54 protein-coding genes and 2 riboswitches (2 of these 56 running past the window's edge) are annotated in these 57671 nt (G+C 43.1%); of the genes, 5 read left to right on the top strand and 49 right to left on the bottom strand.

The annotated features are described in order from the left end of the window. Positions 1 to 1200 carry the 5' portion of an AbgT family transporter gene (locus GZ22_RS03095; protein WP_038558567.1) on the bottom strand. 336 nt of this gene lie to the left of the window's left edge, so the window shows 1200 of its 1536 coding nt (coding positions 1-1200); its start codon is at positions 1198 to 1200; its stop codon lies off the left edge, out of view. Between the two features lie 609 nt (positions 1201 to 1809). Here GZ22_RS03095 and GZ22_RS03090 point away from each other — a divergent pair. Continuing rightward, positions 1810 to 3117 carry an MATE family efflux transporter gene (locus tag GZ22_RS03090; protein ID WP_051747994.1) on the top strand — a complete coding sequence of 436 codons (1308 nt, stop codon included), beginning with the start codon at positions 1810 to 1812 and terminating at the stop codon, positions 3115 to 3117. 150 nt (positions 3118 to 3267) lie between these two features. Here the strand turns inward: GZ22_RS03090 and GZ22_RS18515 are convergent, their stop codons facing one another. The 11 genes from GZ22_RS18515 to GZ22_RS03035 all read right to left on the bottom strand — a co-directional run bounded on the left by GZ22_RS18515 (position 3268) and on the right by GZ22_RS03035 (position 14295). Continuing rightward, positions 3268 to 3438 carry a hypothetical protein gene (locus tag GZ22_RS18515; RefSeq protein ID WP_164072007.1) on the bottom strand — a complete coding sequence of 57 codons (171 nt, stop codon included), beginning with the start codon at positions 3436 to 3438 and terminating at the stop codon, positions 3268 to 3270. A 178-nt stretch (positions 3439 to 3616) separates the two neighbouring features. Continuing rightward, complete coding sequence (locus GZ22_RS03085) at positions 3617 to 4276, bottom strand: hypothetical protein (RefSeq protein WP_038558564.1); 660 nt, start codon at positions 4274 to 4276, stop codon at positions 3617 to 3619. A gap of 212 nt (positions 4277 to 4488) precedes the next feature. Next, a complete protein-coding gene (locus tag GZ22_RS03080) occupies positions 4489 to 4836 on the bottom strand; it encodes an SdpI family protein (protein ID WP_038558562.1) in 348 nt (115 codons plus the stop codon). 153 nt (positions 4837 to 4989) lie between these two features. Continuing rightward, positions 4990 to 5973: a tRNA dihydrouridine synthase gene (locus GZ22_RS03075; RefSeq protein ID WP_038558561.1), complete on the bottom strand. Its 984-nt coding sequence runs from the start codon at positions 5971 to 5973 to the stop codon at positions 4990 to 4992. Positions 5974 to 6235: 262 nt separating this feature from the next. Further along, positions 6236 to 6913 (bottom strand): N-acetylmannosamine-6-phosphate 2-epimerase, encoded by a 678-nt coding sequence (locus GZ22_RS03070; protein WP_038558559.1) that lies wholly within the window; start codon positions 6911 to 6913, stop codon positions 6236 to 6238. 992 nt (positions 6914 to 7905) lie between these two features. Then, the gene (locus tag GZ22_RS03060) at positions 7906 to 8256 is read right to left on the bottom strand and encodes a hypothetical protein (protein WP_038558556.1); all 351 of its coding nucleotides are present in this window, start codon (positions 8254 to 8256) and stop codon (positions 7906 to 7908) included. Further along, positions 8257 to 10089, bottom strand: a complete 1833-nt coding sequence (locus GZ22_RS03055) for a DUF6792 domain-containing protein (protein ID WP_038565526.1) — start codon at positions 10087 to 10089, stop codon at positions 8257 to 8259. An 11-nt stretch (positions 10090 to 10100) separates the two neighbouring features. After that, positions 10101 to 10715, bottom strand: coding sequence for a hypothetical protein (locus GZ22_RS03050; protein ID WP_051747993.1), 615 nt, complete (start codon positions 10713 to 10715; stop codon positions 10101 to 10103). A 291-nt stretch (positions 10716 to 11006) separates the two neighbouring features. Further along, positions 11007 to 11609: a hypothetical protein gene (locus GZ22_RS03045; protein ID WP_084160631.1), complete on the bottom strand. Its 603-nt coding sequence runs from the start codon at positions 11607 to 11609 to the stop codon at positions 11007 to 11009. Between the two features lie 273 nt (positions 11610 to 11882). Next, positions 11883 to 13268 (bottom strand): 23S rRNA (uracil(1939)-C(5))-methyltransferase RlmD, encoded by a 1386-nt coding sequence (gene rlmD / locus GZ22_RS03040; RefSeq protein WP_038558554.1) that lies wholly within the window; start codon positions 13266 to 13268, stop codon positions 11883 to 11885. Positions 13269 to 13377: 109 nt separating this feature from the next. Beyond that, a complete protein-coding gene (locus GZ22_RS03035) occupies positions 13378 to 14295 on the bottom strand; it encodes a diacylglycerol kinase (RefSeq protein WP_038558553.1) in 918 nt (305 codons plus the stop codon). A 361-nt stretch (positions 14296 to 14656) separates the two neighbouring features. On the opposite strand from GZ22_RS03035, the gene GZ22_RS03030 reads away from it, so the two are divergent. After that, entirely contained in the window at positions 14657 to 15328 is a 672-nt protein-coding gene (locus tag GZ22_RS03030; protein ID WP_038558551.1) for an O-methyltransferase, read from the top strand. Positions 15329 to 15367: 39 nt separating this feature from the next. On the opposite strand, the gene GZ22_RS03025 is transcribed toward GZ22_RS03030, so the two are convergent. From GZ22_RS03025 to GZ22_RS02975, 12 genes are all read right to left on the bottom strand, one after another. Next, positions 15368 to 16081 carry a dienelactone hydrolase family protein gene (locus GZ22_RS03025; protein ID WP_051747992.1) on the bottom strand — a complete coding sequence of 238 codons (714 nt, stop codon included), beginning with the start codon at positions 16079 to 16081 and terminating at the stop codon, positions 15368 to 15370. Positions 16082 to 16189: 108 nt separating this feature from the next. After that, entirely contained in the window at positions 16190 to 17620 is a 1431-nt protein-coding gene (gene gatB, locus GZ22_RS03020; RefSeq protein ID WP_038558549.1) for an Asp-tRNA(Asn)/Glu-tRNA(Gln) amidotransferase subunit GatB, read from the bottom strand. Beyond that, positions 17617 to 19083: an Asp-tRNA(Asn)/Glu-tRNA(Gln) amidotransferase subunit GatA gene (gatA, locus tag GZ22_RS03015; protein WP_038558547.1), complete on the bottom strand. Its 1467-nt coding sequence runs from the start codon at positions 19081 to 19083 to the stop codon at positions 17617 to 17619. The genes gatB and gatA overlap by 4 nt, the downstream gene beginning before the upstream one ends. Positions 19084 to 19094: 11 nt before the next feature. Continuing rightward, entirely contained in the window at positions 19095 to 19385 is a 291-nt protein-coding gene (gene gatC, locus GZ22_RS03010; protein WP_038558545.1) for an Asp-tRNA(Asn)/Glu-tRNA(Gln) amidotransferase subunit GatC, read from the bottom strand. A gap of 277 nt (positions 19386 to 19662) precedes the next feature. Further along, entirely contained in the window at positions 19663 to 19794 is a 132-nt protein-coding gene (locus tag GZ22_RS18955) for a hypothetical protein (RefSeq protein WP_281176669.1), read from the bottom strand. A gap of 14 nt (positions 19795 to 19808) precedes the next feature. Beyond that, positions 19809 to 21092 carry a helix-turn-helix domain-containing protein gene (locus GZ22_RS03005; protein ID WP_084160630.1) on the bottom strand — a complete coding sequence of 428 codons (1284 nt, stop codon included), beginning with the start codon at positions 21090 to 21092 and terminating at the stop codon, positions 19809 to 19811. 197 nt (positions 21093 to 21289) lie between these two features. Next, positions 21290 to 22504, bottom strand: coding sequence for a CamS family sex pheromone protein (locus tag GZ22_RS03000; RefSeq protein WP_038558541.1), 1215 nt, complete (start codon positions 22502 to 22504; stop codon positions 21290 to 21292). A 13-nt stretch (positions 22505 to 22517) separates the two neighbouring features. Further along, the gene (gene ligA, locus GZ22_RS02995; RefSeq protein ID WP_038558539.1) at positions 22518 to 24524 is read right to left on the bottom strand and encodes an NAD-dependent DNA ligase LigA; all 2007 of its coding nucleotides are present in this window, start codon (positions 24522 to 24524) and stop codon (positions 22518 to 22520) included. A gap of 14 nt (positions 24525 to 24538) precedes the next feature. After that, positions 24539 to 26758 (bottom strand): DNA helicase PcrA, encoded by a 2220-nt coding sequence (pcrA, locus tag GZ22_RS02990; protein WP_038558537.1) that lies wholly within the window; start codon positions 26756 to 26758, stop codon positions 24539 to 24541. Between the two features lie 13 nt (positions 26759 to 26771). Beyond that, a complete protein-coding gene (gene pcrB, locus GZ22_RS02985) occupies positions 26772 to 27461 on the bottom strand; it encodes a heptaprenylglyceryl phosphate synthase (protein ID WP_038558535.1) in 690 nt (229 codons plus the stop codon). Between the two features lie 139 nt (positions 27462 to 27600). Beyond that, positions 27601 to 28593, bottom strand: coding sequence for a Gfo/Idh/MocA family protein (locus GZ22_RS02980; protein WP_038558533.1), 993 nt, complete (start codon positions 28591 to 28593; stop codon positions 27601 to 27603). Positions 28594 to 28607: 14 nt separating this feature from the next. Next, on the bottom strand, positions 28608 to 28910 hold the full coding sequence (locus tag GZ22_RS02975) for a YerC/YecD family TrpR-related protein (RefSeq protein WP_038558531.1): 303 nt from the start codon (positions 28908 to 28910) through the stop codon (positions 28608 to 28610). Between the two features lie 168 nt (positions 28911 to 29078). On the opposite strand from GZ22_RS02975, the gene GZ22_RS02970 reads away from it, so the two are divergent. Beyond that, the gene (locus GZ22_RS02970) at positions 29079 to 29303 is read left to right on the top strand and encodes a YgaP family membrane protein (protein WP_038558529.1); all 225 of its coding nucleotides are present in this window, start codon (positions 29079 to 29081) and stop codon (positions 29301 to 29303) included. A gap of 38 nt (positions 29304 to 29341) precedes the next feature. Here GZ22_RS02970 and purD read toward each other — a convergent pair whose 3' ends face one another. From purD to GZ22_RS02885, 17 genes are all read right to left on the bottom strand, one after another. Then, the gene (gene purD / locus GZ22_RS02965; RefSeq protein WP_038558527.1) at positions 29342 to 30595 is read right to left on the bottom strand and encodes a phosphoribosylamine--glycine ligase; all 1254 of its coding nucleotides are present in this window, start codon (positions 30593 to 30595) and stop codon (positions 29342 to 29344) included. A gap of 18 nt (positions 30596 to 30613) precedes the next feature. Beyond that, entirely contained in the window at positions 30614 to 32140 is a 1527-nt protein-coding gene (gene purH, locus GZ22_RS02960; RefSeq protein ID WP_038565515.1) for a bifunctional phosphoribosylaminoimidazolecarboxamide formyltransferase/IMP cyclohydrolase, read from the bottom strand. A 15-nt stretch (positions 32141 to 32155) separates the two neighbouring features. Continuing rightward, a complete protein-coding gene (purN, locus tag GZ22_RS02955; protein WP_038558525.1) occupies positions 32156 to 32719 on the bottom strand; it encodes a phosphoribosylglycinamide formyltransferase in 564 nt (187 codons plus the stop codon). Then, the gene (gene purM, locus GZ22_RS02950) at positions 32716 to 33741 is read right to left on the bottom strand and encodes a phosphoribosylformylglycinamidine cyclo-ligase (RefSeq protein ID WP_038558523.1); all 1026 of its coding nucleotides are present in this window, start codon (positions 33739 to 33741) and stop codon (positions 32716 to 32718) included. Before purM ends, purN begins: the two co-directional genes overlap by 4 nt. Before the next feature lie 10 nt (positions 33742 to 33751). Next, positions 33752 to 35164, bottom strand: coding sequence for an amidophosphoribosyltransferase (gene purF / locus GZ22_RS02945; RefSeq protein WP_038558521.1), 1413 nt, complete (start codon positions 35162 to 35164; stop codon positions 33752 to 33754). Continuing rightward, positions 35140 to 37362, bottom strand: coding sequence for a phosphoribosylformylglycinamidine synthase subunit PurL (gene purL, locus GZ22_RS02940; protein WP_038558519.1), 2223 nt, complete (start codon positions 37360 to 37362; stop codon positions 35140 to 35142). Before purL ends, purF begins: the two co-directional genes overlap by 25 nt. After that, positions 37346 to 38029: a phosphoribosylformylglycinamidine synthase subunit PurQ gene (gene purQ, locus GZ22_RS02935; RefSeq protein WP_038558517.1), complete on the bottom strand. Its 684-nt coding sequence runs from the start codon at positions 38027 to 38029 to the stop codon at positions 37346 to 37348. The genes purL and purQ overlap by 17 nt, the downstream gene beginning before the upstream one ends. Next, complete coding sequence (gene purS, locus GZ22_RS02930; protein ID WP_038558515.1) at positions 38026 to 38277, bottom strand: phosphoribosylformylglycinamidine synthase subunit PurS; 252 nt, start codon at positions 38275 to 38277, stop codon at positions 38026 to 38028. The genes purQ and purS overlap by 4 nt, the downstream gene beginning before the upstream one ends. Next, positions 38274 to 38987 carry a phosphoribosylaminoimidazolesuccinocarboxamide synthase gene (gene purC / locus GZ22_RS02925; protein ID WP_038558513.1) on the bottom strand — a complete coding sequence of 238 codons (714 nt, stop codon included), beginning with the start codon at positions 38985 to 38987 and terminating at the stop codon, positions 38274 to 38276. Before purC ends, purS begins: the two co-directional genes overlap by 4 nt. Positions 38988 to 39012: 25 nt before the next feature. Next, on the bottom strand, positions 39013 to 40308 hold the full coding sequence (gene purB, locus GZ22_RS02920) for an adenylosuccinate lyase (RefSeq protein WP_038558511.1): 1296 nt from the start codon (positions 40306 to 40308) through the stop codon (positions 39013 to 39015). Further along, positions 40305 to 41432, bottom strand: a complete 1128-nt coding sequence (purK, locus tag GZ22_RS02915; protein ID WP_051747989.1) for a 5-(carboxyamino)imidazole ribonucleotide synthase — start codon at positions 41430 to 41432, stop codon at positions 40305 to 40307. The genes purB and purK overlap by 4 nt, the downstream gene beginning before the upstream one ends. After that, the gene (gene purE / locus GZ22_RS02910) at positions 41419 to 41910 is read right to left on the bottom strand and encodes a 5-(carboxyamino)imidazole ribonucleotide mutase (RefSeq protein WP_038558509.1); all 492 of its coding nucleotides are present in this window, start codon (positions 41908 to 41910) and stop codon (positions 41419 to 41421) included. The genes purK and purE overlap by 14 nt, the downstream gene beginning before the upstream one ends. Positions 41911 to 42010: 100 nt before the next feature. After that, positions 42011 to 42110: riboswitch (purine riboswitch) on the bottom strand. Positions 42111 to 42229: 119 nt separating this feature from the next. After that, the gene (locus tag GZ22_RS02905) at positions 42230 to 42448 is read right to left on the bottom strand and encodes an NETI motif-containing protein (protein WP_038558508.1); all 219 of its coding nucleotides are present in this window, start codon (positions 42446 to 42448) and stop codon (positions 42230 to 42232) included. After that, the gene (locus GZ22_RS02900; RefSeq protein ID WP_038558507.1) at positions 42411 to 42986 is read right to left on the bottom strand and encodes a DUF2179 domain-containing protein; all 576 of its coding nucleotides are present in this window, start codon (positions 42984 to 42986) and stop codon (positions 42411 to 42413) included. Before GZ22_RS02900 ends, GZ22_RS02905 begins: the two co-directional genes overlap by 38 nt. Before the next feature lie 43 nt (positions 42987 to 43029). Next, positions 43030 to 43797 carry a tryptophan-rich sensory protein gene (locus GZ22_RS02895; RefSeq protein ID WP_051747987.1) on the bottom strand — a complete coding sequence of 256 codons (768 nt, stop codon included), beginning with the start codon at positions 43795 to 43797 and terminating at the stop codon, positions 43030 to 43032. 486 nt (positions 43798 to 44283) lie between these two features. Continuing rightward, on the bottom strand, positions 44284 to 45618 hold the full coding sequence (locus tag GZ22_RS02890) for an NCS2 family permease (protein ID WP_038558506.1): 1335 nt from the start codon (positions 45616 to 45618) through the stop codon (positions 44284 to 44286). A gap of 112 nt (positions 45619 to 45730) precedes the next feature. Next, a riboswitch (purine riboswitch) is annotated at positions 45731 to 45832 on the bottom strand. Between the two features lie 95 nt (positions 45833 to 45927). Further along, positions 45928 to 47442 carry a UDP-N-acetylmuramoyl-L-alanyl-D-glutamate--2,6-diaminopimelate ligase gene (locus GZ22_RS02885; RefSeq protein WP_038558505.1) on the bottom strand — a complete coding sequence of 505 codons (1515 nt, stop codon included), beginning with the start codon at positions 47440 to 47442 and terminating at the stop codon, positions 45928 to 45930. Between the two features lie 177 nt (positions 47443 to 47619). Here GZ22_RS02885 and GZ22_RS02880 point away from each other — a divergent pair, with 177 nt between their 5' ends. Then, positions 47620 to 48672: an FUSC family protein gene (locus GZ22_RS02880; RefSeq protein ID WP_051747985.1), complete on the top strand. Its 1053-nt coding sequence runs from the start codon at positions 47620 to 47622 to the stop codon at positions 48670 to 48672. 18 nt (positions 48673 to 48690) lie between these two features. Here GZ22_RS02880 and guaA read toward each other — a convergent pair whose 3' ends face one another. The 7 genes from guaA to GZ22_RS02845 all read right to left on the bottom strand — a co-directional run bounded on the left by guaA (position 48691) and on the right by GZ22_RS02845 (position 56951). Beyond that, positions 48691 to 50211: a glutamine-hydrolyzing GMP synthase gene (gene guaA, locus GZ22_RS02875; protein WP_038565507.1), complete on the bottom strand. Its 1521-nt coding sequence runs from the start codon at positions 50209 to 50211 to the stop codon at positions 48691 to 48693. 249 nt (positions 50212 to 50460) lie between these two features. Next, positions 50461 to 52653 carry a transglutaminase TgpA family protein gene (locus GZ22_RS02870; protein WP_038558504.1) on the bottom strand — a complete coding sequence of 731 codons (2193 nt, stop codon included), beginning with the start codon at positions 52651 to 52653 and terminating at the stop codon, positions 50461 to 50463. After that, the gene (locus GZ22_RS17940) at positions 52646 to 53890 is read right to left on the bottom strand and encodes a DUF58 domain-containing protein (RefSeq protein WP_051747983.1); all 1245 of its coding nucleotides are present in this window, start codon (positions 53888 to 53890) and stop codon (positions 52646 to 52648) included. Before GZ22_RS17940 ends, GZ22_RS02870 begins: the two co-directional genes overlap by 8 nt. Further along, a complete protein-coding gene (locus GZ22_RS02860) occupies positions 53880 to 54848 on the bottom strand; it encodes an AAA family ATPase (RefSeq protein ID WP_038558503.1) in 969 nt (322 codons plus the stop codon). The genes GZ22_RS17940 and GZ22_RS02860 overlap by 11 nt, the downstream gene beginning before the upstream one ends. Positions 54849 to 55002: 154 nt before the next feature. Beyond that, complete coding sequence (locus GZ22_RS02855) at positions 55003 to 56220, bottom strand: cation:proton antiporter (RefSeq protein WP_038558502.1); 1218 nt, start codon at positions 56218 to 56220, stop codon at positions 55003 to 55005. A 3-nt stretch (positions 56221 to 56223) separates the two neighbouring features. Next, complete coding sequence (locus GZ22_RS02850; protein ID WP_038558500.1) at positions 56224 to 56721, bottom strand: cation:proton antiporter regulatory subunit; 498 nt, start codon at positions 56719 to 56721, stop codon at positions 56224 to 56226. Between the two features lie 11 nt (positions 56722 to 56732). Then, a complete protein-coding gene (locus GZ22_RS02845) occupies positions 56733 to 56951 on the bottom strand; it encodes an AbrB/MazE/SpoVT family DNA-binding domain-containing protein (RefSeq protein WP_038558498.1) in 219 nt (72 codons plus the stop codon). 256 nt (positions 56952 to 57207) lie between these two features. On the opposite strand from GZ22_RS02845, the gene GZ22_RS02840 reads away from it, so the two are divergent. Continuing rightward, a complete protein-coding gene (locus tag GZ22_RS02840) occupies positions 57208 to 57483 on the top strand; it encodes a hypothetical protein (RefSeq protein WP_038558496.1) in 276 nt (91 codons plus the stop codon). A 37-nt stretch (positions 57484 to 57520) separates the two neighbouring features. On the opposite strand, the gene GZ22_RS02835 is transcribed toward GZ22_RS02840, so the two are convergent. After that, a protein-coding gene (locus tag GZ22_RS02835; RefSeq protein ID WP_038558494.1) for an N-acetylmuramoyl-L-alanine amidase family protein crosses the window boundary here: on the bottom strand, positions 57521 to 57671 show its end. It continues 938 nt past the right edge of the window; the window shows 151 of its 1089 coding nt (coding positions 939-1089); the start codon falls outside the window, past its right edge; it ends in the stop codon at positions 57521 to 57523.

Genomic DNA, 57671 nt, shown 5'->3' with positions numbered 1-57671 from the left:
CAGATCGATTAGAAAAGCGACGGCGACGAAGATTAGAATTAGAGGTATGCCTGTAAGTCCTGTGGCATCAATGAACTCTGCACCTCTTACAGCGAGGACAGTACCAAGATTCGATTCATTGAAATAAGCTACAAATTGCGCTGCCGCGAAGGCAAGGACGATGTAGGAGCCCATCGTTGCCATTGTATCCGATAATTGATTGGCAACATCTTTATCATTTTTGATCTCTTTTGTAATAAGACCGTATACAAGACCTGGAATGAAGAACACGATCAAGATGACTGGAACAAGCGTATTGAGGAATGGCGCATCGATAATACTATTTTCACCCGCGCGCAATGGTCCCCACGACGGAATTACCAGCAGAGCAATGCCCACGACAGTTATAAGGAAGGCAATCAGCGCTCCCCATAATCCTCTTTTATCTAGAGGCTTTAAGTAGTTAACCTCTCCTTGGACAGCACCTTTGTACGTACCAAGTCGTGGTTCTACAATTTTGTCAGTCACCCATGTGCCTAATATGGTAATTAGGAAAACAGAAGCGAACATAAAGTAATAATTCATTGCGTAATTCATGCCCTCGGCATATAAAGGATCGATAAGTGCTGCAGCATCTCTTGTCATACCGCCAAGTAGCGGATCAAGCGACGTGAGTAGAAGGTTTGCGCTATAGCCGCCGGATACTCCTGCAAAGGCTGCAGCTAGTCCAGCCAACGGATGTCGTCCAAGACCAGCAAACAACACTGCTCCTAGCGGCGTTAATACAACATAGCCTGCATCCGCAGCCATACTGGACATCACTCCGGCGAAAACTAAAGCTGCCGTCATCAGTGTCCGGGGAACTGACGTAACAAGGCCGCGAAGCGACGCACTAATTAATCCTGACCGTTCCGCGATCCCGATACCCAGCATCGTTACCAAAACGGTTCCAAGCGGGGCAAAATTAGTGAAGTTAATAACAGCACTCTCAAATAGATATAAGATCCCTTCCGAGTTCAGCAGGTTTTTGACCGCTATTATTTCTCCTTCATTTAGAGGGTCATCAACACTGACACCAATAGCAGAAAAAATAGCTGATAACACAACCACTGCTGCTGCAAACATGAAAAATAACGTAACTGGATGAGGAAGCTTGTTGCCGACTCGTTCAATACCATTCAAAGAACGCATGATAAAGCCATTTTTTTGCGACTGCTCCATCCCCTATACCTCCTGTTTAATTTAGTTTAAAAATTCAAACAAGTGTATAAAAATAACAACCTAAGTATAGACAAGAGTTATGGTGATTGAAATAGGCAAAAAATCCAGTTCTTGGTACCCTGTATTTACATGTAAAAGACCCAGTATAATGAAAAAACATCTCACATATACCGGGTCTATATTAGCAATAATCATTTAGTTAAAAAGAAACATACATTAGATCTTTTATCCAATACTACTATTAATTTCTTCCGCCACGAGTGTTTGATCTCGCTTTTCCTCTTCTTTGTTCATCCGGCTTCTTACCTTCGCCATTCTTTTTCTCGCGAGGTGCGTATGAGTCTTTGACCATCGAATATCCCTCCTCATTTAAACTTGTTCAGAGTTAGGATTTCCGGAAACAATTGCGTTATGCAGACATAATAAGATACGACATTTGTGCGGTTTGCTGTTCTGTGTTATAACCTAATTTATCATTTATATTATAATGGAATGAATACGCTAAAGCTTAGTATAGAGCAGTATACTGCTCACATGATATCCATCCATACATAAAGATAGGAAGTGTCAATCACTTTGGTACAACAGGATTTTACAGAAGGCCGGATAATGAAGCAACTCTTCACTTTTGCCGGACCTATCATGCTTACGAACTTATTGCAGGTTTCGTATCAATTCATCGACAGTCTCTGGGTAGGGAATCTTCTGGGTGCGAATGCGCTTGGTGCAGTAACCGTCTCCTCCACTGTACTGTTAACAGTTCTTGCATTCATAATCGGAATTAACAATACCACCTTGACAGTCTTGTCCCAGCAAAGAGGACGAGGAGATGCAAAAGGAGTAAAAGACTATTTAAATGCCTTTGTTGTCGTACTCGGATTATTATCCATATTTGTTGGTATTATCGGTTTGCTTTTCTCCCGGCAAATTGTCATCATGCTCGATACACCTGCTGAGATGGTGGATGAAGCCAAGGCCTATTTGCAAGTTAACTTTATAGGTATCCTATTTTTAATGGGATACAACTTTATCGGTACTGTCTTACGAGCTCTGGGAGATAGTAAAACTCCTTTAAAGTTTGTTTTCATCGCCGTCATTCTGAACACAATACTTGTTCCGCTATTCATCGGCTTTGACTGGGGTATCCAAGGAGCAGCTTATGCTACCGTGTTATCGCAAGCAGTCGCTTTCCTTTTAGGTTTAGGATACATACTTCGCAATAAACTTGCTCCGTTGTCTATCCCCTTCTTACCTAAAAAAGAACAAGTGTTGCTTATTTTGAAGCTCGGCATTCCGTCAGGATTACAAATGATGGTCATTTATGCTGGTGTAACAGCCATAATGAGTGTGGTCAATTCCTTCGGTGGTTCCGTTGTCGCCGGATTTGGTGCCTCTCAAAGAATTGATAGCTTGATCACCTTGCCTGCTATGGCATTGGGGACAGCTGTAAACAGTATGGCTGGTCAAAATATCGGCATCGGCCGCTGGGACAGGGTAAAAGAAATAGCGAAGTACGGAGCTCTGTTCAATCTAGCCATTATGCTTGTAATTGCCGTTCTTGTCTTCCTACTCGCAGAACCTTTAACCAGTTTGTTTATCGATGAGAAATCAGCCGTTTCATTCGGGACTGATTATTTAAAGATAATCGCATTCTTTTATCCATTTATCGGACTTAACTTTATCTTGAACGGCATTGTCCGAAGCTCAGGTGCGATGTACCAAGTACTAATTTTGAACATCTTATCCTTTTGGCTGCTCCGCTATCCGCTGACATATATCTGCTCCGCTTTTGTCGGGGAGAACGGAATTGCATTAGGAATGGGAATTAGTTTTATACTTAGCAGTATATTTTCTTTTTCTTATTATAAGTGGGGAAAATGGGATAAGAAGCAATTGTTTGCAGAGGAAAAGCAATAACCATTATTTAAAGACTATAGTATGATTTGCTGTATAATAAAAAAACAATATTATGAGGTGGTTAGCTTGAATCTTCTCACCACGTCTATTGCCATCATACTCAGCCTGTAATTGTCTATTTTTCCTTTGGGGACCTTTACAGGCTGAGCCTTATCCCGAGGAGTTGTTGGCAAGTGAAACCATATAGACAAAATAGAAGCCGTGCATATTATCGGCATCATCAAGGAAGAGCCATTCAGCGTAAAACGAAAATTGCAAAACATAACGGATGGCACGTTCCCAATACTGGTTATTTTGCAAAAGGAAAAGTGCATTGTTCATGCTGGATGTGTACCCAAAAGACGAATAGAGATGGACTCCCTCATTCGCAAGTTATTCAATTAGACCGTTTAAACAGTCAATTATGTAATTACTTTAATGACTGTGGAATTTAGTCTTTACAGAGCAGGATGATGCATTATCCTGCTCTTTTTAAATTGTAAATTAATACTTTCTTAAATTATAGTTTTCTCATCTTCTCACCAGACTTAATAATGACATTTACACCTGATGCACTACCCCCTTCAATATGGTTCTCCATATTAGAGACATCGATTTCCGTTTTTAAATTCACGATTTTTTTCTCTTTCCCACCTAAATCAACCTCATAAGGAGCTTTATTATTCATGAGGGCTACCATTGGAGCATCATCCTCAAAGTAGTAATCCTCATGAAATTCAAGAGTGAATTGAACATCTTTACTACTGTAATTTTCAAAAGATAGCCTACAGTCACCAATCAATGTTGATTTATTAACCATTTCAAAATGACAGTTACTAACCTCATCATTGTAATAAACTGCATCAACACCTTTTGCAAAAGTTTTTTGATAAGTAATGAGAATTATTGCAGGTACGAAAATAGCTATTAGTATTGCAAGTAAGAATGCGCGCATATGATACTTCTTTAATGATCTTGTAAGGAAAAATATACTGGCAATAAATATAGTAAGTGATGCTATCCCTACATAATGCCATCCATTCGCAGAACGAATTGGAAAATTAAATACTTGTGCAACTGTCTCCCCATAAGGAATTGCATGTGGAAAAGGAAAGTTCATTACTGCAGATACAATAAAAAGAAGAATGGCTATCCACAACATTTTTTTACTTTTTATCAACTGTACACCTCCAACTATTATTATATGTCTACGATAACGACACCATATCAGATTCAAATATTTGTTAATTAAGTTAAGTAGCATACGTCAATAGGAACCTCTTGTATTTTCATCAATACCTTTAGAATGTCGATAAATTAAACTATGAACAACTCTAACAAGGACACACAATGTACAAAAAGACCGGCGATCCAGAAATAAATAATTCTGGATCACCGGTCTTTTTTATTAATCATTTCTTCATCTTTCTGCTTCAAATTCCATTCAGTTAAACCATATATCGTGACTAAAGAAACAATCACCCACAGTAATTCAACAAACAAATATAACTCATTATCATAACGGAAAAACAATAACACTATCCCACCAATGACAATATGCATCACTCCTGCAAACACTAGCAACTTAGCAGCATAGGATTGCCCTAATTTCCACAAAGTTTCATTCTTCATTGATCGCTTTGTTCGATAACCTGCTATCCTGTTAATACTTCCTGATTCAGATGTTTTGAGTATAAGACTAGCCATTAAGTGACCGATACCGCATATGAGAATTAACATGTATAAGACACCTACTCTTATTAGAAATACAAAATGGCCGGTATAATTCGGTTCAATACCGATATTATACCAGCCATTTAACTACTTATTATAAACTCTAACTTTTAAGAATCACACCAGATTAGCGCCAAATTCTTTTTACCTGAAACACTTCTACTGCTCTTCCACCTCAACAAGATACTTTCTCTCAAACTCATCAAGCAGTGCACGCACTTCATCCGTTGACTTCGTGTTCATGCATTGATTTCTTAATTCACTTGCTCCTCTGAATCCACGAAGATAAATTTTAAAGAAACGTGGAAGAGGCTTGTACGCACGCGCTTCTGTTTTCGAATGTTCATCATGGAGGTCCAAATGAAGTCTCAAAAGATCAAGCAATTCCTTACTGCTATGCTCTTTCGGCTCCTTTTCGAAGGCAAAAGGATTTTTAAAAATACCGCGACCAATCATAACTCCGTCAACACCGTACTGTTCAGCGAGTTTCAAGCCAGTTTCACGGTCTGGAATATCCCCATTGATTGTCAAAAGTGTATCTGGTGCTATCTCATCACGAAGTTTCTTGATCTCCGGAATCAATTCCCAATGCGCATCTACTTTACTCATTTCTGCTCTCGTTCGCAGATGAATAGAAAGATTAGCAATATCCTGCTTCAATACATGTGTCAGCCAGTCGCGATATTCATCTATATCTGTGTAACCAAGTCTTGTCTTCACGCTTACTGGCAATCCGCCTGCTTTTGCAGCTTGAATCAGTTCCGCAGCAACCTCTGGACGACAAATAAGGCCGCTTCCCTTTCCATTTCCTGCAACATTAGGTACAGGGCATCCCATATTGATATCTAGACCCTTAAATCCCATCTCTGCCATACCAATACTCATCTCACGAAAGTTATCAGGCTTGTCTCCCCATATATGAGCAACCATTGGCTGTTCATCTTCAGTGAAAGTCAAACGACCACGTACACTGTCCTTTCCATCTGGATGACAGTAACTTTCCGAGTTTGTAAACTCCGTAAAGAACACATCAGGTCTACCAGCTTTACTCACTACATGACGGAATACAACATCCGTCACATCTTCCATCGGTGCTAATACAAAAAATGGTCGTGGTAAATCACGCCAGAAATTATCTTTCATATATAAAATCCTCTCATTATAATTACCAGATCTAATATTATTAAAAGAGCAAACTGCCTCTGTTTCTTTTAGCTTATAACATGCTTAAGCATTACATATAAAATACAGTTAAAATTACAACATTTTATTTTACTATTATCCAGGAAAAAGTGCAAAGAAAACTGAATAATAGATAGATGCACGCAAAAGACCTGGAAAACGGAGATAATTATCTTACCGAAATCCAGGTCTTTATTTCAAATATATATGTACACTTAAGCCTTCAATTTAATGTCTCTACAAACCGTTCGGTAATCTGCTGCGGTCTGGTAATCGCACCACCGACCACAACTGAATACGCACCAAGTTGCAAACAGCGTTTAGCCATTTCAGGTGTTATGACATTGCCTTCAGCAATGACAGGAATACTAACACTCTCAATTACTTCTTTTAAAAACTCAAAATCGTTTTCATAAAGCTTCTTATTCTTTGTTTCCTCCGTATAGCCATACAATGTAGTCGACACACAATCAAAGCCAAGCTGATCAGCTTGTATAGCATCCTCTAAAATAGCAATGTCCGCCATTAATTGTATCGATGGATTCTTTTCTCGAACATACCGTACTAATTCTTCTAATTCAACGCCCTCAGGTCTTCTTCTTTCTGTAGCATCCATAGCGATCATTTCACATCCGCTTTCCAGCAGCTCATCGATCTCTTGATATGTCGGGGTGATGTATACGGAGGAATCTTTATAATCACGCTTCACTATTCCGACGACTGGCAGTTTCACTTCTTTTTTTATTTCTAAGATGTCTGCTTTAGAATTTGCCCGTATACCTTTTGCTCCACCTTGCTTTGCAGCTAATGCCATTTTGGACATGATGAATGAACTATGCAGGGGTTCTTCTGGTAAGGATTGACAGGATACGATTAAATTATTTTTGACTTTGTTTAGCATTTTGGCTTTCCTCCTGATCCATTTATTATGGTGCATTGCAATGGGCGACTTGGATACATATTAGTATAACGAAATAAAGAACTGACATTTCTCTTATTGAAATAGTTTATCTTTTATACATTATCTCTCTCTCAATATACGTAACAATTGTAACCCGTCGGATGGATAATTCCCTAAAGAACCAGACCAACGAGGATAAGGAAAAGGCATAACTGATCCAGCAAAAACAATTATATTACAGAGTATTGCCCCATTTATAAGAGGATGTATAGCTATTTGAGAAACCTCCTGTTTTAGAAATATAAGTAAGCAAATAAGTAGAAAAGACATTATTGGACCACCTGCTAAGGCGATAATTCTTTGTCGTTTATTTAGATTACCATCCCAACTACAAAAACCAATGAAAGCCCAATGAATATGAAAATGCAGCCTTCCTATACTAAAATTTCGTTTATTCTCTTCATTAGAACGTCCTAAATAGATTCTAGCATGAGATTTAGACGATAATATAACCGCAATACCATGTCCAAATTCGTGTAATAACAAGCATACAGGCGGTACAAAAACGTAGAATAGTAGGAAAGATATTATTGCGCCAACCCCCTAATTAATGAGATTTGTCCTAAATTATAACATAAAAGAAAATTCAAAATTCATAAGGATATCCTAGTTTGTTAATAGGAAAATATAATTAAGTAGCTGAAAATTACTCTTGGCAAAGATTTTTGTCTATTGAGACAAGTTATTATTGGTAGCCAAATAAATGTAAAATTCCGTATTTTTTCGAACAATTTCCAACCAAAGAAGACTAAGCATATTTGATATGTTTACAAGCACATTAAGCTGGGCTACGAAGGCTGAAAAGGTTATAAAGGTTAAGAATATAGTTGAGGGCAGGGTAAACTGATAGATGTGGCAGGAAGCAAATGGTGATTATTACGGCTGGAAAACGACAACAAATATTTTCAACACAAAAAAGGCTTTGCCTCTTTTTAGAGCGCAAAGTCTTTTTCTCCTGTGAGATCCTCATAGGTCACGGAAAGACGCTGTTCCTTTATTTCTTCCACTTGCTCATTAAAGGAGTTGACAGCTTTATTTATCTTTTCGAACACATCTTTAAAAAGTTCCTCGCTGTGATCCTTGCGCTGATTCGTCTCTTTTTTCATTGCTTCGATGATTTTCCCTTTTTGATCTTCTCCAACGATGATATTGTTGACTAATGTATAAAACTCATCATCGTTACCTTGGATGTCTTCCACAAGTTTTCGCAAGGTTTGCTTTTTATACGTATAATCTTCATTCGGAAGCAACTGCTCTGTGACAGTGAATGTGAACTGCGGCATCTATATCCTCCTCGATAAATCGAATAATTGCGACAGTTGTTCTTCTTCTTCAAACAAGTCCTGTATGGATTTACGGTAATTCTCGATATAAACATATCCCGTTTCGACTGTTTTAGTAAGCTCTGCCAGCTGTTCTTCAAAATCATTATTCTCAAGCGGCGGGAAGATCTCATGTACAGATATCTTCTTCATCTCTTTCATAAACGTTGGATAATAGCCATGCTTACTCAGCAGAAATTTGTAAGTACCCGGACTGCCTTCCATTTGATCAATTTCGTCCCGTACTTTTCGTTCTTCATCTTTGTAAGACTTATCCAATTCATCATGAATGGTCTGTTCCAGTTCACTGATCTTTGCTGCTTTTGCCTCTAAGATGGGGAGAGATTGCTGATACATGCGGAGTGCCGCGGAGATATTAACTTGAATAGGCTCGCCTTCGCCTTTTGTTGCAGTGTACACCATATCGGTGCCTAAGTAGCCTTTCTTGCCGTCTGACATGACAGAAAGCAATTCAGAGATGCTGTGACTGTCTGTAATGGCACTCAGATTGTCCAGAATACCGCTTTCTTTTATTCGATCAACACTCTCCATAATAACTTTTACATGATCAAAGTAAATTTTTAATCCCGCCCCTATGTCTCCGCCGAATACAGCGTTGGGGTTTCCTGAATCACGGATATTTACATTTCTCCCGATAGTCTCGTTTATTTCTTGCAGTTCTTGTTCGATTATTGCTATCTCCTCAATCATGACATCTTTCTGTTTCTTCGTTATATATTCTGCTTCATATAAGCTACCGAAGATTTCCTCCGAATTTTCTGTTATGGGCGTTAACTTATCCAAAAGGGTAGGGACCTTTTCTTCTAAGGATCTAATCATGGTATCTATTTCTGATGAATGAGTGAAATAAAAGCCTGCCCCGCTCCAGAAACCGTCGATACCCTCGAATTCCTTTAAATCCACTCCTAATAATGCTTCAACCCCACCGTTTGTACCACCCTTCTCAGACCCTACAGCAAAATCAATTGCCAGATCCTGAAAATTCTTTACTACATCATCGGGGATTTCTTCCATCAATTCACGTAGACCTGGTGTATCAGGATTGGTATCCATCATCGTCACATTGCCTAAGGTAAAGAAGCCGCGAACCGCGCTTGCTGCGTAGAGCGGATCGTCTTTTGAGATGATTTGGTGGATGTTTTTTTCTTTATCCTGATAGTATTGCATTGCGAAGTCATTTAATCTCTGAGGTTGTATATCGTAAATCTCTTGGTTATTCCTAATATTGAACTCGCTTCGAACTGCGTAGTTAAATTTACTATCAACTTGAAACAATTCATAATAATTCGGCTGTGCCCCATTTATACTAAATACTTCATCAAATGTATCAAAAGCTAAATAAGATACAGTATTATTATTGTGACCTAAGGAATGTGATAACCCATATGTTTTAATATCATTAACTTGAAAATGTTCTTTCGCTTCAATCACAAATTCGTTTGCTGCCTCAGCTTGCTCTGCTGTTTGACCTGCCAGCATAGATTTAAGATTATATAACCAATCTTCTCCACCTTGAGTTCCTTGAGATATCACGTATAGCTCTTCTTGTCCGTCATTACTTATTTTAATAGCTGTGCCATCATAGTAGGATTTATCTATAGATTTACTTTTGGCGTCTGAAGAATGAAAGATATCTATTTTTCCTTCAAATAGTTTGCCTGTTTCTTCGAGATACATCTGCCGTATCTTATTTTCCAACTCCTCCGGTCCCAAGTCTCCATACTCTATATCAATTAATCTGGCTTTAATTTCAGGAGATTCTAAAAAATGCATACCCAATACAATCACTCACTTTCTTCAATTGTAGAAAATTGTATTGATTTAATCATATCCATAATTGATTCTCGCTGGGTGTCTTTTGCTTTCAAACATTGATTCTCATTTAAGTCTTCTCTGCAATCAATGTCACTAAATATTGTAATACCTTGATTATTATTTTCGTTCCATATAAGGGTAGCTATAACGCTAAAAGGACCACTCTCATATTCTGCAACTTCTAGGTGTTGGTTTTTGAAATCTGTATTAATTTCTTCAAACTCTAATTTTTGACCTGAACTGTTTCTCATTCGTTCTCTACTGTTTTCAGGGTCGGACATATAATTAATATAATCTATTCTATGATTCACAAAAGCTTCTTTTCGCTCATCAGTTTGAGACATTGATATAAACTCACTATTATTTTCCGGTCCCACATTGTAACTTCTTTTATCAATAGTAAAATCCTCTGGGAAAGACATCGTAAAACTTTCCGTCCCGGATCTAAAAGGATAATATCCGCTTTTAACAGGATCCACAGATTGTAAAAACTCACTCGTAAATTCATCTTGAAATGCCGGTACATCTGGCAGTTCATTCGCATTCATCTCAGATGGATACACCGAATTATTTTCATTACTCATACCGCACCCTCCTACAATTAATGTTATTAAGATTAGTACGATGAACGTTTTCAGTCTCATCTAGCCTTACCTCCAATAATGGATAGCTATAGTCCCTCAAAGTATACAAAAATGAGTTATTAAATCCTAGTTGTTTAGATTAATTTTCCAAAAACGCTTCTTTAGGCGCAGGTATAAAATGCCCGCTATCTTTTTACAATAAATATAGAAGCCGATCTATTTTAAAAATCTTACAAATCTCCCTTCTGCAAAATTTAGCAGCAGCGCAGGATTTACCGAACATTTCAAGTTTCACATAAACACAATTGATTTCAGCATTACGATTGCTTTTTGTTTTTGCTCTTCTTTTGATTGTAAGCATAGATCCTTTTCTACGTTTTCTTTGCAGTTAACCGTTGTATGGATTACAATCATCCTTCCATCTTCTGACCAAATAATCGGCGCTAATACTAGAAGCGCTTCGTCCTCATACTCTGCTATCTCCAAAAGCTGGTTCTCGTGAGGAGATTCAATTTCCTTAAATTCCAGCACCCTACCTGAACTCTTCATCATCTGTTCCTTGCTGTGCTCTACGCTTAAATAAGAATTGTAATAATTAATTCGCATATTAATAAATGCTTTTCTGTTTTTAATAGATTCACTAGGATATTGAATTACAATAGTCTCACTTCTATTTTCAGGAGCAATATTGTAACTTCTTTCTCCAATAATCATATCCTCAGGAAAGTCCATATTAAAACCCTTAGAACCAGATTCTAATGAATAATAACCTTCTTTTGTTTGTTCCGTGGAGCTTAAGAAATCACGTGTAAATTCATCTTGTAATGCCGGTACATCTGGCAGTTCATTGGCATTCATCTCAGATGGTGACACCGAATTATTTTCATTACTCATACCGCACCCTCCTACAATTAATGTTATTAAGATTAGTACGATGAACGTTTTCAGTCTCATCTAGCCTTACCTCCAATAATGGATAGCTATAGTCTAAAAGTATACAAAAATGAGTTAATAAAACCCAGCTGTTTAGATTAATGAAGAGAATATCGAGAAAATCCAGTAAGGAAAAGAGCTGCACACGAAAATGACCTGGAAATCGGAATTGTTTATTTTACCGAAATCCAGGTCTTATTAGGAAAAGTTTATTTTTACTGAGAAATGTTTATTTTAGTTAGACACCTTCAACTCAATCTCCGCCACACACTCAATATGGCCAGTCTGAGGGAACATATCAACAGGCTGTACTTGCTTCGTCTCAAAACCACCGTCTTCAAGGTAGCGTAGGTCACGAGCGAGCGTGCTTGGGTTACAACTTACATAAACAATACGTTTTGGCTTCATGTCGATCATAGCTTGAAGCAGATCTTCTTCACAGCCTTTACGTGGCGGGTCGACGACGATAACGTCAGGGTTGAGGCCTTGTGCTTTCCACCATGGCATCACTTCTTCAGCTTTGCCGACGTAGAATTCAGCGTTGTCCATGTGGTTAAGCTTGGCGTTCATTTTAGCGTCAGATACTGCTTGCGGCACAATTTCAACACCGTAAACTTTCTTTGCTTTCTGTGCAAGGAATAGTGAGATCGTACCGATTCCAGAGTAAGCGTCGATAACAGTTTCATTACCGCTCAAGTTGGCATATGCCAGTGCTTGGTCGTACAATACTTTCGTTTGTGCAGGATTAACTTGGTAGAAAGATTGTGCTGAAATGGCGAATTTAATATCTCCGATTGTATCGTAGATGTATTCTTCTCCCCATAGAAGCTTTGTTTTACGGCCAAGAATTACGTTCGTGCGTTCCTTATTAATGTTCTGCACGATAGACTTGATTTGCGGGTACGTCTCATGTAATTCAGCCACGAGTTCTTTTGCATATGGCAGTTCATTCATGCGAGTGACGAGCACAATCATCGTCTCGTTAGTCTGTTGGCCAGTACGGACCATGATGTGGCGCAGGTCACCGCGATGCGTTTCTTCATTGTATGCAGAGATACCAAGACGGCTGGCGATGCGACGAACAGCCTCTACCATTCGGTCATTCACTTCATCTTGAATAACACAAGTTTCCATGTCATCAATGATGTCATGACTACGTTTACGATAAAATCCGGTAATCATTTCGCCATTGCGTTCTGCTGTCGGAATTTGAATTTTGTTTCGGTAGCGCCATGGATCGTCCATACCAAGTGCCGGATGTACTGGTACATGCTCCAGATGACCGATTTTCTTCATCGCGTTTTGTACTTGCTTTTGTTTCATCTCTAACTGCAGCTGGTAGCTCATATGTTGAAGCTGGCATCCGCCGCATTGGATGTAAACATTGCATGGTGGTTCTACTCGAGCTGGACTTGGCTTGGTTATTTCCATAAGCTTTCCGAAGCCAAAGTTTTTCTTTGTCTTGATTACTTTCACTTGTGCTGTTTCACCTGGCAGTGCATATGGTACAAACAATGGATAGCCGTCTACTTTACCGACACCGTCTCCATCATGCGTCAGGTCTTCGAAGGTCAGTTCAATTGTTTGGTTCTTTTCAACTGGTGGCGCTAATTTTGCCATTTTCATCGTCCTTTTTGTTTTTGCTTTCAAGATTGTATCACATTGTGGCTGAAATCAGAAATCTAGGTCTATTACCCGGGAAATATGTCGAAAAAAGAAACAAGACAGCTTAGTCAACTAAGCTATCTTGTTTCTGGATGAATTCTTCTGTAACGAAGTATTCAATGTGCTGATGCAGATTGACGAATTCACCTGGCAATAAACCACCGTATTCGCCATCGATGTTCAACTGCATCTTATCAGCAGGTTTTACCTTAATCCGGTTCGCTCTTGTATAAAAAATAAGGTCATGATCCAAATGGGCTCCTCTGATTGCCAAGGAAGCGATGCGGATGAATTCAGCTATATTCGTTTTGCGTAAGATTACCAAATCGAACAATCCATCATCCAACAGCGCGTCCGGTGCGAGCTTCTCGAAGCCGCCGACAGAGTTTGTATTAGACACAAGGAAAAGCATGATCTCATCCTCGAACCATTTGCCATCATACTCAATTTCAACCTTGATTGGACGAAGAGATGGCAGCATTTCGATGCCTTTTAAATAATAGGCCATCTGCCCAAGCATTGTCTTCGTCTTGCTTGGAACATCATAAGTAAGCTCTGTCAGCTTCCCTCCGCCAGCGATATTCATAAAGTAATGGTCATTGACCTTACCGATATCGAGCTTGCGAGTCTTGCCTTCCACAATGATCTCAGCTGCTCGCTTAATATTACGCGGAATAAATAGTGCACGAGCTAAATCATTCGTCGTACCGACTGGAATTATGCCGAGCTTTGGCCGGTTTGGCTGTTCCGCCAAGCCTGATACGACCTCGTTGACAGTACCGTCCCCGCCGCATGCAACGACAAGATCGTAGCCGCGCTCTACTGCCAAGCGCGCTGCCGCCGTTGCATCTCCTTCACATGTGGTCGCATGCGTCGAAGTTTCATAGCCTGCCTTTTCAAAAATTTCTAATACATCTGGGAGTTCGCGTCTGAACGCTTCTTTACCTGATGTTGGGTTGTAAATGATCCGAGCCCGTTTCATTGTATTGCCTCCTACCAAACCTTACGTTCACATTGTCCAAGTCTTATCATAGCTTTTTTTTCCTATTTTGAAAAGGTCTTTGCCCGCTGCTGGAAGCCTATCTCGATCAGTATAGGAATAATATGCCCCTTTTAACCCGGTTTCAGGAAATTCCTTGGCTTTTGCCAAGTGTGGTAATAGACGTCACTTTATTTGCTTCTTCATATTATATTTCCGTTCCGCAACTATGCAATTGGCATATTCCTATCTTTTCTCTAATATATATTGATGTTCCGCCCTTTTATTCTGTAATGCTAACAAAGTGAATTTTTTATATTTTTTTCTACTCATTCACTAAACTATATAGGGAGAAGAGGAGGAGATGAATGTTATGGAAAACAAATGGAGCGACGTAGATACTGTGTTTTTGAATAGCTTGCTGCCTGCCGAAGAGGATCATAGCTATGTACTGGAAGCAAATCAAGAAGCAGAACTGCCGCAGATTGATGTATCTCCCTTACAAGGAAGACTATTGCATTTACTGGCGAAAATCAAAGGAGCTAAGCACATCCTGGAAATCGGCACCCTTGGCGGTTACAGCACGATTTGGCTCGCTAAAGCCCTTCCAGCTTCTGGAAAACTGTATACCCTGGAAGCCCATCCCTATTTTGCAGAAGTAGCACGAAGCAACATTGCCACAGCTGGACTGGAGGATAAAGCTGAAGTAGTCGTCGGTAATGCAAATGACACACTGCCAGAACTCTATAATGAGCAGAAAAACGTTTTTGATTTCATCTTCCTCGACGCCGATAAACAAAGTTATCCAGAATACCTTAAATGGGCTATCAAGCTAGCGGCACCTGGAGCAGTCATTGTTGCTGATAATGTAGTCCGCGAAGGCGAAGTAGCCAATGAGCAAAGCACTGACGAACGTGTCCTAGGCGTACAGCAATTCCTAAAACTACTCTCAACCGAACCTCGCATTGAAGCTACAGCTGTTCAGACAGTCGGAAGTAAAGGTTATGATGGATTTGTTCTTGGATATGTAAAATAGGTCGAATGGGTGCTTCCTTACGAACAAGCGCCCATTTTTTCAACTGAAGTTTTCGCTCAGCCAAAACTTGAGTCCATCTACCATATCCTCCGAAAACTGATGATTGACTTCGTTGTAAATATCAAAGGTAACATCGGGACTGCTACAGTACGCATAATAAGCATACTGCCCAGAGATATCGATAGTTTGATCACTATCTCCATGCATAAGCAATACAGGCTTTCCGCTATATGCGTAAAGTATCGGATCGTACGTTTCTAACACTGCTCTCTCCTTGCCAGACAATTCTCCTCTTCCGTCTGTTTTTCTGAAAAAATCATCTGTAATTACAAAGGTGCCTGATCCATTCACGTTTACCAAACCTTGTACTTCAGTATTCTTTGCAAAAATACTACTTGCTATAAAGCCGCCCATAGAACTGCCAATGACAAGGACGTCCTTCTTATTCACTTTCAAGTCGGCTATCAATATATCGAATTCATCGATTGTCTGAAATACTGTACCCCAGAACATGCGCTGACGAGTACTTATGTCGAAGTAATTTTCTATGGTCCCTCTGCTGTCATGATGGACCATGTCAGGTAAAACTACCGTATATCCTAGTTCCTGGAGCTCTTCTGCTAAGTCATAATATCCGGTAGTACTGCCTGCCCATCCGTGATATATGACAAGTATCGGAGTTTTCGTATTAGTACCCTGATAAAAGTGATAAGGCAGTTTCTGATGACTGTTAGGATCAATTGACTGAACCATCTTGCCACCCTCCTTTTCTTATATTCTACCAAAGCTTGAATCAATTAGAAGTTGGTATTAAAAAGTTCAATACATAAAAAAATCCCGCCAAAAGGCGGGATTTTCTAGTTAGCGCTTATTCATTTCCGCAATCAGGATTTTGTTTACCATCGGCGGGTTGGCTTGACCTTTAGTCTGTTTCATAACTTGGCCGACTAGGAAGCCGAGTGCACGGTCTTTCCCGTTCTTGAAGTCAACGACAGATTGTTCGTTCTGATCAAGGATGCTTGAGATGATTTCAGTTAGCTGACCTTCATCAGAGATTTGGACAAGTCCTTTATCTTTTACGATCTGCTCTGGATCGCCACCATTTTCAATAAGCTCCGCGAATACTTTCTTCGCCAATTTAGAGGAAAGTGTGCCATCTTCAATCAATGTAATCATCTTAGCTAGTCCTTCTGGCGTTAGAGCTGTATCAGAAAGGTCTTTCTGCTGCTTGTTCAAGTATGCAGAAACCTCACCCATCAGCCAGTTAGAAGCAGCTTTTGGATCAGCATCAGCTTTCAATGTAGCTTCGAAGAAGTCGGACATTTCAACGCTTAGCGTCAATACCATTGCATCATATGCTGGTAAGCCTAGCTCGTTTACATAGCGGGCTTTACGAGCATCTGGAAGTTCAGGGATGGATGCACGGACGCGTTCCTTCCAAGCGTCGTCAATGTACAATGGTACAAGATCCGGCTCTGGGAAGTAACGGTAATCGTCAGATCCTTCTTTGATACGCATTAGGATTGTCTCTTTTGTAGACTCATCATAACGGCGTGTTTCCTGCAGGATTTCTCCTCCAGCAAGCAAAACCTTCTGCTGGCGTTTCTCTTCGAATTCAAGACCTTTTTGCACGAATGTGAAACTGTTTAAGTTCTTCAGCTCTGCTTTTGTACCAAATTTCTCTTGTCCGATTGGACGAAGGGAAATGTTGGCGTCACAGCGAAGGGAACCTTCTTCCATTTTCACGTCAGATACGCCTGTGTATTGGATGATGTTGCGAATCTTCTCTAAGTAAGCATACGCTTCAGCAGGTGTACGAAGATCTGGCTCGGAAACAATTTCGATCAATGGTGTTCCTTGACGGTTGTAATCGACAAGGGAGTAGCCGTCGCCTGTGTGAGACAGTTTACCAGCATCCTCTTCCATATGAATACGTGTGATACCGATTTTCTTTGTATACCCGTCTACTTCAATTTCGATCCAGCCATTCTCTCCGATCGGCTGATCGAATTGAGAAATCTGGTAAGCTTTCGGGTTATCCGGATAGAAGTAGTTCTTCCGGTCGAATTTTGTATGTGTCGCGATTTCACAGTTCAGTGCCATCGCTGCTTTCATAGCAAAGTTTACTGCTTCTTTATTTAAGACAGGAAGCACACCTGGGTACCCAAGGTCGATTGGGTTGGTGTTTTCATTTGGTGCAGCACCGAATGCATTTGGGCTCGGACTGAAAATCTTAGATTTCGTTTTCAGCTCCACGTGTACTTCGAGTCCGATGATAGTTTCGAAATTCATCCTTTTACGCCTCCCAATGCCGGTTTCTGTTTGTGATGATCTGTTGCTTGCTCGAATGCGTGAGCAGCGCGGTAGATCGTCGCCTCATCAAAGTGCTTCCCGATGATTTGCAAGCCAATCGGCAGCCCTTCGCTTGAGAATCCGCAAGGCAAGGAGATTCCTGGTACGCCAGCAAGGTTTACAGGGATTGTCAGGATATCTGTAGCGTACATTGTCAATGGATCTTCTACTTTTTCGCCAACTTTGAAAGCTGGAGTTGGAGTTGTTGGTCCAACGATGACATCATAGTCTTCGAACACTTTGTCAAAGTCGTTTTTGATCAATGTACGTGCTTTTTGTGCTTTTTTATAATAAGCATCATAATAGCCGGAGCTAAGAGCGAACGTACCAAGCATGATGCGGCGTTTTACTTCTTCACCAAAACCATCGCGGCGGGAATATTTAAACACATCGATCATGTTTTCTGCTTGTGTAGAGCGAACACCATAGCGGACGCCATCAAAACGCGCTAAGTTAGCTGATGCTTCAGAAGAAGACAGCAAGTAGTAAGCTGCTACTGCGTAACGAGAGTGAGGCAGGGAAACTTCTTCCCAAGTTGCGCCAAGATCCTCATACACTTTTAGTGCAGCTTTGATGGATTCACGAACTTCGTCAGAAACGCCTTCGCCAAGATACTCGGAAGGTACGGCAATGCGCAAACCTTTCACATCTTGTTTCAAAGCTTCTGTGTAGTTCGGAATTTCTACGTCAGCACTTGTAGAATCCATTTCATCATGACCTACGATTGCTTGCAGCAAGTGCGCGTTATCTTCAACCGTACGAGTCATCGGTCCGATTTGGTCAAGAGATGATGCGAATGCAACAAGACCGAAACGGGATACAAGACCGTATGTAGGCTTCAAGCCGACTACGCCACAGAATGCAGCTGGTTCACGGATGGAACCACCTGTATCAGATCCCAGGGAGAAGAATACCTCTCCTGCTGCTACAGCAGCTGCAGACGCACCACTTGATCCGCCTGGAACATAATCTGTATTCCAAGGGTTGCGTGTCGTGAAGTAAGCAGAGTTTTCATTAGAAGAACCCATCGCAAATTCATCCATGTTCAGTTTACCGATTGTAACAGTCTTCTTATCCTTTAGCTTGGAAACGACTGTTGCATCGTATAGCGGGTCTGTGAAGTTATCAAGGAACTTACTCGCACAAGTTGTACGAAGACCTTTTGTTACGATGTTGTCCTTAATACCAATAGGAATACCGAATAGTGGGTTGTCGCCACCCTGCTCGTCCAATTCCTTAGCAGCTGCACGCGCATTTTCTTCATCAAGCGTCAAGAAAGCTTTCACTTCATCGTCTACTTCTTTAATACGTGCATAGGAAGCATCCACAAGATCCGTTACCGTGATCTCTTTGTTATGTAGCTTTTCCTGCAATTCTTTCAATGTATAATCAAACAAAGACATAATCTTCCTCCTCAGTCCAAAATCGACGGCACACGGAACTGGCCATTTTTCTGATCCGGTGCATTTTTCAATGCATCCTCCCGGTCGATCCACTTGCGCGCTTCATCCTCACGCATAACGTTCTTCAAATCAAGCACGTGCGTCGTAGGCTCCACATTATCAGTATCAAGCTCATTCAAAAGCTCGGCATACCCGATAATCGCATCAAGTTCCTTCGTCATTTTTTCTGCTTCTTCGTCAGTAATTGCAAGACGCGCCAAATGCGCTACATGCAACACCTGTTCTTTCGTAATCTCTGACATACTGTCACCTCCGAAATTCACCTTACATGTATATAAAAATGATCATAGCAAAAGGAGCTGCCGTAAAGCAACCAGACTATAACATATAACTATTTTAGCACGTTTTTACCTCTAAACGAAACTTAGCACAATAAAAAGAAAAAGCCCGCCTTATCCGAAAATAAAGCGGGCGATTGAGGGTCTTACTTAAGGGAAATAGTACATGATGTACATATTCGGCGAAGGAATGGAATCTCCTTCTTGGGAAAAGAAAAAAATGTAGCAAAAGCTACATTTCTTAGAATGGTAGATTTATAATTGTGTACGCACTAGGTTGATTATCCGCTGTATTAATTTCGTTAGAAGAAGATAATAGAAGGCCCGCGCCAAGTGCAACCACAGCAGCAATAGCAATTACTAATTTTTTCATATAATTTTTCCTCCTTATATTTTAAGCAAGTCTTCATAAGATTTGCTTGCTAATTTATAATAGTAAGCAGCATTTTTGTATTTTTTTATTTCCTCATAATGTGCTGCAATCATATTAGAATAGATTATTGTGTATACTTTATCTTCTTGATCCAGCAAATATGGAATCAAGTGATTTGTAACTAAATCTTCGTATTGGTGATGATCCTTATTTAAAATTGCTTTAAAGACCTTTATTTCTAGTTTTACCAACTTACTCCCTATTGAGTTCTCATCCATAATTTGTTCAGCCTTAACTATATAGGATTCAGCTTCTGCGAACTCTTTAGTAATGATATACTCACGTATAAGAGAAGTTACTGTAGTTAATTTGTAGTTTAAAGGGACATTTTTAAGATTAAATGCAGTCTTATAGAACTCAATCGCTTCGATAGAATTACCTGCACGAGAATGTAAGTAACCTAGATTATGGTTTGTAAGCTGTATTACATCGTTATTGTCAGTTATTTCACCCAAATGCTTTGCTAAATTATATTGTTTGATCGCTTCTTCAAGCATGTGCAACCTTCTATAAGATATACCTAAGATTATATGGCATTGCGCACATCGAACAAACTTATAACTATTTCTAAAAATAGCTAATGCCTTGTTGGCATATTCTAAAGCACTGAGATCATTAACCAACTTACTGTGTAAAATACTTATCACATATAGAAGATCTGCTTTTTCATCGTCTAAGAGTTCCAATTTGTCCATAATAGACTCGGCTTCTTGATAAAATCTAAGAGCTTTAGTAAATTCAGAAAGTTCCATGTGATAATAATTGCCTACAAATTTGTTCCAATAAAAAGCTTGTAAAGCATCAAATGAGTTCTGAACTTGTTCTAAACGTTCAATTTGATCCTTCGCTTCCTGCACTCTGCCCTCAACCAAAAAAAACCTGATCTTCTGTATTTCGAACAACATCTCATGGTCGGAATTGTTTGCTTTGAACAATGCTTCAAGTTCCTGGAACCGCTGTCTTCTTTCTTCGGCATTATGCACTTCGTAAAGCATGCCGTACCATTCCTCAGCCTTTTCCTTAATCATATCCTCGTTCTCCGCGTTAAGCTGGATTCCGAGTCGTTCACATAATAATGCGATGACTTCTGGACTAGCATCGGTTTTCTGGTTTTCGATTTTGGACAGGTAGGATTCTGAAACAATGCCCGCTGCTAGGTCTTCTTGCGTCATATTCTGCTTGATTCTATGTAGTTTAATTAAAGGGCCTATTTCCATTTGGGCTACACCTCGAAACATAGTTATTTCTTTCTGCGTAAGAGCTTGTGCCCAAGACCGTTGCTGGGATGTGTTCCTGCTTTCATTCTAACACATCCCGGCTTTAAGTATATTGGGAAAGTAGGGATTGAAGCATGTGCTTCTCTACCTATTTCCTGGTGATACTTTCCTAGTCTTGTCTAATAATGCAATTTTTTGTCTCTTTTTGTATGGCTGCTTTAATTAAGGATGTAAACTTCAGGTTCTTTCGTATCATGCTCCCTCGTAATGATTGCTTCTGTCTGATCATTTGAAGTGATGTTGATTTCCAGATCATAATAGTTCGGGAAGATATCCATAATCTGGCTGTAAGCATATTGTGTGAAGGCAACTACTTCAGCGTTCCCTTCAAATTGAATCGGGATATCGATCGTCAGTTTCTTAAGCTCGTCATTTTGGTAGAAACCTCTGCCGACCATTCCTGTGTAATTCGGGAAGAAGCTTGCCACCTTAGTTGTGAAAGCGGAAATATATTGACTTTCATCTGGGTGGTTTTCATTTGCAGCATCAGAAGGGAATAAGACGTTATCTTCGTCGATTTTATCCCAATCGCCGACTGAGCTGCTGCCTTTATCTACTGTAGTTTCGGCAACGAAGTTACCTGGCACGACAGATTCCTTCTTGGCTTCCTGGTAAACGGTAATGTGAATCGGAACTTCACTTAAGCCGTCTATGTCACGCATTCTTTCGACAATCTTCTTAGACATTTCATTCGCCTGTGCAAGCATCTTGTCCTCAGGAATTTCCTCACGGTAAGGACCTTTACCACCAGTCGTAAACTGGTATTCCGATTTCATCGCAAGTGCAATGGAGACTCCACCTAGCTTGATATCACCATTCTCGTCCTCCACCATATAATCCTGCTCTAGAATGTGGGATAGGTATTTCGGATTATCACGGAAATCCTTCTCCGATGCTTTGTCTTCATTTAGCTCTGGGTTGAGTCCAAGCTCCTTCGCTTCTTCATCAGCGGATGTTTTGCCCTTATCGTCCTTTTGTGCTTTGGCATAACGGCCGATCCAGCTATAAAGCGTATCACTATCGAGCATTTGTCCTTCACGGAAATAATAATCGTCCGGACTGAATACATCCTTCGAATGGTTGCGAAGTCCCTCTTCGACTTCATCGATATCCAATCGGTTGGCAATTTGGTTGATGATTACTCCGCGAGCTGCACTAGTCTCATAGTTGACGACGCCTTTAGATTTACCGCTCTCATAAGGCAGCAGCACCTTGTATTCTTCGTCTGAGAAATTGTAGCTGGAAACGACGGACGTTTTTTCCCCGCCATCTGCCGTTTCCTGCTTCACTTCTTCTTCCCCGCCGCCAGACGGTCCGCAGCTTGCCAGCAATATGAGTGCTCCTATAGACAGAACACCTGCTAATTTCTTCATGTGTTTCTCCTCTCTATTCCTGTAACGCTTCGATCAAACGTGCTTCATCCCATATCTCTATACCGAGCTTCTCTGCTTTTTCATATTTAGATCCAGCATCCTCGCCGGCAATCAGCAAGTCTGTTTTTTTGCTGACACTTCCTGTGACAATACCACCAAGTGCCTCTATTTTCTCTTTCGCTTCTGGTCTTGTGAGAGCCTCCATTTTTCCGGTCAAAACAATTGTCTTACCGCTAAAAATGCTGTCACTTGTTACTTCCTGTGGCTTGATACCTTTATAGGTCATGTTGACGCCTACAGCTTTTAGCTCTTCAATCAGCTGCGTTACTTTGTCTTCTTGGAAATGCTGATAAATGGAGTCGGCCATTTTCTCTCCGATTTCATCAATAGCGACAAGTTCCTCAACAGTCGCCTGCTGCAGTCTGTCAATCGTTTCAAATGCTTGCGCTAATGTTTTCGCCGCTTTCGCTCCAACAAAGCGGATGCCTAGTCCGAACAACAAGCGCTCCAAAGAATTGTCCTTAGACGCTTCAATTGATTTAAGAAGGTTATCAGCCGATTTTTCACCCATGCGCTCCAGTTCAAGCAAAGCGTCACGGTCAAGTTTATACAAATCATCGATTGTATGCACTAATTCAGAGCGGTACAGCTGGATGATGACCTTCTCTCCAAGTCCATCAATATTCATGGCATTCCGGGAAACAAAATGAATCAATCCTTCGACAAGCTGTGCCGGGCAGTTCGGATTGATACAGCGAAGAGCGACTTCCTCTTCCAAACGAACTGTTTCACTGCCGCATTCCGGACAGTGCTCTGGCATATGGAATTCCTGCTCATCTCCTGTACGCGCATCTGTAACAACACGGACAACCTCTGGAATAATGTCACCGGCCTTTTTAATGACTACCGTATCCCCGATACGAATATCCTTCTCGCGAATCAGGTCTTCATTATGCAGTGTTGCTCGCTGCACTGTCGTTCCTGCCACTCGGACAGGTTCCAGCAATGCTGTTGGTGTGATGACACCTGTGCGCCCTACATTCAACTCTATATCATATAGCTTTGTGGTCACTTCTTCGGCTGGGAATTTGTATGCAATTGCCCAACGCGGTGTACGAGCCGTGAAGCCAAGTTCATCCTGCTGTTCCCGCTTGTCCACCTTGATTACAATACCATCGATTTCGTAGCTTAATTCGCGTCGTTTGGCGCTCCATTCCTCGACGTAGGCGAGCACTTCCTCGATTGTACGGCAGCGTCGGCGTTCTTTATTTGTCTTAAAGCTTAGCTGTTCCAAATAGTCGAGCAGCCCGCTATGGGAATCCAAATTATTAGTCTCCCATAGTCCAGAACCATAAAGAAAGACGTCCAAATTACGGCTGGCAGCAATCTTCGGATCAAGCTGACGCAAAGACCCAGCTGCAGCATTACGCGGATTCGCAAAAGGCGCTTCGCCGTTTTCTTCTTTTTGAGCATTCAGCGCTGCAAAAGATTTTTGTGGCATAAATGCCTCTCCGCGCACCTCGATTGCTTCCTCTAAATCAATTCGAAGCGGGATGCTGCGAATTGTCCGTAGATTCTGGGTAATATCCTCACCAGTCGTCCCATCACCGCGTGTTGCACCTTGGACGAACTCTCCATTTTCGTAACGGAGGGAAACAGCTAGTCCATCAATCTTCAGCTCACAGATATACGAGTAGTCATCTGTTTCCAAGCCGTTTCGGACCCGCTTATCGAAGCTTCGCAAATCTTCTTCATTAAAAGCGTTGCCCAAGGATAGCATCGGTACGCGATGCTCTACCTTATTGAAGCCTTCAAGCGGAGCGCCGCCAACACGCTGGGATGGCGAATCGTTTGTGACAAGGTCTGGAAATTCTGCTTCGATATCAAGCAGTCGCTTCAAGGTCTGATCATATTCGTAATCGGACACCTGTGGATTATCAAGGACGTGATAATCATAATTATATTGATTGAGCTTTTTGCGCAAATCCGCAAGCTCTAAGATTGCTTCTTCTTTGTTCATGCTTGCCACCTCGGTTAAGCTTTTGTGATCGGTGCGAATGAAGCAAGTAGCCGTTTGATACCGACAGGCGCTGGGAAGGCGATATCAAGCTCCATCGCTTCTCCTTCTCCGTTGACCTTGACTACTGTTCCTTCGCCCCACTTCTTATGAACGGCCTTGTCACCAGGTCCCCATCCGAGCGCATCTGCTCCGGATTTAGGTTTCGGCTTACGGACGATACGTTTTTGCTCTTGTGGTTTAGCTGCTTGGCGGCCGTTTCCAAGTCCGAATGGATTTTGTTTCGTCTCTTGTATACCTTCCAGCAGTTCACGCGGAATTTCACCAATAAAGCGGCTGACCGGGTTCATATTCGTCCGGCCAAATAATGTCCGCATCTTAGCATTAGTGAGGAATAATTCCTGTTCTGCGCGGGTGATACCCACATAAGCAAGACGACGTTCTTCTTCCATCTCTGTCTCATCCATCTGGGAACGACTATGCGGAAATACGTTCTCTTCCATTCCGATCAAGAACACAACCGGAAACTCAAGTCCTTTGGCACCGTGAAGCGTCATTAGAATGACTTTATCATCGCTGGATGGATCTTCATCCATGGAATCGATATCAGCAATCAGCGCAAGATCTGTCAGGAAAGTAACCAGAGTTTTATCTTCACTCGTCTGCTCGAAGTTTTTTGTTACTGTCTTGAACTCTTCTAAGTTCTCAAGTCGGCTCTGTGATTCAATGCTTCGTTCTGCCTTCAGCATATCCTCATATCCTGAACCCTCCAGCACCTGCTCGACCATATCCGTCGCAGTAAGAAAATCGGTCTGCTTGGCCCAGTTGCTGATCATCGCCCCGAACTCACTTAGAGCATTGGCAGCTTTGGCACTGACGCCAGTGAAATCAACTTCTTTAAGCGTATCAAACAAAGAAATCTCGTGTTCGTTTGCATATGCCTGTAGTTTTTCGATTGATGTTTTACCGATGCCTCGCTTCGGTTCATTGACTACCCGTTCAAAGCTGATGTCATCATCCGGATTTGCAATCAAACGCAGATAAGCTAGCATATCCTTGATTTCTTTACGATCATAGAACTTCGTACCGCCGATCATTTGATATGGAACGCCTGCTTTTACAAACGTTTCCTCAATAGATCGGGACTGGGCATTCGTCCGGTAAAGAATCGCAATATCGCGGTAATTCCGCTTTTTCTCCATCATGACCATTTCTTCAATTTTTTCGGTTACATATAACGCTTCATCACGCTCAGTAGCTGCTTCGTAATATCGCAGCTTTGAGCCATCAATATTGTCTGTCCAAAGATTTTTCGGTTTACGTCCTGAGTTGTTGCCGATTACTTTGTTCGCTGCATCCAGTATTGTCTTTGTCGAGCGATAGTTCTGCTCGAGCATGACGACCTTTGCGTTTGGATAATCCTTTTCAAAAGAAAGGATATTCGTAATGTCTGCGCCCCTCCATCGGTAGATGGATTGATCGGAGTCTCCGACTACACAAAGGTTTTTATAACGGGAAGCCAGCTGGTTTACCAAACGATACTGCGCGTGGTTTGTATCCTGATACTCATCCACGTGGATGTACTGAAAACGACGTTGGTAATATTGCAGCACTTCCGGCACCCGGTCAAACAGCTGGATTGTCTGCATGATCAAGTCGTCAAAATCCAACGATTGATTACGACGCAATGTCTTTTGGTACAGGTCGAAGATTTCGGCTACTTTTCTTTCATAGACACTTCCAGCTTCCTTGCTGTATTGATCAGGTGTAATCAGTTCGTTTTTCGCTGAGCTGATGGCACCGAGCATCGCACGCGGATCGTATTGCTTCGGATCAAGGTTAAGCCGTTTGAGTGCTTGCTTGATCACAGAAAGCTGGTCGCTTGTATCCAGTATGGAAAAATTGCTATTGTATCCTATTCTGTCTATATCACGGCGTAAAATGCGTACACACATAGAGTGAAAAGTCGAAACCCAAATCTGAGAACCTTCATCTCCAACTAATTTGTGTACACGTTCCCGCATTTCTCGAGCTGCTTTATTTGTGAAGGTTATCGCCAAGATACTGCGCGGCGACACTTCCTTCTCGCCAAGCAAATAGGCAATTCTGTTCGTCAGAACGCGTGTCTTACCGCTTCCTGCACCGGCCATGATCAGAAGCGGCCCTTCGGTATGCTTAACCGCTTCTGCTTGTTCTTTATTTAAACCATTTATTAAATCATTCGCCAATTGGCTCATGTTTGCACCGCCTTTATTTCTTTCCTTTTACCGCTCTCACTGTCTTCAGAGCAGCCTTTATATTATCATACACGCTGTTTCCGACAATAATCACATCAGCATATTGCTTCATCTCCGCTGCTTGCTCCGGCGAAACGATACCGCCTCCATAAAATAGCAGTGTGTTTGAAAGCTGATTTTTCACTTTGCTAACAAGTTCAGGGTCAGCATACGCTCCGCTGTTTTCCAGATAAAAAATCGGGAGCTTGTACATATGCTCCGCCATATAAGCGTAAGCAATAGTATCTTCCTCGGTCGGCATCTCACATTGAGTGTGGGTGAAAACCTTCGCTTCTGGATTGATGACACAATAGCCTTCCATCATGATTTCATCCCAGTGCATCATATCCCGATACGCCTTGACTGCTTCATGATGCAGTCCCATGACCCATTGCTTGTCCTTACTATTCATCACCATCGGCACATAATAAAAATCGAAGCCAGGTGTTAAAGCCTCCATTGTGCTAATCTCCAGAATGACCGGAACTGTGTGACGTCGAATCCGTGCGAGCAAATCGAGGACACCATCCAGTGTCACGTTGTCTGTTCCTCCGACAATGATGGCATCTGTACCGGATTCACAGATTCTCTCCAAATCTTCATCGCCGATTTCTTTGGCTGGATCGAGCTTGAATATATGTTGCCACTCTTTCATGTTATACACGTGTATATCCTCCATTACTTGCTTCCATAACGTTCATTATAGCAAAAATCGACTGGATAATTTAGTGGTTAAGGCGAGGAAAATACGAAGAGTTTGCGAATGAAGAAAGCCTGGCAACCGATTGCCAGGCTTCAGTGTATCATTGGATCCGATCAGCTGGGTATATCAAGCCAAACTGACTTCGCGCTTTCTCCATAATTTCGGCTACAGATAGTGCAAGTTCATGTGTGTTGATACTTGATTCCCGCTTTCCTGATTGAATGAGATTCACAAATTCCTCTATTTCATATCTCATGTTATGTTCGTTATCCTGCGGACCGCTGATGGTATCTTCTGTGCTGTCGTGATATTGGATTCTTACGTCCTCAAAATGTCCAATATGATCGATCCTGATCGTCGCATCTTCTCCTTGAATCTCAGAAGGTAACGTAGAGCTGGTTATTTTTGAATAGTAAACAAGTGCCTCCATACCATCATACGTCAGCGTTATTGTTGCTTGACCATCCACACCGGACTCAAGCAAAGTTCCGCTCGCCTTGATTTCTTTCGGTTTGCCAAAAAGTGCAACGAGCGGATATAAGCAATAGATACCAATATCCATCGTAGCGCCATTACTGAGTTCAGGATTGAACGCATTCAGAATCGTTCCCTGCCGATAAGCATCGTAACGGGACGAATACTGACAAAGCTGTGCCACATAGCGGCGCACCGGTCCGATTTTCTCCAGATTCTCCTTAACAGCATGGAAATTCGGCAAAAACGTCGATTTCATCGCTTCCATAAACAATACATCATGCTGCTTTGCTGTTTGAATTAGATCTTTCACTTCAGCAGTATTGGATGCCAGCGGCTTTTCACATAAAACATGAACACCATGCTGCATGAAAATCTTGGCTTGTCCCGCATGCAAAGCATTCGGACTTGCAATATAAACTGCATCGATTTCTCCGCTCGCCGCCATCTGTTCAATGTCGATGAACGTATGTACTGCTTTATGCTTGTTGGCGAATTCCTCCGCTTTTTCAAGCTTACGTGAGTAGACAGCCGTCAGCTCAAAGCTGTCGACCTTTTTAGCTGCTTCCAGAAATATTTCTGTAATCCAGTTCGTTCCGACCACACCAAAGCGTACCATCCAATGTCAGCTCCTTATTCTTCTGGTTTCTCTTCTAAACGCTCAAGAACCGTATTATAGCCATCGTTCCCATAATTGAGGCAGCGTTTCACACGGGAAATCGTTGTTGTCGATGCACTCGTCTCTTGAACGATTGCATGATACGTCGCTCCATCACGCAGCATCTTCGCCACTTGAAGGCGTTGTGTAAGCGATTGAATTTCGCTGATTGTCGCAATGTCATCGAAGAAGCGATAGCATTCCTCGACATCTTTTAATGAAAGTATTGCCTGAAATAATTCATCTAAATGCTCACCACGGAGCTTATCAAGCTGCATACAGCTTCCCTCCCCCATACGCACGTATGTGCTTCTTACCTTATCTTTTATCATACATCATCTCGGCCCATTTGCGTAATACGATGCGCATTGGAATTTTTATACTAGCATAAACGCCTGATATAGCAGGAAAAATAGAGTTAATAACAGAAAGGGGTGCATCAAGCTTTGAAACCGAATATTGGAATAATCCAGGCAATGATTCGGATTGCGACTGGCGTCAGCATGGTCGGGTATGCCACTGCTGCACTTGTCACAAAACCGAAGCAATTAACTGCCCATTTAACTTTGCTAGCAGGTGCCATCAAGATCGCAGAAGGTATTGTGCGTTATTGCCCGAGCATGACTCTGATCAATCAATTTCGCCAAAAACAAGATTCTCAAGGGGAATAAAAAAGAAGAACTGGCCCGTATACCAGTTCTTCTTTCCTTTATTTCCCGAATCCAATATCAGTCCGATAATGGAAATTTGGGTTATCTTTAAAAATATTAAGTCCTGTTTTGACACTTTCCACCGCATCCGTACGATTATGGTGTACAGAACCGATGAACAAGATCCGTCCTCCATTAGAAACATAGACGTCTGCCGTTTTTTCCGTTCCCGCATGAATACAGTATACGTCCTGCGGAAGTTCTGTTAAGTCAGGAATTGGAAGCTGCTTGTCATAGCTTCCTGGGTAGCCGCTTGCAGCAATTACAGTACCAGTAGCATAAGCATCCTTCCACGTTAGCTTCGGATCAATACCAGCCGTAACATCTCGCATTACTTGTAGCAAATCATTTTCCAACAGTGGTAAAATGACCTGTGTTTCAGGATCTCCGAAACGGGCATTGAATTCAATTACTTTCGGGCCGTCTGTTGTTTCAATAAGTCCGGCGTACAAAACACCAGTAAAGGAACGTTCTTCTTTTACAAGTCCAGCTGCAACAGGCTTTAGAATACGTTCGATTGCTTCATCAATCACAGTCTGCTGCAGATCTGGGATTGGTGCATATGCACCCATGCCGCCTGTATTCGGCCCCTGGTCATTATCGTAAACGCGCTTATGATCACGAGCAGGCACGAGTGGGTAAACATCTTTACCATTTACGAAAGCCATAAGTGAAAATTCCTTACCATCAAGGAAATCCTCGATAATAACAAGGCTGCCCGCTTGGCCGAACTGGTTATCGACCAGCATGCTTTCAACAGCTTCATTTGCTTCCTCAACTGTCAAAGCTACAACAACGCCTTTACCAGCGGCAAGACCATCTGCTTTCACTACAATTGGCGCACCTTTTTTCGCAATATAAACTTTTGCTTTCTCCGCATCAGAAAAAGTCTCACTCGCAGCAGTTGGGATCGCATGTACACGCATAAAGCTTTTCGCGTAATCTTTGCTTCCCTCAATTAAAGCAGCTTCCTTCGTAGGTCCGAATACGTTAAGATTTTCCTGTTGAAAAGCATTGACGACACCTGCAAGCAAAGGAATTTCAGGGCCGACAAACGTCCAGTCAATTTGTTCTTCCTTTGCAAAATGAACAAGGTCATCTACAGCTGTTACATCAATCGGCACACAAGTGGCCAAATCAGCTATACCGCCATTACCTGGCGCTGCATACAATGCTGTTATCTCGGTACTTGAAGCTAGCTTTGCGACGATACTATGCTCGCGGCCGCCGCTGCCTATCACAAGAACTTTCACAATGTCTCCTCCTGACAATTAATGCTTGAAGTGGCGCATATCTGTGTAGACCATCGCAAGGTTGTGCGCATTACATACAGCTACAGAATCTTCGTCTCGTTTAGATCCGCCTGGCTGGATGATAGCTGTCACACCAGCTTTAACTGCTGCTTCGACTGTATCCGGCATCGGGAAGAAGGCATCTGATGCGAGCACGGCTCCTGCTGCTTTCTCACCTGCTTGTTCCAAAGCGATTTTAGCAGCACCAACACGATTCATTTGTCCTGCTCCGACACCTATTGTCTGATCATCTTTTGCCACAACGATGGCATTGGATTTCACGTGCTTCACAACTTTCCAGGAGAAGAGAAGGTTCTTCATTTCTTCCTCTGTAGGCTTACGATCAGTCGCTATAGTAAGTTCTGCTTCTGTTACAGCTCCAGCATCATAATCCTGTACAAGCAAACCGCCGCTTACGCTAACGACTTTTTTCGTTTGCTGGATAGCATCTGCTGCAAGCTCCAATAAACGAATGTTTTTCTTCTCTGTCAATAAAGCCATTGCTTCTTCTGTGAAGCCTGGTGCAATGACGATTTCCAAAAAAATCTCTTTCAGCTGCAATGCTGTGTCTCTATCTACTTCACGGTTCAAAGCTACAATTCCACCGAAAATAGATGTAGAGTCTGCTTCAAATGCTTTTTGGAACGCATTTGAAATAGTTTCGCCAATGCCAACGCCGCAAGGGTTCATATGTTTGACGGCTACTGCAGCAGGCTCCTGGAATTCCATAACGATCTCAAGTGCCGCATTTGCATCCTGAATATTGTTATAAGAAAGCTCCTTGCCATGCAGCTGCTTTGCATTTGCAATGGAAGCTCCTTTGACGATTGGATCCTTGTAGAATGCTGCTGCCTGATGAGGATTTTCTCCATAACGTAAGGATTGAACTTTTTCATATGTGAGCGTCAATGTTTCCGTATCATGCTCTTCGTTCAATTCAGCGAAATAACTTGCAATCATCGCGTCATAGTTAGCTGTATGGCGGAATACTTTACCTGCTAAACGGCGTTTTGCTTCATAAGAAAGTTCACCCTGTTGTAAAGCAGACAAAGTTGCGTCGTAATCTTCTGGATCAACTAAAACAGTGACACCTGCAAAGTTTTTAGCTGCTGAACGAAGCATTGTCGGTCCGCCAATATCGATATTTTCGATTGCATCCGCTTCTGTAACACCTTGCTTCTCAATCGTATTTTTAAACGGATAAAGATTGACCACGACCAAATCGATTGGCGTAATATCGCGCTCTTTTAGCTGTTGCATATGGCTTTCGTCATCTCTTCTAGCTAACAAACCTCCGTGGATGGCTGGGTGCAATGTCTTTACACGTCCGTCCATGATTTCATCAAATTTTGTCACGTCAGACACTGCTACAGCTAGAATACCTTCTTCTTGCAGCTGTTTCAGAGTGCCTCCAGTTGAAATGATTTCATAACCCAATGCTGCCAATCCTTTAGCAAATGGGATGATTCCTGTTTTATCTGATACGCTGATCAACGCTCGTGGCATGACAGTCATTCCTTTCTATCTCTTTCTTTTGAGTATGTACGAAATCGTTTCCGGATAAAGACGGTGCTCAATTGCTTGAATTCGCTGATGCAAAGTATGATGTGTATCTTTTTCCAACACTGGAACTGCTTCTTGGGCGATGATATTTCCTGTATCCATTCCTGCATCAACAAAATGGATTGTCACTCCGCTCAACTTCACACCTGCAGACAAAGCCTGCCCGATAGCATCTTTGCCAGCAAATGCAGGCAGCAGCGACGGGTGGATGTTAAGAATTCGTTCTGGATATGCTTCCAGCAGTGTCGGTCCGATCAAGCGCATGTAACCAGCCAGAAAAATCCATTCTATCTGTTTCTCCTGCAGCTTAGTCAGAATTGCTTGTTCATAGGATTGTTTATCTTTAAAGGTTTTCGGATCACAGACAAAAACTTCTGTGTCCCACCCTTCTGCCTTGTTTATAACAGGTGCTTCCGGTTTATCACAAACAAGCAGCTGGATTGTACAAGGTAATTCCGATGCTTGCACAATCGCTTCAGCGTTGCTGCCGCTGCCGGAAGCAAAAACAGCAGCTGAAATCATGAGGAAAACTCCACGCCTGTCTTGTCAGTTACTTCACCTATGATCCAGGCGCGCTCACCAGCTTCTTGCAAAATCGTCATCGTCTCTTCCACATCTTCCTCGGAGACAATCAGCGCCATACCGATTCCTGTATTGAATACACCGAACATATCCTCGAATACTAGCTGTGCTTTTTCCATTAAGAATTCATAGATAGCTGGCAGCTCCCAGCTTCCGGTTTGGATTCGAACACCCAGATCCTCGGGCACTGCACGCGGCAGGTTCTCATGGAAGCCGCCGCCAGTAATATGAGAGATACCATGAATATCGATTTTCTCTTGGACTGCACGCACTGCTTTCGAGTAAATCTTTGTTGGCTCAAGCAGGATCTCCCCTAAAGGACGATCAAATGGTGCGTACACCTCATCTAGGCTCAGTCCATGCTGGTCGATCAAACGGCGCACCAGGGAGAATCCATTGGAATGCAGACCACTAGAAGCAATCCCGATAATTGCATCGCCGTCTTTGACATCAGCTCCACTTATTAGCTTTGACTTCTCTCCGATACCGACGACAAATCCAGCCAAATCATATTCTTCCGCTCCGTACATGCCTGGCATTTCAGCTGTCTCGCCGCCGATCAAAGCAGCACCTGCTTCAACGCATCCATCGGCGATACCTTTGACAATCTGCTCAATTTTCTCTGGTTCGTTTTTGCCGCATGCGATGTAATCAAGGAAGAACAATGCTTGTGCGCCTTGAGCGATGATATCATTCACACACATAGCGACAAGGTCTATTCCGACTGTATCATGCTGATCCATATCAAAAGCTAGCTTTAGTTTCGTGCCAACTCCATCCGTTCCGGAAACAAGTACCGGTTCTTTATAGGAGAAAGACGATAAGTCGAACAGTCCTGCAAACGCGCCTACACCGCCGATCACTTCCGGACGGTTTGTACGGTTAATATGTTTTTTCATTAAATCTACTGCACGATAGCCTGCTTCAACATCCACGCCGGCTTGTTTGTAAAGTTCGCTCATGCTTGCCCTCCTAACATTTGTACGCCGGAAGTACTGTATCCGGATAGATTTCAGTTGGATAATTTCCTGTAAAGCATGCTTTGCAAATACCATGTGTCATCGTGTCGTTATCTCCAACAATGCAATCTTCCAGACCTTCGACTGTTAAGAATGATAGAGAATCTGCTTCAATCAGCTCGCGCATCTCCTCAATGCTGTGGTTAGCAGCAATCAGCTCAGATGTTGTCGATGTATCAATACCATAAAAGCATGGATTTTGGATCGGAGGAGAAGCGATGCGCACATGTACTTCTGTTGCTCCTGCTTCTTTCAGCATCCGTACAATGCGTTTGCTCGTCGTCCCGCGCACGATAGAATCATCAACCATGACTACGCGTTTTCCCTCGACAATCCCACGCACAGCCGATAGCTTCATTTTCACACCTTGTTCACGAAGCTCCTGAGAAGGCTGGATAAAAGTACGACCGACATAACGGTTTTTGATTAATCCCAGCTCGTATGGAATGCCAGAAGCCTCGGAAAATCCAATAGCAGCAGAAATACTTGAATCAGGGACACCTGTCACAACATCCGCTTCGATTGGTGCCTCCTGTGCGAGCACTTTCCCCATTATTTTACGAGAAGCATGAACGTTCAGTCCGTTCAAATTAGAATCCGGACGGGAGAAATACACATACTCCATGGAACAAAGCGATCTTTCAAGAGTAGAAGAAAAACGTTGTGTATGAAGACCAGCATCACTGATCGTAATCAATTCACCTGGCTCAACTTCGCGTACATATTCCGCGCCTGTTACATCAAAAGCACAAGTTTCAGAGGATACTACCCAAGCATCACCAAGGCGGCCAAGTGATAACGGACGCAAACCCTTAGGATCGACTGCTACAAATAGCTGGGTTTCGGTAAGGATTGTTAGACTGTAAGCACCTTTAACCATGCTGAGAGCTGACTTGATTGCCTCTTCCAATTCAATCTGACCGCTGCGCTTGATTAAATGAGCAATCACCTCTGTATCAGAGGATGTCTGCAAAATGCTGCCCTGTGCTTCCAGCTGTTGTTTTAGTCCGTATGCATTGACGAGATTTCCATTATGAGCGATTGCCAAGCTATCTTTTTGAGAACGGAAAAGCAATGGCTGCACGTTCTCATATCCTCCCCCGCCAGCAGTAGCATAGCGGACATGGCCAATCGCTGCATTACCGTTCAGCTTGTTGAACTGTCCTTCGGAAAATACCTCATTAATCAGGCCGATTCCTTTGTGCAAATGAAGGTTTTCGCGATCAGTCGTGACGATACCGGCACCTTCCTGCCCGCGGTGCTGCAAGGCATGAAGTCCGTAATATGTCACTTCTGCTGCTTTCTCATGTCCCCAAATCGCAAAGACGCCGCATTCCTCATTCAAGCCTTTGATTTCAGCAAGCATGGGATAGCTCCTTTCCAAAGTGCCTCGAGTGTCGGTACTGCTTCTGAGATGATAGCCTTTCCGTCTTGTTCTATAGCAAGCTCTGCTTCTTCTGTCACCAAACCAATTTGCTTGGCCCCTGGGACTGCCTGTTCAAAAGCTGCCTGTTTTTCTTGTGAAACTGTCAAAAGAAAGCGGGACTGTGATTCACTGAAAAGCGCTGTCGTTACATCACCATCGAGTGTTACCTTAGCTCCAAGCTCTGTACCGAACAAGCTTTCTGCCAACGCAACACCAAGTCCGCCTTCTGCCAGGTCATGTGCAGACGCTACGAAGCCTTGTTGGATACTAGCTAGCACTGATTGTTGATTACTTGCTTCCACATCCAGATCAATAGCAGGTGCTTTGCCGTAATAACGTCCTTCCAGCACATTCTGCAGCTCGCTTCCGCCGAATTCTGCCTTTGTTTCACCTAATAGATAAATAGCATCACCGTTTTGTTTGAATTGGCTTGTCGTTACGTGTGCCAGATTCTCGACCAAACCGACCATTCCGACGATCGGTGTCGGGAAAATTGCTTGCTGATTGGACTCGTTATAAAGCGATACGTTACCGCTGATTACCGGTGTTTCCAGTGCTAGACATGCAGCGCTCATACCATCGACGCTTTTTTCCATTTGCCAGAAGTTCTCTGGCTTATCAGGGTTTCCGAAGTTCAATCCGTCTGTCAGTGCAAGTGGCTTCGCACCAGAACTGATGATATTACGAGCAGCTTCTGCGACAGCAATTTTGCCGCCTGTTTCTGGATCCAGGTAGATATAACGAGAGTTACAATCTGTCGTCATCGCAATGGCTTTTTCTGTGCCTCGTACACGTACGATAGCCGCGTCGCTTCCAGGTGCGACTACTGTACTTGCGCCAACCATGCTATCATATTGATCATAAACATATTCCTTGCTGGCAATCGTCGGCTGCTGCAATAACTGCTTCAGCATGGCTGCATGATTCATAACAGCTGGCTTGTAATCAATTGTCTGGAATTCTGTGTAATAGTCAGGTACTTTTGACTCTTTGTAATAAACTGGTGCATCCTCAGCCAGGCTATCAACTGGAATCTCTGCAGCAACTTCACCGTGATGTAAAAGACGGAACTGCTTGTCATCCGTTACAGTACCTACAGCAACAGCTTGTAGTCCGTATTTTTCGAATACTTCGATGATGCCCTGCTCTTGTCCTTTCTTCACGACAAGCAGCATACGCTCTTGGGACTCTGAAAGCATCAGTTCATATGGCGTCATATGCTGTTCACGCTGCGGCACAAGATCAAGATTCATTTCCATGCCCATTCCAGCTTTGCTTGCCATTTCACTTGCACTGGATGTTAAACCAGCTGCACCCATATCCTGGATACCAACAAGCGCTTCATGCTGAATCACTTCCAAGCATGCTTCAATCAAAAGTTTTTCCATGAATGGATCACCAACCTGAACAGAAGGGCGCTTTGATTCAGACTCTTCGCTCAAGTCTTCTGATGCAAACGTCGCACCATGGATACCATCACGGCCAGTTGGAGCACCTGCGTAGATAACCGTATTACCGACACCAGCAGCAATCCCTTTTTGGATATCCTTTTGGTCGATCAAACCAACGCACATTGCATTTACAAGCGGGTTGCCTTCGTAGCTATCATCAAACTGGATCTCACCGCCAACAGTTGGTACACCAACACAGTTTCCGTAACCAGCAATACCGTGGACAACTTCCTCAAGCAAGTATTTAACACGCGGCGTAGTCAGGTTACCGAACCGTAAACTATTTAATAGAGCAATTGGCCGAGCTCCCATGGAGAATACATCACGGATGATACCGCCGACGCCTGTAGCTGCGCCTTGATACGGCTCGACAGCTGATGGGTGATTATGACTCTCGATTTTAAATACAACCGCTTTGTCATCCCCGATATCAACAATTCCGGCACCTTCGCCTGGTCCTTGAAGGACATGTGGTCCTTCCGTCGGGAACTTGCGCAATAATGGCTTGGATGTTTTGTAGCTGCAATGCTCCGACCACATAACGGAGAAAATGCCTGTTTCCGTAAAATTCGGCTGTCTGCCAAGGATATTCTTGACGGATTGGAATTCTTCATCTGTCAAACCCATATCCCGGTACAGATGATCTTGTTCGATTTTTTCCGGACTGATTTCAGCTTGTTGTAACATACATTTCCCTCCAGTGTTGTAGTACGGATTGGAACATTGCAAGCCCATCGCTTGAACCGAGCAGATCTTCAACAGCTCGTTCTGGATGCGGCATCATGCCTAGCACATTACCTGCTTTGTTGACGATCCCGGCAATATCAGCCCGTGAACCATTCGGATTGTTCTTGTAAGTAAAAACAATCTGATTATTTTGCTTCAACTCTTCCAGTGTTACATCGTCACAGTAGTAATTTCCTTCACCGTGGGCGATTGGGATTTCAATTTGCTGGCCTTTTTCATAGCCGCTAGTGAACATCGTATCGTCTCTTTCGACAACGAGTGTCTCGTAATGGCACATGAACTTCAGCTTTTCATTTCGCAGCATAGCACCTGGCAGCAAGCCCGTTTCCAATAAAATCTGGAAGCCATTGCACACACCAAGGACTGGTGTACCAGCTTCTGCTTTCATCTTGATCTGGTTCAATACATTGGATACAGATGCGATTGCACCGGAGCGAAGATAATCACCGTAGCTGAATCCACCTGGAAGCAAGATAGCATCATAATCTGCTAGATTCGCATTTTCATACCATACTAGATCGACTTCTTCTCCTAAACCGTCCCGAACCGCATGGTACATATCCCGGTCACAGTTGGAGCCTGGAAACACGATGACAGCAAATTTCACGAGCGTATACCCTCCTCGACTGTATAGCTGTATTCCTCCATGACAGGGTTGGCAAGCAGTTTATCACACATACGCTGTACTTCCAGCGCAACATCAGCTTCATTCGGCAGCGTCATTTCGATGTACTTCCCTACACGAGTTTCTGCTACATCTGGGAATCCATTCGCCTGCAATGCTTCCTGTACAGCCTTACCTTGCGGGTCCAAAACCCCTTCTTTCAGCGTGATAAAGATTTTTACCTTTTTCATTTTGCTGCCTCCAGTCGATTTAAGATTGCATCATATACGTCGATCAAGTTACCAAGGTCTTCACGGAATACATCCTTGTCCATCTTGCCGCCATTCTCTTTGTCCCAAAGCCGGCAAGTGTCCGGAGAAATTTCATCTGATAAAAGGATGGAGCCGTCGTGGTCACGGCCGAATTCAAGTTTGAAATCGACCAGCTGCAGCCCGACTCTATCAAAGAACGTCTGCAGATGCTGGTTAACTTCCAATGCTGCTTGCTTAATGAAGGCAAGCTCTTCTTCATTCACATCCGTCAGCAATAACGCATGTGCATCATTAATAATCGGATCATCTAAGCTATCATCCTTATAGTAAAGCTCTGTCAAAACGGGTTGGAAAACGGTCTTTTCCGGAATACCAAGTCTTCTAGTAATGCTTCCTGCTGCAACATTCCGAACGACTACTTCAAGTGGTACAATCGTCGTCTTCTTCACGAGCTGCTCCGTTTCGCTGAGCGGCTTGATGAAGTGCGATGAAATGCCCTGATTCTTCAAGTATTCAAAAATATGGGTCGAGATAAGATTGTTGTAGCGGCCTTTTCCTTCGAAGCTTGCTTTCTTCTTGCCATTGAATGCTGTTGCATCATTTTTATAAGAGAGCACGAGTTCTTGCTCATTTTCGGCTGATTGAAACACTTGCTTGGCTTTTCCTTCGTACAGCAATTTTCCTCTCACGTTCTCCACCCCGTTTGTCAAAGTATTATTCTAATCCGATCTTATGGAAAATCTGATCTACATTTTTCAAGTGGTACGTATAGTCGAAGCAGTCGTCAATTTCTTCCTGGCTAAGGAATGCAGAGATTTCTGTTGTTGCTTCGATAAGTTGTTTGAACTGTGTTTCCGTCTCCCATGCTTCCATCGCTTTCGGCTGAACGATATCGTACGCTTGTTCACGGCTCATGCCTTTGTCGATAAGTGCAAGCAATACACGCTGGGAGAAAATAACGCCGTATGTCCGGTCGATATTACGCTTCATGTTTTCTGGGAAGACCGTCAAATTCTTCACAATGTTAGAGAAGCGGCTTAGCATATAATCAAGCGCGATTGTTGCATCCGGCAAAATGACACGCTCTGCAGATGAATGGGAGATATCGCGTTCATGCCAAAGGGCAACGTTCTCGTAAGCTGCAACCATGTGACCGCGGATCAGGCGGGACATACCAACCATGTTTTCAGATCCGATTGGATTACGTTTATGCGGCATTGCAGAAGAACCTTTTTGACCTTTGGCGAAGAATTCTTCCACTTCACGTGTTTCTGTTTTTTGAAGCCCGCGGATTTCCGTCGCGAATTTCTCGATGCTAGTTGCAATCAATGCCAATGTGCCAACATATTGCGCATGACGGTCACGCTGTAATGTTTGCGTAGATACTGGCGCTGGCTTCAAGCCTAGTTTCTTCGTAACGTATTTCTCCACATATGGATCGATATTCGCATATGTACCGACCGCACCGGAAAGCTTACCGTATTGAATCGTATCAGCAGCAGCGTCAAAACGCTCCAGATTACGTTTCATTTCTTCATACCATAATGCCATTTTCAAACCGAAAGTCGTTGGCTCAGCGTGCACGCCATGTGTGCGTCCCATCATGACAGTATGCTTATGTTCCTTCGCTTTCACTTCCAAAATCTCAATGAAGTTAACGATGCCTTTGCGAATGATTTGGTTTGCCTGGAGCAAAAGATATGATAAAGCTGTGTCGACTACATCAGTGGATGTCAGGCCGTAATGCACCCATTTTCGCTCTTCGCCCAAAGTCTCTGATACAGCGCGAGTGAAGGCAACAACATCATGACGTGTCTCCTGCTCAATTTCCAAAATGCGATTGATATCAAAGGATGCATTTGCACGCAATGCTTTCACATCAGATTCAGGTATGATGCCTAAATCACTCCACGCTTCACATGCTAAGATCTCGACCTCAAGCCACGCCTTGTATTTATTTTCATCCGTCCAGATGTTACCCATTTCTTCTCTTGTATAACGTTCAATCATGCTTTGTTTCCTCCTAGTGATCGTGTAAAAGCGTCTGTTGCATCCAGCATTGCTTCTCTTGACGTTCCAACCATTGTGAAATGTCCCATTTTCCGTTTTGGCTTAGCTTCTTGCTTGCCGTAATCATGGATGTGGGCAAGTGGTCTGTCAGGCTGCTGCCAATACTGATCCAGCTCTTCTCCTAATAAATTTATCATAACGGCGGCCCCGATAAAATGGACCGGCAAAAGAGGCAGTGCGCATATGGCTCTGATATGCTGCTCGAATTGCGAAACCGTGCAAGCTTCAATTGTATAATGACCGGAATTATGCGGCCTCGGTGCCACTTCATTCATATAAAGCTCATTGCCTGAAACGAACATTTCAACCGTGAAAGTTCCAACAACACCAGCTGCTTCTGCCAGCTTGCCGGCAGCGTTACGCGCTTGCTCGGCTAACTCATTCGTTATAGCGGCAGGTGCGATTGTCCGATATAAGATGTGATCGCGGTGTTCATTTTCTGCCACCGGAAAATAAGTGATTTCTCCATCCTTACCTCTTGTCAGTACAACCGATATTTCTTTATCGAATGTAAGCCATGATTCTACAATGCACCGTCCATTCTGCCGAACAAATGCAGCAACTTCTTGCAAGTCATCCTTGGATTCTAGTTTTAGCTGTCCTTTGCCGTCATATCCGCCGCGGCAAGTTTTTACAACAGCCGGAAAACCTATTTCTCTAGCGCCTGTCAGCAGTTCCCTTTCGTCTGTCACAATCTTAAAAGGCGCTACTGGAAGATCCAGTTCCTTCATGAGATTCTTTTCATTCGCTCGATCCCGGCTGACTTCCAAAAGAAGGGAGCCTTGCGGAAGCTTACCCTTTTCCTCCAGCAGTTTTGCTGCATCCAAATCAACATTTTCAAATTCATAGGTGACAACATCGCTTAAGCTCTCTAGTTTTTGAATAGCGTCCCTATCATCATAGGCCGCTTCAATATGCAAGTCCGCTACTTGTGCAGCAGGACAATCGTGTGTAGGGTCGAGGACAATGATTCGATATCCCATATGCTTAGCTGTTATTGCCATCATGCGGCCAAGCTGCCCGCCTCCAAGAATGCCGATAGTGATGATATTATTTGGTCGCAAGCTGATTCCTCATTTCCGCTACTTGTTTCTTCATACCTTGCTGATATGCCAGCAGGCGTTCAGCAATTTGTTTGTCATGAGTACCGAGAATTTGGGCTGCCAGGATGCCGGCATTTTTAGCTCCTGCTTTTCCGATTGCTACCGTAGCTACCGGAACACCTCCGGGCATCTGAACGATAGAGAGCAAAGAATCCATTCCATCAAGTGCTTTTGTCTGTACTGGAACACCAATCACAGGCAACGTAGTCTTGCTTGCCACCATACCTGGCAGGTGAGCTGCACCGCCTGCGCCAGCAATGATAACTTTCAAGCCTTTTTCTCTAGCACTCGCTGCATAGTCAAACATATCCTCAGGTGTACGATGTGCTGAAATCACTTCTTTCTCAAAAGGAATATCCAGCTCTTCCAATAGCTTGCACGCATGCTCCATTGTCTCCCAATCAGAGATGCTGCCCATGATGATTCCTATCTCCGCCATTCAATCCCTCTTTCCTCTTTTTGCCGTAAAAAAAGCCTATTCACCTCTCCCGCTAACTGAGAGAAGACGAATAGGCATACGGTGTCGTAGGCTCATAATCATGCAGTCCATCTTCCCTCATAGTCCGCCATTTACGGTAGCAGGTAGAGACTTCCGGACCGTATTTCCGGAAATATATGAGGTACGATCTATAAAGCACAGCTTCACATCTCACGCTGTAGTGTTGTCAAATCTAGCCGTGTCTTTCATGCATGTTTATGATAACAATTCTTACACACATCGTCAATGAAAAAATCGAACGATGGTTATATTGTTATATTTAATGTTCGGTTTTTAGTAATTTTGTATCAAAAATAACTTTTCTTCCAATCGGTTCTACCTTCTTTGCCCCATTCTCGGTGGTTTCCCGAAAGATCGGTTCTTCCACTTTTCGGACTGGCAGATAGCCCTCGGCTTTGATACGATCCAAGCAAGCTTCGATTGTCTCATTTTCACCGAGCTCAAACCGTTTCTTTGCCGGTTTCTTTTCTTTTGGCATTACGAATACGCTCCCTCTTTACACTTTTCACCCAGAAGCCGCCAAAGATCTGACGAGGCTCGTAGGCTATAATAAAAGCCTTCGGATCGATTTCCTTGATGGCTTCATATAGCCGCAGTTCATATTTACGCGGCGTTAGGATTTGCATTGCAAGTCGGTCACCATCCATACCATAAGCGAACCAGCTTGTTACACCATATCCTTTTTCGCGAAGGCGTCTCGTAAACTCGATACTCGGGTCAGATGAAATAACATTGACAGTTATATAACCGAGTGCAAGCTTCTCCTCAATCTTGGAACCAAGGATAACACCGATTCCGAAACCAAGTGCATAGGCAATCAGGTTCTGGATTTGATCCAGATTGTCTAGAACTAAACCGAGACCAATCGTATAGATCGTAATCTCGAAGACACTGACGGATGCTGCAATATATCGTCTTCCTTTTAGTGTCAGTATGACCCGTAATGTATTAAGACTTACATAGACGATATTGACGACAAAGATGATCAGCAGCATAACGAGCGGTATTTCCAACAACTTGCTTCCTCCTCTTACACATAAAAATTATTTCCTTGTTGAATCAATAGCCATACTTACGTTTTTTTCTTCGGAACAAATGTATTGGTATGGCAATCAAGATGATTACTGCCATGATACTAGCTACCGCTGTAATAGCCGGAAATTCTTCCGCGCGCGCAGCAGCAATGGCCAAATACGCCCAAATGAATACGAGCGGATAAATACTATCACGGAAAACGTTCATAAATCCAATAGCAAGAACCGCACCGACGATTAAAATAATAATTGTCCAAACTTCCCCTGACAAAAGCCATCCTTCTACATTATCTACACCAAGCGAGACAAATAGAATTCCGACGTTCAGTATTGTCGCGACAGAAACCCAGCCAATATAGATAGAAAACGGAAACAAATCAAATTTCCGGCGGTCAGATGAAGTGGCGATGGTTTGATACAGAATGATCAAGGAGACCAGCAGCGCCACCATCGGAATGATGGAAATGCTGAACAGCTGATAATGAAAGCTGAATAGCCAGGCAATATTAAAGATACAGCTTGCGATGAATGCTCCAGCTGCTTTTCCATACCAATCCGTTTCGCGTGTCGACCGCATAAACAAGCGGATGACCCAAATAAAAACGAACAGATAAATTACTCCCCAAATACTGAAAGCATATCCCGCCGGCTGAAATAATACACCAAGCTGATCAGATAATTGACGCGTGTTCTTCCCTCCGAGCGGCAAGGCGTTGGACAAATAATTGACGACGATGGCTGCGATAAATGCCAGTAAACTGAACCAAGCCAGCTTCACTGAACGGTTACTCATAGAAACTCCTCCTCCTCGCCCGCTGACAGACGATTGTAATCTCTCGTAAGTATAATACAATTATACCCGCCAACGTCGCAAACAACGCATAAAGGGTCGATTCGCCCACAAAACTGTTATAATTCGCCTATATAAAAAAGTGGCTGGGACTTAACTAAAATTCCAGTGCTTAAAACCGAATGATATTCTTGAGCGCCGCTTCGGCAGAACACTCCGCTTTCCACGGGCACGGCCTCAGCCTCCTCGTGGAAAGTTCACCACTGCGGGGTCTTCAGCTCGCGCTATTCCTGTAGGACAAGGAATACTTCGAGAGCCACACATCGCACGAAGAAAATTGATCGGTATTTTCGAGGAGTCTCCGTGTTCTGCCTACGCTAAGAAAGTGTACAATTGAAAAACCCGAACTTATGCAAATCTTCGTATGAAGACTTGTAATAAGTTCGGGTTTTCATCTGGCTAAAACACTTTTGTCCCAGCCTCTTCTATTTATGCCAAAAAGATGAAGTATAAAAGGAATACAACGAACAAGAACCACATTACTGGGTGGATCTCTTTCACACGTCCTTTTACTAACAACGTAAGCGGGTAGAAAATAAATCCTACCGCAATACCAGTAGCAATACTTCCTGTCAGCGGCATCATCAGAATGGTGAAGAATGCAGGTACAGCCAATTCTACCTTATCCCATTCGATATCCTTTAAGGAAGAGCACATCAGTACACCAACCACAATCAAGGCAGGCGCTGTTACTTCATTTGTAATGACTGATAACAGCGGGCTGAAGAATAATGCTAAAAGGAAACAAATTGCTGTAACAACTGCTGTGAAGCCCGATCTGCCGCCTGCGCCAACGCCAGTTGTTGATTCAACATATGCAGTAGTGTTAGAAGTACCTAAGATAGCACCTGCAACTGTCGCACCGGAATCTGCAAGCAAGGCTTGTCCCGGATTAGGAAGCTTGCCGTCTTTCATTAGTCCAGCCTTCGTTGCAACTGCAACCAATGTTCCAGCTGTGTCAAAGAAATCGACAAACAAGAATGTCAGGATGACGGTAAGCATCTGTATAGTGAAGATATCACCGAAATGTGCGAATGCTGCTCCGAATGTAGGAGCGAGACTTGGTACGCTGCCGACAACGTCTCCTACTGCTGTTGGCGGATCAATTAATCCGACAATCATACCTGCTGCAGCCGTAATGATCATTCCAATGAAGATTGCTGCACGAAATCCTTTTACTAAGAGAATCGCTGTAACAAAGATACCAAAGATAGCTAGTAGTGCTGGACCACTGTGGATATCTCCAAGAGCCACCACTGTATCCTCACTCATAACTACGAGATTAGCATTTTTCAAACCGATGAAAGCGATGAAAAGTCCAATACCAGCTCCAACAGCTAATTTCAGAGTCGGAGGGATTGCGTTTATCAGAAGTTCACGCAAACCAGAAAGAGAAAGAATCATGAAAATCACACCAGAAGCGAGTACGCCCGCCAATGCAGTTTCCCATGGAATTCCGTAAGTAAGTACAACCGTGAAAGCAAAGAAAGCATTCAATCCCATACCAGGAGCAAGTGCTATTGGTAATTTAGCGAAAACACCCATGATGAGTGTTCCAATTGCAGAAGCAATTGCTGTAGCAGTGAAAATTGCACCTGCATCCATGCGTCCACCATTTATTGCGCTGTCAGGCACTCCCTGCAGCGTGAGAACATTCGGATTGACGAACAGGATGTATGCCATTGACAAGAATGTCGTAATACCGGCGATAATCTCAGTGCGGTAAGATGTGTTCAATTCGTCAAAACGGAAAAAACGTTTCATAACTTGTTACTCCTCCTGTTGCTTCGATTGGGCAGGATAAGCTTTCAAATAAAAAACACTTCTGCCCTAAGAGCAAGAAGCGTTTCTATCTACACCACATCTGCGTATGTAACTCAGATTAAGAGGTCAGCGTAGTCAGGTTAATTACGGTAACCTGGTAGAAACTTATGGGCCATATTCCCAAAATTATACGAAGACGAAAATATATAGTATTAATACTCTTTCACTATAAAAGCATTCTACATGCTTCGTCAATGTTTTTTCGGTAATTAGACCTAAGAATAGTATTAGTAATCGTTTCCATCTTATTCAGCTGACTGTGGTTTGTATTTTTTCAGTATTATGTGATTCAAAAAAGTCATGGATAATTGCATGATCAGAATGAGGAATAGCTTCCCCTCTTACTAATTGCGCGCCATTGATTTGTCCGCTCGTAAGCAGTACAATATCTCCTTCACTGCTGAGCTCTAGTGCTAGCCGAACAGCTTCTTCTCTAGTCTCTGCAGAGGAAACATTTTGCACCTGTTCAGAGAAACCTTTACATACAGCCTGGATAATATCTTTCGGATCATGGAATCCAGGATGATCAACAGATACGATAATTTCATCGGCGCGCCCTTCCACAGTCTGCGCCATTTTTGGCATTTTGCCAAAATCACGAATTCCGATACCCATAATCATAACGATCAGACGCTTATGGGGAATCGCATTCACAGCAGTCAATAATTGGTCCAGTGCAACTGGTGTATGTGCATAATCTAGAATGATTTTTCTGTTTCCATACGTATCAATCAGTTCAAAACGACCTTCAGGGCTTTCAATTGTCTTCAAAGCTTCCGTGATGTCGTCCATATCGTAGCCAAGATGCAGAGCTGTTCCGACAGCAGAAAGCAGGTTGGCCACATTGTATTCTCCGAAAATTGGAGCATGTATTGTGTACATTTTTTCAGCTGTATATAGCTCAAAATGTATTCCTTCTGTATCTGTGATTAAGTTGCCTGCTATCAAATCTGCTCCGCTGTTTTTTCTGAGGCTGTATGTCAAAAGTTTTCCTTCGTACATTGCCAAAATGTCATTGGCCATACCTTCATCATCTATATTCACTACAGCAGATGCCGCTTGTTTAAATAGCTTCAATTTCGCACGTCTGTAATTATCCATTGTTTGATGAAATTCTAAGTGCTCTGGCGATAAATTTGTATGAATTGCTACATCAAATGTCATAGCCGCTGTACGCTTTTGATCTAAAGCAATGGACGTTGCTTCCATAACTACCGCCTTCTCACCCTCTGATTCCAGCTGTTTGAAAAGTGTATGCAAATCAGCAGATTCTGGTGTAGTAGGCGTACTTTTAAAGAAGTCGAGCTTCTCTTTAGACGTTAGAATACCGCATGTCCCAATCGACGTAGTCTGAAGCTTGAGCTGATTTAACAAAGAACGGACATACGCCGCTACAGTTGTTTTTCCATTGGTTCCAGTGACAGCAACTGTCACTAGCTTTTTCCAAGCTTCATCAGATAGTAGCACCGCCATCTGCGCCATCGCGAGCCGCGTATCTTCTACGACAAGGAAGGTGCAGTCTTCATACTGACGATAATAGGATTTCAGCAAATCCTCGTCAGTTCCTACGATAATAGCGGCACCTTTTGCGATGCTATCCTCGATAAAGGCGTGTCCGTCATGGTTATCTCCCTGGATACAAACGAAAACATCGTCCTTTGTTACATAACGGGAATCAAAACGGACGATGTTGGCAATCGTACTAGATGCACCGTAAATACGCTTGAATTGCACTTTATTCTGTTTCATTAAATTGATTATCATGGCTACCCCCTGTATTTCCGGTCCAAGTTTTCTTCTTTTACCCGGAATACACGGCATTTATACCATCACTTCAAAAATCATGCTTCAAGCCCTATAAATATTCCAGTTACAACCATTGCCTGTCTGCTTTATACACTTTATAATGTAAACATGCTACATCAAAGGTGTTGACATATAGTGAAGAAGTTTTTTATCGGCAGCCGTGTCATCAAGACAGGGATTGCTGTGTTTTTTACTGCATTAATTTGTGAAATTGTACACATATCTCCGGCTTTTGCGGTCATTGCCGCTATCGTGACGATTGAGCCGACAATTCATGCATCCATTCAAAAAGGACTGATCCGTTTACCAGCCAGTATGGTCGGAGCAGCATTTTCCGTTCTTTCGATTTATTTATTCGGTGCTTCTCCGCTGACCTACACGGCAGCGGCTTTTTTGACGATACTAGTCTGCTATAAATTAAAGCTTCATGCAGGTTTGATTGTAGCGACAATCACTGCAGTTGCTATGATTGACGTGGCACATACAAGTTTATGGGCAGATTTCTGGGCCCGTCTCGGCGGAAGCGTCATCGGAATTATCATTTCCACATTGGTCAATATGCTTATCCTGCCGCCAGATTACTTTAAGAAATCGCGTGAGCAGCTAGATTTAGTTATTTCGCATACAAATGAACTGCTTCATGCTTTCATTGATTTAAGAATCAAGAAAACACAAGGAGACCAGCCAGTTCACAGTTTAACAGCAGCATTCCGAAAACTGACAGACGAACGACTGCTACTGGAACAGTATGTGCAGCACCAGCAGCTGGAAATTCGTTATCATCTTCCGAATTCGAATGCGAAAGCGGTACTGGATAATGAGGCAGTGCTAACCCAAAAGCTAAAATTGATCCATTATCATCTTTGGAATATGATTCACGCTGGACGAAGCGGCAAACCGCTGCATTGGAATCCAGAACAGCGCAGCCGTTTCACGGCAGCTGCCGAAGCAGTTCAAGAAAGACTGTCACATTGGATGAAGGAAGATCAGATGTCAGACAAAGGACAGTTTCAAGACTTGTTTCAGTCATTCTGGAGCATCAATATGCCGAAGGATCCGTCAGATGGCTACTTCCCGATTGAAAGTATCTATCTGTATGAGCTACTGTCCATACATGAGCTCATTTATGACCAGCACTCAGGAAAAACTCATCTGCTTGTACAAAAAGAGGCCATGCTATCTGATTGATAGCATGGCCTCTTTCTTTTATTCCCACTCGATTGTTGCTGGTGGCTTACTCGTCACGTCATACACGACGCGGTTTACATGATTTACTTCATTGACGAAACGTACAGAGATACGCTCCAATACATCCCAAGGGATACGAGCCCAGTCGGACGTCATACCATCAATAGAAGTTACCGCACGAATTCCTAGCGTGTAGTCATACGTACGAGCATCTCCCATTACACCGACGCTTTTGAATCCTGGAAGGACAGTGAAGTACTGCCAAATATCACGTTCAAGGCCAGCTTTCGCAATTTCCTCATGCAAGATTGCATCGGATTCACGTACGATTTCCAGCTTCTCTTCCGTGATTTCACCGATAACACGAATTGCTAGTCCAGGACCAGGGAATGGCTGACGATGAACAATCGCGTCCGGCAAACCAAGCTCAGTTCCTAGTTCACGCACTTCATCTTTGAACAATGTTTTCAATGGTTCGATCAATTCGAACTGCATATCTTCTGGCAGTCCGCCCACGTTATGGTGGGATTTGATTGTCTGTGCTGTTTCTGTACCGCTTTCTACGATATCAGTATACAGTGTACCTTGTGCAAGGAAGTCCATGTTTTCAAGCTTGGATGCTTCATCATCAAATACATAGATGAACTCATTTCCGATGATTTTACGTTTTTCTTCCGGATCAGAGACTCCTTCCAGTTTGCCCAAGAAACGATCCTGTGCATGAACAGCAACCAAATTGATTTTGAACTGGTCACGGAATGTTTTCTCTACCATGGCACCTTCGTTTTTACGCAGCAAACCATGATCGACAAAGATACAAGTAAGCTGATCGCCGATTGCTTTGTGAATCAACGCAGCTACAACAGAAGAATCCACACCGCCGCTTAATGCACAAAGTACATTGCGGTCGCCGACTTGCTGACGGATTTTTTCTGTTTCCATTTCGATGAAGTTTTCCATTGTCCATTCCGCTTTTGCATGGCAGACGTCGAAAACGAACTGCTTCAGCATGTGGTTTCCGTACTCGGAATGGCGCACTTCAGGGTGGTACTGAACACCATAAAGGTTACGTTCTTTGTTGCTGATGGCAGCAACTGGGGTGGACGGGCTTGTCGCATCAACGCTGAAGCCTGGTGCTGGATCCAATACTTTATCACCATGGCTCATCCAGACTAACTGTTTTTCCGGTGAATCTTTAAAGATGACAGACGGGTTTGTCAATGTAATCTCCGCACGGCCATATTCCCGGCTGTCAGCGCGCTGAACATTTCCGCCGAAATGCTGCGTCATTAGCTGCATACCGTAGCAGATACCCAATACTGGAATTCCTAGTTCGAATAGTTCTTCGTCACAGCGGAAGCTATTTTCGTCATACACGCTGTGCGGTCCGCCGGAAAGGATGATTCCTTTCGGGTTCATCTTACGAATCTCATCTGCTGTCAGTTTGTGGGAATGTAATTCGCTGTATACACCGAACTCCCGGATCCTTCTTGTGATCAATTGATTATACTGGCTGCCAAAGTCCAGTACCAATATCATATCTGTATCGATATCCAAAGTCTGTCCACTCCTTCATTATTCTCTAGATATAAGCAGGTCGGGTGCATGCACCACATTTTACCTTTATCACGTCTTGAAAAAACAGAAGCTGAATCCGCGCCGTATTTAAGGCGGAATCCAGCAAAAGTAACGTTGTCGGCTCAAGCCTTCACAAACGTCAGCAGCACTGTACTGCGTCCTTCTGAAGGTGCTTATTGCCTCTTATTCTATCAATGTGCCCAAAATGGGTCAAGATGCCGCTTGTTTAATTAAATTTTCCCACAATTCGACGGCATTTATCCATGCAGGCACACTTTTCTCGTTGCGATACAAGATTCTTTCATATTCGTTCGTCAGCTCAGACATCTGTTTGTTGCCGAATTCTTTGTCAATTGTAACGGCATATTCCCTGAGCGTCTGACCAGAATGACGTTTGAAACCCTTATGCGCCAACAGGCGCAGCAAATAATGATAGGCTTTTTCGTACGTCTCCTCAGATTGTTCATTCCGGTATTTCCGAATGTAATACGCAGTCAGCCATTTGTAGCGGGTGAAATACAGGGCAAGTGCCGCTATAAGAAGTACTGCTGACGGAATGATCCAATATAGTGGATGAATGGAAGCACTATCGGTTTCAGTGTCTGCCACCTGTTCTTCTTCTTGCTGCTGCTCTGGCTGCTCAGGAGCAGGGCTTTGTTCTTCTTCTTGTTCAGGCGTATCAGTTTCTGCTTCTGGAGTCTCTTGTGCCGCATCTTCTTCACTAGTAAACTCCGCTGGGTTTGCGAATCCTTGAGTTGGTTCAAATGGAACCCAACCAGTTTCCGGGAAATACACTTCCACCCATGAATGAGCATTTCCGTTCGTCACTAGATAAGAAGACATACCCTCAGGAGTAGATACACTTGGGTTCGTCCCAGGCTGACCTGCCGTGAATCCCTTCACCCAGCGAGCAGGAATATCCGCTGCTCGTAACAGTACAACCATTGCAGACGAGAAGTTATCACAATAGCCGATTTTGCTCTCAAATAGAAACTGATCGACATAATCCTGATCATCTTCTGGTACAGGTATATCCTGTGTCTGGTATTGGAAACCATTCTGATTGAAATATTGTTCCACTGCTTTTGCCTTATCATACCGTGTATTGCCGGAAGAAGTGATCTCTTCGGCTAATTCACGGACACGCTCCGGCAAATATTCAGGCAGCTGTGTATAGCGATAATGGGTATTGTCATCATCCAGCTCAGAATCATTGCGCAGATCATCGATATTATACTGTGGTTCCTCAAAGGCTATCGTGTAATTTTCAGCGGGATATTGCGCACGATTGAATGTTTCTACCACACCGAAATCAGCATCAACCGCAGCTCCTACCTGTCCGCTGAAGAATGTCTGCACGCCATAAGGATATACGAGCCTGTCCAGTACTTGATTTTGACTTGGATAAATAATCGCTTCCCGCGCTTCAGTGGCTACATTTTCTGTGTAGAGATCAATACCGACCTGGTCTCCGCTTTGGAAGCTCTGCGGTTCTGCCTCCCTTGAACGTTCCCAGCCTTTGCCTGTATACACATCCTTACTATCTACACGCCAATAACCGCTTGCTTCTGTTGCGGCCCAGAATGCGATGGAATTATCTTGAACAAACGGACCTCCAAGACGGGAATCATTTTCTCCGTAGCCGACTTTTTGGATGCCGCCTTCTCCTTCATTTTCATTGTTGTTATCCGACAACGTTTGGATGAACGGCACAGGATCTGCCCATTGCGGCGGCAGCTTCGGTGCTGCATAACCTACTGCAGCGGAAACAGCAAGTATGGACAGAAGCGGGATGCTCCAAAGCAGCACTTGCTTTGGAAACTTCCGTTTTTCTCTGCCTTGATAAAGTCTTGCAAGTGTAGAAATCCCCATCGCAAAGAAGCTGACCAGAAAGACACGGACAATTGCTACGCTGCCATCGTAAAGGGTAAATGTATCAAGAATCCCGATGTACAGGAAAGTCATGATAATAAAGAAGAAAATACGATTGACTACGATGAACCAGTAATAAAGCAAGTAGCTCATCAGCCAGAGCAAAATCAAAAATAGTAACGTTCTGAAAAATGGTGTCAACGAGACAAATTCACCAGTGAATAATAATTGGAGATTATTTTGCAGCTCCGTTAGGATAAACGTGAACCAGCTTCCGGATATTAAGTTTTCCTGTATAAGAAATACTTGCAGCACTACCACCATTAAAATAAACTTCAGTAAAAAACTGACCCACCAGCGCAGTTTAAGCGCGGACAGCAGGAAGCAGACCGCTGTGAACACGACAAAGATGGGCAAATTGCCTGTATCACTAATCTGATCAAGCGGACGGAGCCATTCCCAAAACAGGAGGAATCCACACACAAAAATAAGATAACGCAGCCACTGTAATTGACCGATTTTCCTACGCATTCCGCTGCACCTCCGTTTGGACAGCTTGCTGTATCGGATAGATATCCATCTGATGACCAAGCTGGCGAACTTCCCGTATAAGATTCTTTTCCTTTGTTCCTACTTCTGCATGACGACAGATGTATAAAACGGTCAATATATAACCGCTTTGCCTTAATTTGCGGAGCACTGCCAGCTCCCTACTATCCAAATCAGTTGTTACATAATAAACAGTTGAACCTTTAGGATGTCGGGACAGTTCAGCTGCTAAAGCTTGGAGCCGCGGCTGTTCCTGTTCCTGTTTCACAGTAGTCAAATACTGCTGCACACGCTGAAGCTGAGCACTACCTATTGCAGCTGGCAGCCACTTAGCTGGATTGCCGATACTCATGAAACCAACTTGCTCATTTCTGCTTTTAAGCTTCTGATAGACAGAAAAAGCAATCACAACGCTATATTCAAAAAGATCTTCTGTCTGCCTTGCTCCCCTTCTGTCGAAGACCACGAGAACATCCGCACTTTTTTCCTGTTCAAATTCCTTCGTCATCATATCTTGCTTTCTGGCAGATGCTTTCCAGTCAATCCAGCTGAACCGATCACCCGGAGTATACTCCCGAATGCCAGAGACGACGCTTGTCTGCTTTGAACGCGGAGCATAGGCAACAGCAGCACCTTCTTCGAAAACACTTTGCGGATTTCCGACTGTAATCTCCTTTTCAGCCGGGTAAACATGCAGCTTCTGTATTTCTTCAAAAACCACTTCTTTTTCGACCAGCTGGAATGGGTCGCCAGTACGCAGACGAATCTGATAGAAGTCATGCTCTCCACGAGGAAGTCTGTCCAGCACATATTGGATTCTAAGATTCCTCCGAAACCAAGGGAACAGAATATGCTGCTTCGGCTGACGCGATTGGGCAATCTGCAATGTCCCGTCTGGCCGGCTTATTTTCAGCAGAGATCGATCATATAGATCTTCTATTTCCAAATACACAAGTGGGAACGGGAAACCGCGGGTCAAGCTGATTTCGACAGTTACTTCTCCACCGCTCCTGATATATGTTTTGGAAAGCTTGCGATTCACCTTCCAGCTAGCAAGTGGGTAGCACAGCACCAGCAGCACATAAAGCAGAATCGGAAGAAAAGCATAAAACAGAAACCAGCTCACAAACCCGCCTTGAAACATGCTGTAACAGAACAGGATGGCAGCCAGCAAGACGATGCCCCCAAGCCTAAACGCGAAGCGAAGCTTACCTTTCATGTACAGATTCCCTCTCTACAGGTACGTCCACTGCTTCCAACAGACGCTGGACCAGTCTTTCAGGTGTCAGGCCATCATAGCGTGCTTCTGAACGGAGTAAAATCCTGTGGCCAAGTACAAATGGCGCTAAGACTTGCACATCATCCGGGATCACGTAATCACGGTTATGAATATAAGCATACGCCTTCGCTGCCCGCATCATGGCAATGGATCCGCGTGGGCTAAGTCCCAAATATACATCTGGATGATTGCGGGATATTTGCGCTAAATCAACTATATATTGCTGTATCTGAGGAGCGGCGTACACGTTTGCTGCTTCTTCCTGCATTTTTAGTAAATCTGCTTTTGTCATAACTGGCTCAACGCGATTAATTGGATGTTTCATACCAACCGCATCAAGCATCTGCATTTCTTCTTGTGCATTCGGATATCCCATCCGCAGTTTTAGAAGGAAGCGATCCAACTGTGCTTCAGGCAGCGAATACGTACCTTCGTAGTCGACAGGATTCTGTGTTGCCATGACAAAGAATGGGTCAGCAAGCGGCATTGCATTACCTTCAACTGTAATATTCTTCTCCTCCATCGCCTCAAGCAAAGCAGACTGTGTCTTTGGAGATGTACGGTTAATCTCATCAGCAAGCACGATATTCCCTAAAATCGGTCCGGGGCGGAACTCGAATTCCAACGTTTTCGGATTGTAGATAGAAACACCTGTAACGTCAGATGGCAATAAATCGGGTGTGAATTGGATGCGTTTGAAATCACAATCAACTGAACGAGCAAGGGAACGGACTAGCATCGTTTTACCGACACCCGGTACGTCCTCCAGTAAAACATGTCCGCCAGCAAGGAGCGCGGTTAGACTAAGTACAATTGGTTCTTCTTTTCCAATGATTACTTTATTAATATTATCTATTATCCGCGAGACTGACGGATGATAGCTTGATAGTTTCGTCATACAAGCATTCCCTTCAAATTGGATTCGACAGAATATTTTGGACAAGTGTTCCCTTTATGTTACCTGCCATACAGGGAATGCCGCAAGCTATTTACTTGTAAAATTCTTGCTATAAACAAAAGGAAGGTACACTGCTGTGCACCTTCCCATGTATTTAGGATTGACGGACCCTTTTCGGCTTAACTTCTTGCCATTTGAATATCTTATTAAGGAAATTAAAGATATGCTTCGATTCCTTTGTCATCAATGGACCAAGGATAGCGAGGATCAACACGTACAGCGCTGAGAACGGCTGCAGCACACCCATAAGTCCTCCGGCCAATCCTATATTGGCCATGATAATGGAAAATTCTCCACGTGAGACAATGGTCAGACCGATGTTCGTGGACGCTTTATGTGATAGACCTGCCCGCCGGCCTGCAATCATACCAGCAACAAAGTTACCGATTATCGTGATGGCTACAGCTCCGAGTGCAAGCCATACAGCGTCTCCCAGTGTCGTCGGATCGATACTCAGACCAAAGCTGAAGAAGAAGATGGCTCCGAAGAAATCACGGAATGGAACAACCATATGCTCGATCCGCTCACCTTGATCAGTCTCAGAAAATACAAGTCCGAGTAAGAGAGCCCCGATTGCTTCGGCTACATGGATTGTCTCCGAGAAGCCTGCGATAAAGAATAGTGATGCGAAAATGACGATGATAAATATCTCATTAGAGGAGATACGTAGAAGCTTGCTTAAAAGAGGTGCTGCCTTCCGTGCGATGACGAAGAACAACAGCATATAACCTAGCGCGATCAGAATGGACAGGATTGTTCCTCCCAAGGAATTGGAGTCTCCTAATACCAAGCCTGATACAGTGGATAAATAAACAGCGAGGAAAATGTCCTCAAACATAATGATACCTAGAATCAATTCAGTTTCCGTATTACCGGTACGACGTAAGTCTACGAGAACTTTTGCGACGATTGCACTGGAACTGATTGTAATGACACCTGCAATAATCAATGTTTCCTTGATTGGAAAACCGAGTATAAACGGATACAGGAAGCCGAGGGCAAAGTTGATTCCGATATATATACTGCCGCCTACGACAATATTTTTACCTGATTTGATCAGCTTCCCTATCGAGAATTCCAGTCCCAAGTAGAATAATAGGAACAGGACACCAATTCGTCCGAGGAATGCAATGATATCTTCACTGTGGACAAACTGGAGATTAATAATGCCAAAACTAGGTGCATGTGGTCCGACCAGCATCCCGATGATAATGAGGAATGGGATGATGGAGAAGTTTAACTTGTTGGCAAGTATGGCTGCGATTGCAATTAAAACAAGCGCAGTCCCTACTTCAAATACTAAATGGTCCATAGCCTATCCCCTTTCTTTCAAGAATAATTCACTGTTGGCACGTTTAATATCTGCCCGCTCTCCAGAAATGACAATTGTGTCTCCGCTTTTGAATGCTGTATCTACACCTGGGTTCAGCTGCTTCGAGTGATTCTTGCGAACAATCCCAATGATGTTGATATTGTAATTCTGACGGATACCGATCTCTCCAATGGTCTTACCGATAATTGGAGCATTCGGACCAAGCTTATACCATTCGATCACAAGGTCATCGAATGCGACTTCAATTGTTTCCACAGCTTTCGGCTTATACGTCATTCCACCGATAATGGAAGCGAGCTGTCTTGCTTCAGAGTCAGTGAAAGTAACACCGGAGATGCTTTCATCCAAATCTTCGTCATCGTAATGGTAAACTTCCCGACGGCCATCGTCATGGATGATAACGACTACTTTATCGTCATTGTCCGTCATAAGCTCGAACTTCTTTCCGATACCCGGCAAATCTGATTCACGGATGTTCATACTGATGCCTCCTATTTCAATTGTTTTGCCTTCCGGACGACTTCCTTGAATTTACTGTCACTTAGTATTTCCTGCAAATCATGAATCGAATCAAGATCCGCCTTCGCCATGAACACGATACCGCCTTCTTCAACAAATGCGACATGCTCCCCTTCTTTGACGCTGAGCACATCCCGGATATGTTTCGGAACGGTGATCTGCCCTTTTGAACTAAGCTTTGCTAACTCCATGATTTCGCCCTTCTTTCAAGTATTCCTTACATTCTTTACTTTCCTTACAAGTAAAGTTTACTATACATTTAAGGTAGGTGCAAATAGCGCGCTTACATTACAGAAAATTTTCTACGTTGGTGTTCAATATTTTGTCACAAACAATAAGGTTTATTTTGCCAAATAACACTAGTCAACTTACTGGATATCCTTTATACTATAAACAAGAACAAACGTTCTAATCAATAGAGCATACCATAGGAGGACGAACAGCCAGATGCAATTTCGGTACGCATATACTGCAGGTAAAGAAGCAGTTATCCGGCATGAGCTAGAGCGGAGCATTTCCGATTACGTAAAGGAAATCATCCCGGATGCACATCGACTCTATTCCAAGAAAACAGCTTCCACTAATAAAGGACAAATTCGACAGGATTGGCGCAATATCATAAATAAGGATGGCCAGGAAATACATCAGATCTATATTGAGATGTACAAAGAACTAACGGATGGGTCTTCCTATTACATTGCGGACGTCGAATTGACAAAATAAAAAACGATGCGGAGTAATTCCGCATCGTTTCGTGTTTTTATTGATAATAGTTCTCTAGCCCCTGCACAATTCCAGAGGCAGCTTTTTCTTGATAGCTGCTTGTTGCCAGATTAGCAGATTCTGCTGAATTGGTGATATAACCAATTTCCGCTAGGATCGCTGGTGCATGGGTATTACGCAATACGCTG

The organism is Terribacillus saccharophilus, assembly GCF_000725365.1.
GTDB lineage: Bacteria > Bacillota > Bacilli > Bacillales > Amphibacillaceae > Terribacillus > Terribacillus saccharophilus.
Note: the sequence above shows the minus strand (reverse complement) of the source record. Positions and strands in the feature narration are given on the sequence as shown.

What these genes read in the sequence shown, in the direction of transcription:
- GZ22_RS03090 (WP_051747994.1), top strand. Translation starts at nt 1,810, where the DNA reads ATGAAGCAACTCTTCACTTTTGCCGGACCTATCATGCTTACGAACTTA.
- GZ22_RS18515 (WP_164072007.1), bottom strand. Translation starts at nt 3,438, where the DNA reads ATGAACAATGCACTTTTCCTTTTGCAAAATAACCAGTATTGGGAACGT.
- GZ22_RS03080 (WP_038558562.1), bottom strand. Translation starts at nt 4,836, where the DNA reads ATGTTAATTCTCATATGCGGTATCGGTCACTTAATGGCTAGTCTTATA.
- GZ22_RS03075 (WP_038558561.1), bottom strand. Translation starts at nt 5,973, where the DNA reads ATGAAAGATAATTTCTGGCGTGATTTACCACGACCATTTTTTGTATTA.
- GZ22_RS03070 (WP_038558559.1), bottom strand. Translation starts at nt 6,913, where the DNA reads ATGCTAAACAAAGTCAAAAATAATTTAATCGTATCCTGTCAATCCTTA.
- GZ22_RS03060 (WP_038558556.1), bottom strand. Translation starts at nt 8,256, where the DNA reads ATGCCGCAGTTCACATTCACTGTCACAGAGCAGTTGCTTCCGAATGAA.
- GZ22_RS03055 (WP_038565526.1), bottom strand. Translation starts at nt 10,089, where the DNA reads ATGCATTTTTTAGAATCTCCTGAAATTAAAGCCAGATTAATTGATATA.
- GZ22_RS03050 (WP_051747993.1), bottom strand. Translation starts at nt 10,715, where the DNA reads ATGAGTAATGAAAATAATTCGGTGTATCCATCTGAGATGAATGCGAAT.
- GZ22_RS03045 (WP_084160631.1), bottom strand. Translation starts at nt 11,609, where the DNA reads ATGAGTAATGAAAATAATTCGGTGTCACCATCTGAGATGAATGCCAAT.
- rlmD (WP_038558554.1), bottom strand. Translation starts at nt 13,268, where the DNA reads ATGGCAAAATTAGCGCCACCAGTTGAAAAGAACCAAACAATTGAACTG.
- GZ22_RS03035 (WP_038558553.1), bottom strand. Translation starts at nt 14,295, where the DNA reads ATGAAACGGGCTCGGATCATTTACAACCCAACATCAGGTAAAGAAGCG.
- GZ22_RS03030 (WP_038558551.1), top strand. Translation starts at nt 14,657, where the DNA reads ATGAATGTTATGGAAAACAAATGGAGCGACGTAGATACTGTGTTTTTG.
- GZ22_RS03025 (WP_051747992.1), bottom strand. Translation starts at nt 16,081, where the DNA reads ATGGTTCAGTCAATTGATCCTAACAGTCATCAGAAACTGCCTTATCAC.
- gatB (WP_038558549.1), bottom strand. Translation starts at nt 17,620, where the DNA reads ATGAATTTCGAAACTATCATCGGACTCGAAGTACACGTGGAGCTGAAA.
- gatA (WP_038558547.1), bottom strand. Translation starts at nt 19,083, where the DNA reads ATGTCTTTGTTTGATTATACATTGAAAGAATTGCAGGAAAAGCTACAT.
- gatC (WP_038558545.1), bottom strand. Translation starts at nt 19,385, where the DNA reads ATGTCAGAGATTACGAAAGAACAGGTGTTGCATGTAGCGCATTTGGCG.
- GZ22_RS18955 (WP_281176669.1), bottom strand. Translation starts at nt 19,794, where the DNA reads ATGAAAAAATTAGTAATTGCTATTGCTGCTGTGGTTGCACTTGGCGCG.
- GZ22_RS03005 (WP_084160630.1), bottom strand. Translation starts at nt 21,092, where the DNA reads ATGTTTCGAGGTGTAGCCCAAATGGAAATAGGCCCTTTAATTAAACTA.
- GZ22_RS03000 (WP_038558541.1), bottom strand. Translation starts at nt 22,504, where the DNA reads ATGAAGAAATTAGCAGGTGTTCTGTCTATAGGAGCACTCATATTGCTG.
- ligA (WP_038558539.1), bottom strand. Translation starts at nt 24,524, where the DNA reads ATGAACAAAGAAGAAGCAATCTTAGAGCTTGCGGATTTGCGCAAAAAG.
- pcrA (WP_038558537.1), bottom strand. Translation starts at nt 26,758, where the DNA reads ATGAGCCAATTGGCGAATGATTTAATAAATGGTTTAAATAAAGAACAA.
- GZ22_RS02980 (WP_038558533.1), bottom strand. Translation starts at nt 28,593, where the DNA reads ATGGTACGCTTTGGTGTGGTCGGAACGAACTGGATTACAGAAATATTT.
- GZ22_RS02975 (WP_038558531.1), bottom strand. Translation starts at nt 28,910, where the DNA reads ATGCAGCTTGATAAGCTCCGTGGTGAGCATTTAGATGAATTATTTCAG.
- purH (WP_038565515.1), bottom strand. Translation starts at nt 32,140, where the DNA reads ATGCCACGAGCGTTGATCAGCGTATCAGATAAAACAGGAATCATCCCA.
- purN (WP_038558525.1), bottom strand. Translation starts at nt 32,719, where the DNA reads ATGATTTCAGCTGCTGTTTTTGCTTCCGGCAGCGGCAGCAACGCTGAA.
- purM (WP_038558523.1), bottom strand. Translation starts at nt 33,741, where the DNA reads ATGAGCGAACTTTACAAACAAGCCGGCGTGGATGTTGAAGCAGGCTAT.
- purF (WP_038558521.1), bottom strand. Translation starts at nt 35,164, where the DNA reads ATGCTTGCTGAAATCAAAGGCTTGAATGAGGAATGCGGCGTCTTTGCG.
- purL (WP_038558519.1), bottom strand. Translation starts at nt 37,362, where the DNA reads ATGTTACAACAAGCTGAAATCAGTCCGGAAAAAATCGAACAAGATCAT.
- purS (WP_038558515.1), bottom strand. Translation starts at nt 38,277, where the DNA reads ATGAAAAAGGTAAAAATCTTTATCACGCTGAAAGAAGGGGTTTTGGAC.
- purB (WP_038558511.1), bottom strand. Translation starts at nt 40,308, where the DNA reads ATGATTGAACGTTATACAAGAGAAGAAATGGGTAACATCTGGACGGAT.
- purE (WP_038558509.1), bottom strand. Translation starts at nt 41,910, where the DNA reads ATGGCGGAGATAGGAATCATCATGGGCAGCATCTCTGATTGGGAGACA.
- GZ22_RS02905 (WP_038558508.1), bottom strand. Translation starts at nt 42,448, where the DNA reads ATGCCAAAAGAAAAGAAACCGGCAAAGAAACGGTTTGAGCTCGGTGAA.
- GZ22_RS02895 (WP_051747987.1), bottom strand. Translation starts at nt 43,797, where the DNA reads ATGAGTAACCGTTCAGTGAAGCTGGCTTGGTTCAGTTTACTGGCATTT.
- GZ22_RS02890 (WP_038558506.1), bottom strand. Translation starts at nt 45,618, where the DNA reads ATGAAACGTTTTTTCCGTTTTGACGAATTGAACACATCTTACCGCACT.
- GZ22_RS02885 (WP_038558505.1), bottom strand. Translation starts at nt 47,442, where the DNA reads ATGATAATCAATTTAATGAAACAGAATAAAGTGCAATTCAAGCGTATT.
- guaA (WP_038565507.1), bottom strand. Translation starts at nt 50,211, where the DNA reads ATGATATTGGTACTGGACTTTGGCAGCCAGTATAATCAATTGATCACA.
- GZ22_RS02870 (WP_038558504.1), bottom strand. Translation starts at nt 52,653, where the DNA reads ATGCGTAGGAAAATCGGTCAATTACAGTGGCTGCGTTATCTTATTTTT.
- GZ22_RS17940 (WP_051747983.1), bottom strand. Translation starts at nt 53,890, where the DNA reads ATGAAAGGTAAGCTTCGCTTCGCGTTTAGGCTTGGGGGCATCGTCTTG.
- GZ22_RS02860 (WP_038558503.1), bottom strand. Translation starts at nt 54,848, where the DNA reads ATGACGAAACTATCAAGCTATCATCCGTCAGTCTCGCGGATAATAGAT.
- GZ22_RS02855 (WP_038558502.1), bottom strand. Translation starts at nt 56,220, where the DNA reads ATGGACCATTTAGTATTTGAAGTAGGGACTGCGCTTGTTTTAATTGCA.
- GZ22_RS02850 (WP_038558500.1), bottom strand. Translation starts at nt 56,721, where the DNA reads ATGAACATCCGTGAATCAGATTTGCCGGGTATCGGAAAGAAGTTCGAG.
- GZ22_RS02845 (WP_038558498.1), bottom strand. Translation starts at nt 56,951, where the DNA reads ATGGAGTTAGCAAAGCTTAGTTCAAAAGGGCAGATCACCGTTCCGAAA.
- GZ22_RS02840 (WP_038558496.1), top strand. Translation starts at nt 57,208, where the DNA reads ATGCAATTTCGGTACGCATATACTGCAGGTAAAGAAGCAGTTATCCGG.